Origin of the sequence: Coprococcus sp. LG101-27 (assembly GCF_027695515.1) — a bacterium.
Lineage (GTDB): Bacteria > Bacillota > Clostridia > Lachnospirales > Lachnospiraceae > Allocoprococcus > Allocoprococcus comes.
In genome coordinates, this window is record NZ_JAQEUJ010000002.1 from 174,329 (window position 1) to 231,999 (window position 57,671).

The window sequence follows — 57,671 nt, forward strand, 5'->3', positions numbered from 1 at the left end:
CCTTTTGCCGTATTCCGGTTACGGTTCAGGATCTGTTCAATATGAACATCGTGTTCCTCCCACGCTTTGCCGTCTGTAGCCGCATTTAACATGATCGGCTGGATATTGTCCATCGTCCGGGCAAACTTCGACTCAGAAGTCTCCTGTGCCTCAAATTCCTCCCAGAGTGCCCGAAATTCCTTTCCCTGCTTTTCCGGAAGAAGTCCGAAAATCCGGTCCGCAGCCTTCACTTCCCGTTCCCTCTGCGTCTTCTTCGCATTTTCATCATAGGCATAGGTATCCCCCGCATCAATTTCTACAATATCATGGATCAAAAGCATCGTCACTGTCTTAAGAACATCGATCTTCTCATTGGCATATCCCGCAAGCAGAACCGTCATGATTGCCATATGCCACGCATGCTCCGCGTCATTCTCCTTACGCACCCCATCCGTCAGATATGTCTGCCTTCCAATAAATTTTTCCTTATCAATCTCCCGAAAGAAATTAAATAATTGCGTAAGCTCTTCTTTTTCCACGTTTTGCTCCTTCTATGATGAAATACACTCTATTTGAACACCTCAAAATCCTTTTTCTCAGTACACGCACACTGTTATATATTCTACCACAAACTACCCTGTATCGGAACTTTTATTTTGTAAAAGATTGTACCATTTTTCCCAATAAATTTTGTCAAAAATTCCGTATTGAAAAAGCGCGCAATCTGTAGTAGATTACGCGCTTCCACATAAATTTGTTTCCTATTTACCATTTTTTTCGCTTCGACACCTTCAACCGGTTCATCGCCCTTGAAAGCGAAGCCTGTGTCCGGTAATATTCCTGTATACTCTGTTTCTGGCGAAGCTTTTCTTCTGCATACTCCATCTGCTCCTGGGCAAGTCTGGCATCGATATCCTCCGGTTTCTCTGCCGTCTGCACCAGCATCGTCACACGGTTGTTGACGATCTCAAGGAATCCGGCTCCGACCGCAAGGTTCACCCATTCACCTTCTTCAAACTGAAGCATTGCCTCACCGATCACCACAGCGATCACCATATTTTCATGGTGCGGAAGAATTTCCATTCCACCGCCGTCCGGTACCGGCACGATCATCTTTCTGCAACGTCCTTCATAGAATACCCGGTCACTGGAAATGATTTTAAGTCCAAATGTATCCATACCTGGCACCTCTATTCTGCTTTTTCAGCCTTTGCCTTCTCGATGACTTCATCAATCGTTCCTACATTGAAGAATGCATTCTCCGGATACTCATCCATTTCTCCGTCGAGGATCATCTTAAATCCTCGGATCGTCTCTTTCAGAGGTACATATTTTCCCGGAACTCCGGTAAATGTCTCTGCAACGAAGAATGGCTGGGAGAGGAATTTCTGAATCTTTCTTGCTCTCATAACCGTTGCCTTGTCTTCATCGGAAAGCTCTTCCATACCAAGAATTGCGATGATATCCTGCAGCTCTTTGTATTTCTGCAGAACCTCTGTTACACGGTTTGCAACTTCATAATGTTCTTCTCCGACAATATCCGCCTCCAGAATACGGGAGTTAGATTCCAGTGGATCAACTGCCGGGTAAATACCCTGTTCTACAACCTTACGGGAGAGTACGGTTGTTGCATCCAGATGAGCAAATGTAGTTGCCGGAGCCGGGTCTGTAAGGTCATCGGCAGGGACATAAACAGCCTGTACGGATGTGACAGAACCATTCTTTGTAGATGCGATCCTCTCCTGCAGTTCACCCATTTCAGTTGCCAGTGTCGGCTGATAACCTACGGCTGATGGCATACGTCCAAGAAGTGCGGATACTTCGGAACCTGCCTGTGTAAAACGGAAAATATTATCAATGAAAAGAAGCACATTCTGATGTTCTTTATCACGGAAATATTCAGCCATCGTAAGTCCTGTCTCAGCGACACGCATACGTGCTCCAGGTGGTTCGTTCATCTGACCAAACACTAAGGCTGTCTTATCCAGAACTCCGGATGCTTTCATTTCTGTCCAGAGGTCGTTACCTTCACGGGAACGTTCTCCAACACCGGTAAAGATGGAATATCCGCCGTGCTCTGTGGCTACGTTACGGATCAGTTCCTGGATCAGTACAGTCTTACCTACACCGGCACCGCCGAACAGACCGATCTTACCACCTTTTGCATAAGGTGCAAGCAGGTCGATAACCTTGATCCCGGTTTCCAGGATTTCTACAACCGGGCTCTGGTCTTCAAATGACGGCGGATCTCTGTGGATCACCCAGTGTTCGGTATCTTCTTTGATTTCTTCGCCATTGTCGATGGTTTCTCCAAGTACGTTGAACAGACGTCCAAGGGTCTGCTCTCCAACCGGTACTTTAATTCCAGAACCGGTAGCGGTTACTTCCATGTCCTTGCAAAGTCCTTCACTTGCTGCCAGCATCAGACAACGAACCTCATCATTTCCCAGATGCTGCGCAACTTCCATAATACAGGTTTTTCCGTTGTTCTCCACCTGCAGGGCATCTTTGATGCGCGGCAGATTTCCGTCTTCAAATACAACGTCAACAACTGGTCCCATGACCTGTACAATACGTCCTTTATTCATACCTGTTTTCACTTCCTTTTCCGTTTCTGGGCTTTGGCGCCTGCACAAACCTCAGTAATTTCCTGTGTGATCGCAGCCTGCCTTGCCCTGTTATATATAATAGAAAGATCTTTGATGATTTCCTGCGCGCTGTCTGTTGCTGATTGCATTGCTGTCATTCGCGCATTGTGTTCGCTTGCATATGCCTCTACCAGACATCCATAGATCATACCAACCACGTAGTTTGGTACGATGCTGTCCAGAACCGCCTCTGCTGATGGATAAAGCGCGATTGCCTCTCTATGGATGTTAAGCGGCATTTTCATTTCATTAAATGAAGATCTCTCAAGCGGCAGGATCTTCATTTTTTCAACCGTTGTCAGCATCGAATTTTCCATTCTGGTGTAAACGATGTAGACCTCGTCCAGTTCACCTCTCTCATACTGGGAAAGAATCACTTCCGCGATATCTCTTGCCCTGTGCATGGTCGGTTTCTGCACAGTATAGAGGAAATTGGTGTCAATTTCCACACCCTTATTCGCATAATAGTGTCTGCCAAGCTCACCGACTACGAACAGCTTATGCTCTCCCGGTTCCTCCAGGATCTCATCCTCCACCTTGACAATGTTGTGGTTGTAAGCTCCTGCAAGTCCTTTATCCGCAGTAATGACAATGGAACCTATCTTTCGTTTCTCTTTTGGAATCTCTTCCCGCACATCAAAATACCGGTGCTCGATCTCAGGAATATGCCTCAGGATTCTGGAAATCTCTCCCTGAAGTCCGTAAAAGTACGGCTCTGAATCTATCAGCTTTTTCTTCGCCTGTCTCATCTTGGTAGACGAGATCATATACATGGCGTTCGTGATCTTCATCGTATCTTTGACGCTGTTGATTCGAGTCTGTATTTCTCTGATATTTGCCATATTAACACCTGCTGTCTTTGAATTCCTTCGCTGTTTCCACAATCTTTGTAGCCAGTTCATCGGACAGAGCCTTTGTCTGCTCAATCTCTTCACTGATTTCCGGATGAACTGTTGCAAAATAATTCAGCATATCCATCTGGAATTTCTTAACCTCTTTTACCGGAATTCCCAGAAGTACTTTATTTCGTGCTGCGCAGAGGGTGATGACCATCTCATGCATGGACATTGGATGTCCGAGTGGCTGTTTCAGAAGTTCCATCAGACCAGATCCATATTCCAGCTGTTCCTTTGTTGCTGCATCCAGATCGGAACTGAACTGTGTGAATACTTCCATCTCACGATACTGTGCAAGATCGATACGGATACTTCCGGCTGCCTTCTTCATTGCCTTTGTCTGTGCTGCACCACCAACACGGGATACGGAAAGACCTACGTTAACCGCCGGTCTCATTCCTGAGAAGAACAGATCACTTTCCAGGAAGATCTGTCCATCTGTAATGGAAATGACGTTGGTCGGAATGTATGCAGATACATCTCCTGCCTGTGTCTCGATGATTGGAAGTGCTGTGATCGAACCGCCTCCCATTTCATCACTTAAACGGCTTGATCTCTCAAGCAGTCTTGAATGCAGATAGAAAACATCTCCAGGATAAGCTTCACGTCCCGGTGAACGTCCAAGAAGCAGGGACAGCGCACGGTATGCAACTGCGTGCTTTGAAAGATCATCGTAAACGATCAGGACATCTTTTCCTTTATGCATGAAATGTTCTGCGATCGCGGTTCCTGCATATGGTGCAATATACTGAAGCGGTGCACAGTCACTTGCTGTTGATGCTACTACGATGGTGTAATCCATTGCGCCGCCGTTTTTAAAAGTATTGACAACCTTTGCGATCGTTGATGCTTTCTGACCGATTGCTACATAGATACAGATGACATCCTTACCCTTCTGATTCAAAATCGTGTCTGTAGCAATGGAAGTCTTTCCTGTCTGACGGTCTCCAATGATCAACTCTCTCTGTCCACGTCCGATCGGGAACATAGAATCGATAGAAAGGATTCCTGTTTCCATTGGAACGCTGACGGATTTACGGTCTACAATTCCTGGTGCTTCATTTTCAATCGGTCTGTAATCTTCTGCTTCGATTTCTCCCGCTCCGTCAATCGGAGCTCCAAGTGCATTTACGACACGTCCGATAAATTTATCGCCAACCGGTACTCCGGCTTTCTTTTTGGTACGCATCACTTTCGTACCTTCTTTGATCTCTACATCTGATCCGAACAGGATGCAGCCGATCGTATCTTTCTGAATGTCCTGAACCATACCTTTCAGTCCATTTTCAAATGTCACGATTTCTCCGTACATTGCATGCTCTATTCCATAGATATTTGCAATTCCGTCACCGACAGAGACAACCGTACCGACCTCGCTGTCTTTACTGATCTGATCAAAGTTCTCTATTTCATTTTTCAGAATAGAAATAATTTCATCTGAGCTAATTGAACTCACTTTGTTCACCTCCAGGTCAATTTTTGCTCTAATCTCGATAATCTTCCTTTCAGACTCCAGTCATATTCATCATCACCGGTCTTTAAGATAAATCCGCCAAGTAATGCCTGATCTTTGACTATCTCGATTTTCACATCTGTCTTATGGTACTTCTCACAAAGAAATTCTCTGATTTTCTCAAGCCGCTTTTCATCTGGTGCTTCCACACAGGTAAGCGTTGCCATCTGGATTCCTTCCTGCATTTTACAGTATCTGTCATAAGCAAAAAGAATCTGACTGATCTCGCTCATTCTCTGATTACGGCATACAACCTTGAGAAAGTTTTTTATTTCTTCCGGGAAAATCTTGTCGATCGAACTTAATTTTTCCCGCATCGGTACCACCGGACTTGCAAATGTTTCTTCAAGCACCGGTACTTCTTCAAAAAGCCTTTCAGTCTCTCCTACCGCTTCTTTTGAAATTCCAAGCTCATATAAAACATGTGCATACTGTTTTGCCGAAGGGCTACAGCAATACTCTTTATTTAACCTCTTCATTGACATGAGCATCACCTGCACCTTTCAGAAACTGATCATATATATCCTGATTTCCTTTTGTGTCATCCACAATCTTACGTGCTGCCTGCATTGCCAGTCCTGCGATCTCACTTTGCAGATCATTCATGGTCTGTTTGCGTTCATTTTCAATCGTCTTTCTGGCATCTTTCAGGATTCCTACGGCTTCCGTATTGGCTTCCTGAAGGATACGCTCTGATTCTCCGGCTGCAGTTTTCTTAGCTTTTTCCACGATCTGAATGGATTCTGCCTTTGCTCCTTCCAGAGCCTTTTCATATTCCGCTTTCAGTCTCGCCGCTTCTTCCTGACTATCACTGGCATTCTTCAGTCCGTCAGCAATCATTTTTTCACGTTTTTCCATAATTCCCATTACTGGTTTGAATAAGAATTTTTTCAGCAAAAGATAAAAGACAATCAGGTTGATGATCGTAAAGAGAAGGCTTACATTAAACTGTATCACCTGTCCCACCTGCCTTTCTTCATTTTACTTTTCTTATTTCAGCATTAAGATGATAAGAAGTCCGATAATGAAACCGTAAATAGCGGTTGCCTCTGCAAGTGCACAACCAAGGATCAGGTTCTTGCTGATCTTGCTTTCTGCTTCCGGCTGTCTTGCGATCGCATCTACTGCTTTACCTGTTGCAAGGCTGATTCCAAGTCCTGCTCCTAAACCTGTTAAAACTGCTACTGCTGCTCCAATTGCTACTAACATAATCTTAATCTCCTTTTTTCTTATAGATTTGTGTTTCTTCTGTCATTTCGGGATTATTCCTGCTCCTCATTCATGAAAAGTGCTGTCAGGAATACGAATACATATGCCTGCAGGAATCCATCGAAAATATCGAAGTAAAAACTAAATGGTATCGGGATAAGAACCGGAGCCACTGCTTTTAAAAGCTCCATGATAACAAACGCTCCCAATACATTACCGAACAGACGCATGCAAAGTGATAATGGTCTGATCACAATCTCCAGAACCATAATTGGTGCTACGAATGGTACCGGCTTTGCAAAATGCGCCGCCCAATGCTTAAATCCATTCTTCCGGATTCCGGAAAATTCAATCAGGCACATACTCATGATTGCAAGTGCTGCTGTTACATTGAGGTCTTTTGTCGGTGACTTAAATCCGAACAGACCAATGATATTGGCTATCCCAATATAGATAAGCACTGTAATCAGATACGGAATATATTTCCTGTTTTCTTTTCCCATGATGTCTTCAAAGAAGTCCAGTCCTTTTCCTATTGCGGATTCCAATAAAAGCTGAACCTTTCCCGGATTTTCGACGCTCAAGCTTCGGACAAATATGATACAAAGTCCTACGATTACCGCCATGATGATCCAGGTAACTACGACCGACTCTTTTACCGGTATTCCGCCGAATATCGGGATCGTAAACACCGTCTCGCAGTTCAGCTCTTCTAACAGAGTCTCTGTTAAATGTTCCGTATCGCTCCCTCCCTTTCGTTTTATTTATTCTTATTTTAGAGTACTTTTTAGAGTGTCCTCTAAAAGTCATGCTTATATTACGCTCACACTTTTTCTTTGTCAATATTTTCAGCTTTTGTAGATTGTACAGTAAAAAAACCAATTTTTTTATCTATTTTCACTATCTTCATCTATTTTTCTTTTATTTTCTTTAGCTGTTTTTACTTCTATTTTTTGACACTTTTTTTAGTTTGTAGCATTCGAGATTCTTTTTTGACGGATTTTGTGCTTTCGTACAGTTGAATTTTTGGCATTTTTTACAATTATTTTCTTTTATTTTTATGCACTATGTATAGTGACTATGTCGAATATGTATATGGTGGGATGGTTATTTTGTTTTTGGAAATGAAGAGTTGATTTGGACTTGCGCTATCACTATTCCGCACTTGATCCATTAGATATAAAAAAGGACTCAAACTGAGTCCTTCAAGTTACAGGGGATGACAGAATCGAACTGCCGCTAAGAGTTTTGGAGACTCCTGTCATACCATTTGACCAATCCCCTATATGAAATTGTTGATTGCTGAAGCAACCATAGACTATATTAACACAATGGCTGCTTCCTGTCAATCATTTATTCAATATTTTCTTTGCGTCCTTTGCAAATAATTTCTTCGCGCAGGTTTCACTTACAGATCGCCCCTGCTGATCTGATCGATCTTTTTCAGTTCTTCCCGGGTGAACTTCGTATTCTGCACAATCTCCACATTCTGAATGATCTGCTCCGGTCTGGACGCTCCGATCAGCACACTGGTCACATCCTCATCTTTCAGGATCCAGCTCAGTGCCATCTGTGCAAGAGACTGTCCTCTCTCACCTGCCATCTTATTCAGAGCCTCGATCTGCGCAAGCTTTTCTTTCGTCAATGCATCGGCATGTAGAAATCTTCCATCCACAGCAATCCGGCTGTCTGACGGTATTCCGTGCAGATATTTATCTGTCAGAAGCCCCTGTGCCAGCGGACTAAATGCAATGATTCCTTTTCCCATCTGGTTCGCCGTCTTTTTCAAGCCGTTCTGTTCAATCGTCCGGTCAAAAATGGAATACCGGTTCTGGTTAATGACAAACGGACATTTCAGATCTTCCAGAATCTCCGCTGCACGTACCATTGTCGGACCATCATAGTTAGAAATTCCGACATAAAGTGCCTTCCCACTCTTTACGATGGAATCGAGTGCTCCCATGGTCTCTTCCAGTGGGGTATTCGGATCCATTCTGTGATGATAGAAGATATCTACATAATCCAGCCCCATTCTCTTCAGGCTCTGGTCAAGGCTTGCGAGCAGATACTTCCTGCTTCCCCAGTTCCCGTAAGGTCCCGGCCACATATCATAGCCTGCCTTGGTACTGATGATCATCTCGTCCCTGTATGGTGCAAAGTCTTCTTTTAAAATCTTCCCAAAATTCGTCTCAGCACTCCCGTATTCCGGTCCATAGTTATTCGCAAGATCGAAATGGGTGATTCCCAGATCAAATGCTGTCCTCAACATTGCCTTCATATTCTCCGGATCCGCATTGGTTCCAAAATTGTGCCAGAGTCCTAAAGAAACTGCCGGCAGCAAAAGCCCGCTTTTCCCACAACGGTTATATACCATGGTATCATATCTCTCAGATGATGCTGTATACATAATTCATTTTCTCCTTCATTATCTCTGAATTGAAACTTTACTATTTCTTTTACAGATTTCTCTTATCAGATATGATACCTTTTTCCTGCATAAATGTCCAGTAAATCCCGGCATCTGCCCTTTTTCTGCCGGAAAACGGGATTCTTTTTGTAACCGTCAGCCGGAAATTACATCTGTCTCAGAAGATTTACCATTTCGATTGCAGAAAGTGCACAGTCATATCCCTTGTTTCCGCCTTTACTTCCGGCTCTTGAAATTGCCTGCTCAATATTTTCAGTCGTGATCACACCAAATAATACCGGCACTCCGGTTGCAAGTCCGACCTGTGCGATCCCTTTGGATACCTCATTGCAGACATAATCATAATGCGTCGTGTCTCCACGGATCACTGCTCCCACACAGATCACCGCATCATACTTTCCGGATGCCGCCATTTTAGAAGCTGCTGTCGGAATCTCAAATGCTCCCGGTACCCATGCTGCCGTTATGTTTTCATCCTCCACGCCATGGCGTACCAGCCCGTCTACCGCACCACCAAGTAGTTTATTAACAATAATCTCATTAAATCTTGAAGCAACAATTCCTACTTTCATTCCTTCTGGTGCTACTACTTTTCCTTCTAATACATTGATCTGTCTCATGTTTTTTTCCTCCTGTAATTAAAGTGTTTCTTCTATGATAAATACTGTTTATTCTCTTTTTACTGAAATTTGATTTCTTTAAAGATATGTCCCATCTTTTCCTGCTTCGTCTTCATATAAAATGCATCAAATTTCTGCGGTGCTATTTCAATCGGTACTCTCTCATGGATTGCAAGCCCGAAACCGGAAAGTCCATATACCTTCTCCGGATTATTAGTAAGAAGCCGGAGTGATTTTACTCCCAGATCTGATAAAATCTGAGCCCCTACCCAGTATTCCCTGAGATCCGGTGCAAATCCCAGACGGATGTTGGCTTCCACGGTATCGTATCCCTGTTCCTGAAGTTCATACGCTTTCAGCTTGTTGATCAGACCGATTCCCCTTCCCTCCTGTCGCATATACAGAAGAACTCCTCTTCCTTCTCTCTCAATCTGCTTCATCGCCGACTGCAGCTGTTTTCCACAATCGCACCGGAGAGATCCGAAAGTATCGCCGGTCAGGCACTCGGAATGTACACGGCACAGAACGTCTTCTCCATCACCAATCTCACCTTTCACCAGTGCCACATGATGTTCACCGGTAATGTCATTCACATACCCATAGATCTGAAATTCTCCATACTGGGTTGGCATCTTTGCACATGCTTCCCGCACGATATGTTTTTCATGGATTCTGCAGTAATCCTGCAGATCTTTAATCGTAATAAATTTCAGGTCGTACTTCTTCGCCAGCTTCCAGAGATTCTCTGTCCGCATCATCGTTCCGTCCTCTTCCATGATCTCACAGCAGATTCCACATTCTTTCAGTCCGGCAAGACGCATCAGATCAACCGTTGCCTCGGTATGACCATTTCTTACCAGCACACCTCCATGCCTTGCCACCAGCGGAAATACATGCCCCGGTCTTCGAAGGTCCTGTGGTTTTGTTCCTTCTTCTGTCAGGCTACGCATGGTATATCCGCGCTCTGCTGCTGAAATTCCCGTTGTCGTATCCACATGGTCAACGGATACCGTAAATGCAGTCGAATGGTTATCTGTATTTTCAGAAACCATCTGTGGCAGCCCAAGCTGTCCGGCCAGCGCTGCACTCATCGGTGTGCAGATCAGCCCTTTCGCATGGCATGCCATAAAATTGATATTCTCCTGGGTTGCAAATTCCGCCGCGCAAATCATATCCCCTTCATTTTCCCGGTCCGGATCATCCGTTACCAGAACGATCCTTCCCTGGCGTAATTCTTCAAGTGCCTCTTCTACGCTATTGTATTGATACTGTTTCTCCATTTGTTACTTCCTCCTGTCCGATCTATAACTTATTTTTATCCTGTTCTTCTGTATGCTTTCCATTCCGGTCCCGGAATTTCTTCGCATCAAATTCCATACTCCTCTAATAATTCCATGGTAAGTCCTCCACATTTTCCAGCCGGTTCCGATGGTGTAAGAAACTTTTTAATATACTTCCCTACAATATCATTTTCCAGATTCACCCTGTCCCCAGCTTTTTTCTTCAGCAGCGTGGTTTCCTCTCCGGTATGAGGAATGACTGATACCTGAAAGCTTTTTTCATTTACTTCTGCCACTGTCAGACTGATTCCATCAATACAGATTGAACCTTTTTCTACGATCAGTTCCAGAATCTCCGGCGTTGTCCGGATTTTTACCCATACTGCATTTTCTTCCTTTCTGAGTTCTTCAATCATTCCGGTCCCATCAATATGCCCTGCAACGATATGTCCGCCGAATCTGCCATCTGCCGCCATCGCGCGTTCCAGATTCACTTTTTCACCGATCTTTGTGTCACCAAGGTTGGTTCTTCGCACCGTCTCCGCCATCACATCTGCGGTAAATCCATCTTTTTCCAGGGAAACCACCGTCAGGCAGACACCATTTACCGCAATACTGTCTCCGATCCTGGTTCCACCGAGTACTTTTTTTGCCCGAATCGCAATCTTCCCGGATGATCCAGAAAGTCGGAGTGACCGGATGGATCCGGTTTCTTCTACAATTCCTGTAAACATTTACATTTCCTCCAAAACCTTATACTCTGCCAGAATATCTTCTCCAACCTGCGAGATTCTCGTAAGCTGTAGCTTTATGGCATCGTCTACTTTCTCAACTCCAAAGCCTTCCACCGGAGTCTTTCCGCCTCTTCCGCCAAAAATTTTCGGTGCGATAAAGGCTTTCACCTCATTTACGATACCGGATTGCAGGGCATCCTCATTTAAAGTTCCACCGCCTTCAATAAGTACACTGTCAATTCCCATCTCTCCAAGCTTTCTCATCAGAAGCTGCAGATTGATCTCCCCCTTTTCCGAAGGAACTCTGAGAAGCACGACTCCAAGCTTTTCAAGACTGCGTTTTTTCTCTTCTAAATAAATCGCATTCCCCTTTTCACCGGCATATGCAACGATCGTCCGGTATCTCCCTGCTGTCTGGCAGATCTGATTGTCCAACGGAATCCTGAGCATACTGTCACAGATAATTCTGACCGGACTTTTCTTTCCCTCCAGACGCACATTCAGCATCGGATCGTCTGCCAGAACCGTTCCGATTCCTGCCATGATTCCCATATAGTCATGGCGCATCTCATGTACCAGATTTCTTGCTTCCTCACCGGATATCCATTTTGATGCTCCTGTTTTTGTCGCAATCTTTCCGTCTGCCGTCATTGCGTATTTCATCACCACATAGGGCAGCCCTGTTGTGATATAGTGGAAAAAGACCGGATTTAACGCATCACATTCTTCGCGCAGGAAATCCTCTTCCACCCGGACACCTGCCTCGCGCAAAATCTTTGCTCCTTTGCCGGACACTTTCGGATTCGGATCTCTCGATCCGATCACAACCCGTGCGATCTTCTGTTCCAGAATCGCTTCCGTACACGGTGGTGTCTTCCCATAATGACAGCACGGCTCCAGCGTCACATAAAGTGTTGCTCCCTCGGCGCTTTCTGTCAGGGATGCGATTGCGTTCCGTTCTGCATGAAGCTCACCACATTTTTCGTGATACCCTTCCCCGATAATGCTTCCATTCTTTACGATCACGGCACCAACCATCGGGTTTGGATTTGTCCATCCACGTCCTTTTTTTGCCAGTTCAATTGCACGGCGCATGTAAAATTCATCTGTCATTTTTTCTCCTTTCTCATCTCTCCCGGAAAAACCCTGACAGATTCTCTTACCTGTCAGGGCTTTCTTTCTCAGTTATATCGCTGTACGCTCTGTCAAACTTTCCGGAAATACCATTTTCTTATCGAATCCTGACCCGGCATTTTATTTTCCGAAAAATAAAAACTCTGGAATGATTCCCATTCCAGAGCGTTTTACTTTTTATTCCTGCATATATGATAGAATCCGCTTCTATCAGCAACGATTCAACTTCTTCCATCCAGACTTTACTGTCGGCACTGGAATCTCACCAGTTCATGCCTTACGGCTCGCGGGCTTTACCGCCGGTGGGGAATTTCGCCCCGCCCTGAAGCATTATTTGGTTTTACAAAACTTACTATAGCACGTTAACGAAGTAATTGCAAGATTATTTTTTCGACAAACCAGTATGTTTATGCTATTCTTATATGGAGATATCAGAGTCCGCTTATTACCAGGCTGGTACAGATGGTTATTTCATTTAATCTGGCTTTAAGAAAGACGAGGAATTCAAAAACATGTTTCATAAATTTTTAAAATACATTTCCCAGAGTATTTCCGGAATGATCGGTGTCTCCATCTACATTCTGGCAGATACCTTTTTTATCTCTTACAAATGCGGCGCAGATGGACTTGCTGCCCTGAATCTGATCCTTCCGGTATTCGGACTGATCTTCGCAATCGGTTCGATGATCGGGATCGGTTCTGCCACACGCTACAGTATCAGTACCGCCAAAGGTGCACCTTCGGACTACTATTTTACCCAATCCATCTTCTGGTGTCTCATATGCAGCATTCCGTTTATGCTCACCGGAATCTTCATTCCGCATAAAGCACTTGCACTTTTAGGGGCAGATGCCGGGCTCATCCGGCTTGGACGTAATTATATGCGTATCGTCCTGCTCTTTACCCCGTTTTTTATGTCAAACTATACCTTCACGGCATTTGCGAGGAATGACCATGCGACCTCTATCGCCATGATCGGTTCCATTTCCGGAAGCTTCTTTAATATTTTATTTGACTATATTTTCATGTTCCCTTTGAATCTTGGATTTCTGGGGGCTGCACTTGCAACCGCTCTTTCACCGGTTGTGACGATGCTGGTATGTTCGACACATTATCTTGGAAAGAATAACCATGTAGAATTTCACTGGCGCAAGCCCTCTCTTCGCCGGATCATCAGATGCTGCCAGCTTGGAGTCTCTGCATTTTTTGCGGAAATCTCCTCCGCTGTCATTACAATTATATTCAATATGCTGATCCTGCGTATCGCCGGAAATATCGGAATTGCCGCCTACGGCGTAGTTGCAAATATTTCACTGGTCGCAATGGCAATCCTAAACGGACTTGCCCAGGGTGCACAGCCGCTGATCAGCCAGAGCTACGGAAAGGGCGAACATGATCTCGTCCGTAAATTTCTCAACTGGTCCCTTGCAGCAGCACTTCTGATCGAGCTTGTGATCGTTGCACTGATCTACGGATTTACGGATACCTTTATCAGTATCTTTAACAGCGAACACAATCTCCAGATGCTTGCTTACGCCCATACTGGTCTTAGGCTTTATTTCCTTGGCTTTTTAGCCGCCGGAATCAATATTGTGCTGGTTGCCTATTTTTCCGCAATCGACCGGGCACGTCCTGCCGTCCTTGGTTCTGTTATGCGCGGCATTATCGCAATTGCTTTCTGCGCGATTCTGTTCTCACAGATTCTGGGGCTGAATGGAATCTGGCTTTCCTTCTTAGGATCAGAAATCATCACATTTTTTGTGATTCTGATTTTCCGGAAATCTTGATTTTATAATTGACAATTTTTCTTTTATCATGTATTCTTTAATTATAGTAATGATTCTTATTATCAAGTTTTGAAAGTCAGGAGGAATGTTATATGGATAAAAAAGCACTTTACAATTTATCTTATGGAGTATTTATGCTTGCAACACGCTCTGGGAATGTAGTAAACGGATGTATTACCAACACCTGCATCCAGGTTGCGAATAATCCGGTACGGATCGCAATCTCTGTGCTGAATAGCAACTATACCTGTGATCTGATCAAAGAGAGCGGCATTTTTACGTTAAGCCTGCTTGACCAGACCTGCTCTTTTGAAACGATCCGGCATTTCGGTTTCCAGTCCGGCAGAGATGTTGATAAATTCGCAAATATCACTGCACCTGCAGATGAAAATGCAGTTCCTTACCTCGGATGGCAGACATGTTCTGTTCTCAGCGCAAAGGTAGTTTCCAGACAGGATCTTGGAACACATACCCTTTTTATTGCTGAAGTAACCGATGCGAAACTTTTAAGTGACAATCCGCCTCTGACTTACGCAGATTATCAGGCACATGTAAAGCCAAAACCAGAACAGAAAAAAGAGGATAAGAAGATTATCGGATGGCGCTGTAAGATCTGCAATTATGTATACGAAGGAAGCAATCTTCCGGAAGAATTCACCTGCCCGCTCTGTGGACACGGCGCAGATGATTTCGAACCGATTTATGAAAATGCATAGCCTGTTGGAAAATAGACGTTTCAAAAAGAGGGAGTGTATGACTTGAGTTTAAGTCACGCACTCCCTCTTCCAAATTTCCTGTTTTACGATATTTCTTTTTCTAAAATACCATCAGTTTATAAATATTTTCCACATCTTTCTGATCAAGAGTTGCAAATCCTTCCACTGTACCAGTATTTACATCTCCATAACAGCATGTATGTGCCAGCTTTTCAATATCTTCTTCTTTGGCTCCAAGCTCTGCAAAATTCTTTGGCATCCCAATCGAAATTAAAAAGTTTCGAAGTGCCTCAATTCCTTCCAGTGCCGTTCTCTTTGGATCTGCAAAATCCATCTGACAGCCCCAGACACGGACTGCAGCCTGTGCAAAACGCATCACATTGTGTTCCAGTGTATAAGTAAATACAGCCGGCATAACAACCGCAAGCCCTGCACCGTGCGCGCAGTCATACAATGCAGATAATTCGTGCTCGATGTTATGGCTTGTCCAGTCCTGTGTACGTCCTACTCCGCAGGAATTATTGTGTGCCATCATACCTGCCCACATGATGTTTGCTCTTGCCTGATAATTATCCGGGTCTGCAATGACTCTCGGTCCTTCATGGATCATCGTCAGAAGAAGCCCTTCGATCATACGGTCTGTCACTTCTACTTCTTCGGTATTGGTCAGATAACGCTCATACAGATGTGCCATAATATCTGTAATTCCGCAAGCTGTCTGATATGCCGGAAGTGTCTGTGTAAGTGCCGGGTTCATGATCGTGAATTTCGGACGGAATGCTTCTCCGGTTGCCCCTCTTTTGAACATTCCTTCTTCTTTTGTAATAACAGAGTCCGGTGATCCTTCACTTCCTGCAGCTGAAATCGTAATAACTGTTCCGATCGGAAGTGCTTCCTCGACAAGCTTTCCTTCATAATAATCCCAGAAATCTCCATCGTATACTGCACCTGCCGCAATTGCCTTTGCGGAATCAATTGTACTTCCGCCTCCGACTGCCAATACAAAATCTACTTTTTCTTTCCGGCACAGGTCAATTCCCTCATATACAAGACCACTTCTCGGATTTGGCTTTACGCCTCCTAATTCTACATAAGAAATTCCTTCCCCGTCCAGAGATTTTTTAACACGGTCCAAAAGTCCGGAACGAATGACAGAACCTCCGCCATAATGGAGCAGTACACGGCTACCGCCAAAACGTTTTACATACTTTCCGGTATCATTTTCTGTATCCTTACCAAAAGCAAAATAAGTCGGTGCATAAAATGTGAAATTTTCCATCTTTTATTTCCTTCTTTCCTCTTATGATTTTCTGCTAATTTTTAGTATAAATCCTTTTTTGAGACTTCGCAAGATGACGTAGAAAATATTATGCTCTCCCTGCTCTTCAGATAAATTTTCGTAATACATCCAAGCCAAAATCAGTATTTTTCTTATCCATAGCCGTATTTTCTCTTAGTTGTCCTCCAGTGCAAACTCTGCAAATTTCTCCATCTCTTTTGTCTTGAACTTATTTTTATGATAGAAAATCTGACGATACATCGTAATTTCTATATCTTTCACATCCAAAAGTGTGAGTTTCTTTTTCTCAATATCATCTTCTACTGCAAAACGTGGCAGGAATGAAACGCCTCCCCCACGCATCAGCATTTTTTTGATAAATGCAGTATCACTGATCTCCAGCATCGGAGAAAGCTCTTTTCTTCTTAACGCCAGCTGACCATCAAGTGCCTGCCTGTAATTGGCATTGCGCTCTGTAAGATAAAAAGACTCTTTCAGCAGATCATCAAGCAATAAATTTCTTTCTTTTGCCAGCCGGTGACTGACTGATGTCACAAACATAACTGGTTCTGCCTTCTCCATCACCTTAATCCAGTTGCTGTCCCATCTTGGTGTATCCAGAATATAGATCATATCCAGTTCATTATGTTCCATCATCTGGATCAGCTTTTCCGGAGAATCTACCGTGATCCGGATAGAAACCCTGGGATACTGTTCCCTGAATTTCCTTATGATCTTTGGAAATTTCACCGTACACAGAGACTCGATCGTCCCAATGTGAAGTGGGTTTTTCAATTCATCCGTATCATTCATGGATGCTTTCGCCTGATGAACATCATAAAGGATCCGGTTGGCATGCTCCAGAAATTCTTCCCCCTGCGGGGTAAGCACCACTTTCTTTCCTGTCCTGTCGAACAGCCTTTTCCCAAGTTCGTTTTCCAGCTGGCGGATCTGAACCGTCACTGCCGACTGCGAATACCCCAGCATCTCTGCCGTTCTGGAAAAGCTCTGCATCTGCGCAATCTGTATAAAAGTCTGTAATTGACGTAATTCCATCTTCTGACTCCATTATGAAAATTTTTCAACATCTTCATAAAATCTATGAATTTGTTTCACTCATAAGTTGATGGTACAATATAACTAATAAGACGTCAATCCTTTTTACGTGCGTGAAACAATTATTTTACAGGAGGTTTACTATGTCCTTTATCAGTGTTTTTGATGTCATGGGACCGAATATGATCGGACCATCCAGCTCCCATACTGCTGGAGCTGCCAGAATCGCTCTGCTTGCAAGAAAGCTTCTCACCGGTTCTCTTAAAAAAGTAGAATTTACCCTTTATGGATCTTTTGCCAAAACCTATCATGGTCATGGTACGGACCGTGCTCTTCTCGGCGGTATTATGGGGTTTGCCACCGATGACGTGCGCATCCGCGATTCCTTCCAGATCGCAACAGACAACGGAATCGAATATTCTTTCATTCCGAACAATGTAGAAACCGACGTGCACCCGAATACCGTTGATATCCTGATGGTAAATGAAGAAGGGCAGGAGATGACGATCCGCGGAGAATCTCTCGGTGGCGGAAAAGCCCGCCTGTGCCGGATCAATGGTGTGGAGGTCGATTTTACCGGAGAATACAGCTCGATCGTCGTCGTCCAGAAAGATGCACCGGGCGTTGTTGCTTACATTACCAAATGCCTCAGCGAACTTGGAATCAATATCGCATTCATGCGTCTGTTCCGCGAATCCAAAGGAAATACCGCTTATACCATCGTAGAATCCGATGATCTGGTACCGGAAGATATCGCAGATACAATTAGAAGAAACAAAAATGTATACAACGTTATGGTTGTTCAGATGTAATTGGAAGGAGAATACAGATTATGGATTTTAGAAATGCAAAAGAATTATTAAAAGTCTGTCAGGAACAGAACCTTTCAATTTCTGCTGTGATGCTTCAGAGAGAACTCACAGAAGGAGAACAGGATCCGGAAGAGACAGACCGCAAAATGGACCGTGTTCTTGAGATCATGAAATCAGCCGCTTCTACTCCGATCCATACCCCGGTCAAATCCATGGGCGGACTGATCGGTGGCGAAGCTAAAAAAATCTCAGATCACAAGGATGCCGGAAAAGGTCTTTGCGGGGATCTTCTGGAACGAGCTGTCATTTACGCGATGGCAACTCTGGAAACCAATGCTTCCATGGGTGTGATCGTAGCTTCCCCGACTGCCGGATCTGCCGGTATCGTTCCGGGACTTCTGCTTGCCCTCCTGGAAACCTATGAGCTTTCCGATGAACAGATCAAGCAGGGACTTTATAATGCCAGCGCGATCGGTTATCTTGCTATGCGCAATGCAACTGTCGCCGGAGCAGTCGGCGGATGTCAGGCAGAAGTCGGAATCGCATCTGCAATGGCGGCATCTGCAACCGTTGAACTGATGGGCGGATCCCCGGAACAATCCCTTGCCGCAGCATCCACTGTTCTTATGAATATGCTCGGTCTGGTCTGCGATCCGGTCGGCGGTCTGGTCGAATATCCTTGCCAGAACCGTAATGCTGCCGGTGTGGCAAATGCAACGATCGCTGCAGAGATCGCCCTTTCCGGAGTACGCCAGCTGATTCCATTCGATGAAATGCTGGAAGCGGTGTACACTGTAGGAAAGCGTCTTCCGGCAGAGCTTCGGGAGACAGCTCTCGGCGGATGCGCAACGACACCGTCTGCATGCGCAGCCTGCCATATGTGTGATTAAGCTGTGTAATGTTTTGCAAATATAGACCAGCACACACTGCTTACAATTTTACGATATAAAAAGCTTCTTTTTCAGAAACGGCCCTCCTGTTTTTCTGAAAAGAAGCTTTTTTGTTTACTTATTTTGATTTCCTCACTTACTCATGTTTTTGAGGATTGCGAGAGTGCAAAGCACGTAGCAATCTTGTATCAAAGGTGTCAAAATACCTTTTGACACCAACATCATGACATCTCATAATAATGCGCATAAATTCCACCCTGCTCAAGCAATTCATCATGATTTCCCCGTTCAGCGATTCCATTATTTGCAACCACAAGAATCTCATCCGCATTGCGGATCGTAGAAAGCCGGTGTGCGATCGTGATCGTGGTCCGGTTCTTCGCAAGCTCTTCCAGGCTCTGCTGGATCCAGCGCTCACTCTCATTGTCAAGCGCACTGGTCGCCTCGTCCAGAATCAATATCGGCGGATTCTTAAGAAATACTCTTGCAATCGAAATCCTCTGCTTCTGTCCCCCCGACAGACGGGTTCCTCGTTCTCCTACAAAGCTTTCATATCCATCCGGCAGGGACATGATAAATTCATGGATATTTGCCTTCTTCGCCGCATCGATAATTTCTTCCATCGATGCCCCCGGTTTTCCATAAGCAATATTTTCCCTGATTGATCCACAGAACAGATAGACATCCTGCTGTACCAGCCCGATCTGACTTCTCAGACTTTCCAGTGTCAGCTTTCTTACATCCTGCCCATCGATTGTGATCACACCTCCGGTCACATCATAAAATCTTGGAAGCAGGGAACAGATCGTCGTCTTTCCACTTCCCGACGGTCCCACAAGGGCAATGGATCTGCCAGCCGGGATCTTAAAAGATACCCGATCCAGTACCGGCGTATCATCATCACTGTAATGGAAAGAAACATTTTTATATTCCACTTCACCCTTTACATTTTCAAGTGGCTCTGCATCCGGTGCATTTACAATCTCCGGCTCCGTCTCCACAACATCCAGAAAGCGCCGGAAACCGGAAAGACCTTTCTGCATCATCTCGGTAAGCTCCACAAGAATCTGGATCGGGCTGATAAAAATTCCGATGTAAAGCGCATACATGGCAAGATCGGCAGCTTCCATTTTCCCATGTGCGATCAGCCATCCGCCGAACACTAATGTGATCAGATACATCATTCCCTGGAAGAAAAGATTGCCACTCATAAAGCTTCCCATACAATGATAGTTTGCATCCTTGGATACCAGAAATCCTTCATTGCTTTTCTCGAATTTCTCCCGTTCAATCTTTTCATTTGCAAAAGACTGCACCACACGGATTCCCGCAAGTGTATCCTGCAGACTGGAATTGACATCCCCGATCTTTCTCCGGTTGTCCATAAAAGTCTCCTGCATCTGACGGTTCTGTTTATAAGAAAAGATCAGCATAAATACAACCATCACAAGCAGCGGAATCGCCAGTCTCCAGTTAATAAGAAACAAAAATGTAAACGAACCAACGATTTTAATTACGGATATAAATAAATTCTCCGGTCCATGGTGCGCAAACTCGGAAATATCAAACAGATCCGAAACCAGCTTGCTCATCATCTGTCCGGAATTATTCTGGTCATAATAAGAAAAAGAAAGTCTCTCATAATGATCAAATAACTTCTGGCGCATATCCCGTTCCATATGTGCCCCCATCATATGACCCTGATAACTGACATAATATTTACAAAATGTCTGTATGATATACATCACAAGCAAAGCCAGTCCGATCGGCAGAAGTGCTCCAAGGATCTGTGATGGATCCTCTGTAAATAAAGTCTTTGTCAGTGTTCTTAAAATCTGTGGAAATGCAAGATCCACCAGACTGATGATCGCCGCACAGATCAGATCCAGAAAGAATACTGTCCTGTACGGCGCATAATATTTTACAAATTTTTTCAGTGTATGCATCACTTTCTTTTGTGCAATGTCCGGATTCCCCGTTTTATCACACTTTACCTCCTTATCCCCAAAATCATATATTGTTATTATATCGGGAATCTTTTGTTATTTCCACCTTATTCTCAAATTACTTTGGGAATTTTCCTTCCTTTATCTTTTTATTCTGCTGTTTTTATGCTATGATAGGACAGATTGTTATGAGAGTAACTTATTTATTTCACTTGAAAGGGGTATTTCTATGAATTTTATAACAAAAAGCTGGAAAGGCATCTTACTTTGTCTGGTCATCGCCGTTCCATGCTGGGTCCTCGGACAGACATTTCCAATCATCGGCGGACCAGTATTCGGTATCCTTGCCGGAATGATCATTACTTTATTATTAAAAAACAAATCCATGTTTCAGGACGGTATTACTTTTGTGTCAAAGAAGGTTCTTCAGTACGCTGTAATCCTTCTCGGTTTCGGACTGAATCTCTCCGTGATTCTGGAAACCGGAAAACAGTCACTGCCAATTATCGTAACGACGATTTCAACGTCCCTGATCATTGCATATCTGTTACATAAAGTTATGCATGTACCGGGAAATATTTCCACACTGGTCGGTGTCGGATCTTCCATCTGCGGAGGCTCTGCAATTGCCGCAACAGCACCGGTCATTGATGCGGATGATGAAGAAGTTGCACAGGCAATCTCTGTTATCTTCTTTTTCAACATGCTCGCCGCACTGTTCTTCCCGTCACTTGGTGCACTGCTTGGATTTTCAACCAAAAGCGGGGAAGCCTTCGGTATCTTTGCCGGAACTGCGATCAACGATACCTCTTCCGTAACTGCAGCGGCTTCCACCTGGGATTCGCTCTACGCTCTCGGTTCTGCCACACTGGATAAGGCAGTTACGGTCAAACTTACCAGAACGCTCGCGATCATCCCGATCACACTGGTTCTCGCATTTATCCGGACACGCAGCTCCAAAGCCGAAGGAAAGAAAGTGGAATTTAAAAAGATTTTCCCGATGTTCATCCTCTACTTTGTTCTCGCTTCCGTGATCACAACGATCGCAACTTCAGCCGGCGTATCCGCAGATGTATTTACTCCACTGAAGACACTCAGCAAGTTCTTCATCGTCCTCGCCATGAGTGCAGTCGGTCTGAATACGAATATCATCAAGCTGATCAAAACCGGCGGCAAGCCACTCGCTCTTGGTTTCTGCTGTTGGATCGGTATCACGATCGCCAGTCTTTCCATGCAGCATGTGCTTGGAATCTGGTAAATGAAAATCTTTCTCATACTTCAAAAGCCTTGCATAAAGCAGGGCTTTTTCTATAATACAGCTTGCCGATGCCAGCAAGATGTTCCTCTTATTATCCTTATATCTTATACAATTACTTCCAAAATCCTTTTCCCTTGATACTCCAAGTTCTGGATTCCGCGCTTCTTATTTTTATTAAAAATTGAAACTTAACAAATATCCCCTGTCCTGTTTATAGTATTCCAGATATTCAAACAACTGCTCTCTATACTTCTATATTTTTTCTGCCAATTCTGCCGACTGCATTACTTGCACATTAGAATGTCCAGAAAAGGGAATGTCCATGCCATAACACTAAACATTCCCTTTCCCATGGTTGATTTTTCATTATCTGTAATTCTCCGATTCCTACATCCGAAAACTCTCTCAGATTTTATTTTTCGATTCACCACTACTATACAGCTTTTCTGATAGATATTTCTCCCTTTTTCCACATCTCAAAATACAGATCAAATCCTAACTTCATTATACTATCCAGACTTTCTCAAATTTCCATTTATATAGATGGCAAAAAGGGCAGCATACAGGATTTTGCTCCTGTATGCTGCCCTCATCATATGGTGTATTTGAAAGTTTTTAACGTGTTGTCATTATCCTTCGATACTGATGTATTTCTTCTCTTCTACTGCCGGTTTTACTTCTTTCTTCGGGACAAAGAGTTTCAGGATACCATGCTTAAACTCAGCCTTGATATCTTCTTCCGTGATATCTTCACCTACATAATAACTTCTCTGGCAGGCTCCTGCGTAACGTTCACGACGGATATACTTACCAGTTTCTTTCTCCTGCTCATCCTGATCCAGTCCTTTGGCAGCGCTGACTGTCAGATATCCGTCATTCAGTTCTGCTGTAACTTCATCTTTCTTGAATCCCGGAAGATCGATCTCCAGTTCATAACCATCTTTTTTCTCTTTGATATCTGTCTTCATCAGATTGCCTGCATGATGTCCATACAGTTTTCTCTGGATCTTACGATCTGCTTTATCATCATAAAATGGAAAATCAAAGAAATCATCAAATAAGTTATCATTAAAAATACTAGGCATTAACATAAGTCGTTCCTCCTTATAAATCTATCTGAATTTAACTAACTTTCTTTTTAAGCGGCTGCCTCATCTGGCAGCCTTGTAACCGGACGCTTACAATCCGCATTCTGATTATCCCTCAATGGAAATGTATTTCTTCTGTTCTACAGCAGGTTTTGCTGCTTCTTTCGGTACGAACAGTTTCAATGTACCGTCTTCAAATTTTGCTTTGATGTCTTCCTGTTTGACACCGTCGCCTACATAAAAGCTCCTGCTGCAGGATCCACTGTAACGTTCACGGCGGATGTACTTGCCATCTTCAGCTTTTTCATCTTTCTTCGTGTTCGTCTCAGCACTGACTGTCAGATAACCATCTTTCAGTTCTGCTTTTACATCTTCTTTTTTAACTCCAGGCATGTTCATCGTTACTTCATAGCCTTTATCGGTATCTTTTACATCCGTTGTCATAAGTCCGGATTCACTGTAATCATATCCTCCAAATGGTTCTCCAAAGAAATCATCCAATAAGTTCTCTCCAAAAATACTAGGCATTAACATAAGTCATATCTCCTTTCAAAAGACATTTATTAATTTATTTAGCACATTCGGATTTACTCTGAAGTGTTGTTGTCATCTCAAACACCGGTCGGTGGAATCTTTATTATCTCTTTTTGTTCCCCTTCCTTTGTTCTAGCTGTAATATAACACTTATTATTAGCACTGTCAAGAGGTGAGTGCTAATTCTTTTGTGAAAATTTTGTGAACGCTACGAGCAATGCAAAATGGTGAAAATTCTCTATAATCTGCAACGATTTTTCTATCTGCGTCTGTTCCTTATTAAGCGGCACTTCAGTGCCATTAGTGCCATCATCGGCGCCACATTTAACGCCATTAGCGCCATTTTTAGTGCTATTGGCGTTATTGGTATCAACCTGACCTCGATAAATATTGATACGCAAATCCACTTCGCCACCAATAAACTCCGGCTCCTGCAGTCCGGAAGCTTTTACTTTGTCTATAATTCTTGGAATGCCGCTTCCCCAATGCTCGATCAAATTCATGTAAGCAAATCCTATTAATACTTACATGAATTGATAAGATGGATAGTTTATTTACTGGTTATTTTATAATTCATATTTGATAACATCATTTTCCTGCCCGATTGGAATCTCCCAGATAATATACTCCTTATCCGTAAAAAGCCCATATTCATTTCTGATCATATTTCGCTCCACATACCCGTAATATTCCAATTCTTTAATTGCTGACCTTACAGAATCAATTCCATCTCGGCTCAAAGATGCCAGCCCCTGCATCTGTAATTCCAGTCCTCTGGCAGACTTAACATCAGAGATAGCAGTCCCTTTGCCTTTAATGACAAATCTTTGTTCTTGAAATGATGGTTGCTCATTACCGTAAAATTCTTGTTTCGTTCTACACGAAAGACCTGTTCCATTCTATCTCACTTCCTTTCCAGACAGAAAAAGACGCAAGCCACATTTCTATGACTCACGTCTTTCTCTACTCATATTTTAATAATCTTTATTTTCTTTGTCTTCTTCTTTTTGTAAATAATAAAATCTCTTCTGAATTTCAATCTCTTCTCGAAGTTGTTCTTCTGATGGAAGGTAGGTTTTATATTTAGATGCAAATAATTGTTCGTGCCCATGCAATATAGAATATTTCGCAATATCTTCATCTGTATCGGAACATAAAATAATCCCTAATGTCGGATTATCCCCTTCATTTTGTTTCATTTCATCATACATACGAATATACATATCCATCTGTCCCACATCCTGATGTGTGATTTTCGACGTTTTTAAATCAATCAATACAAAACACTTCAAAATGTAATTGTAAAAAACAAGATCAATATAATAATCTTCTTTTTCAGTTCGAATATGCTGTTGTCTCGCTACAAACGCATACCCTTTCCCCAATTCCATGAGAAATTTTTGAATATGCGTGATAATTCTCTGCTCCAATTCACTTTCCGTAAAATCTGTATTAGAAGATAGTCCAAGAAATTCTGCTATTACTGGATTTTTGATAAATTCCAGCTTATCAGCCTGATAAGAAGCAGTCAGTTCTTTCATTTCTTTTTCTACAGGTTCTGCATTTTGAGACATAAGCATTCGGTAATAATACTGTGAAGAAATATTCCGTTGCAAAGTCCGAACTGACCATGCTTGCTCCTGTGCCTCTTTTGCATACCATGCTCGTGCCTCTGGTGATGTTTCCTGAAGCAAAATTCTATAATGCGTCCATGACAAGGGACGCCCAGACTTTGGACGCAGTGAGTCCAAAATTTGAGGAAATTCCTGATGAAATTTCACATATTTATAAAGACTGCTAAAGTCAAAGCCTTTGCCATATTTTTCTTTTAATTCTGATGATAGCTTTTTCATAGTTTTTTTGCCATAGTCCGCTTTTCCATTTTCATTCAGACACTCTATAGCAATTCGCTTTCCCAACAACCAGTTTCTTTGAACCAGAATTGTATCGACAGCCGCATACGCAATACTTTGTGCACTCTCCACGATTTCACATGTATCAGCAAATAAATCTCCTGTTTCATGGTAAGCAATCATACTTTTATTTAATTTTGGACTCGGTGAATCCAAACTTGTTTTTTCTTTTTCAGAATGTTTTTTTTCCATCAAAGCAACCTCCTTTTCGATAATTGTTGCGACACTGTCGCAACTTTTCCATTTTGAAGTTCCAGATTGACACCTCAAAACGATTTCTTTAAATCTCCAAAATCTATGTTCTTATTTTACCCCAACTCTTTCATTCTGCCTACTGCTATTTCATGTTCACATATAATAATGAGATCGTAATCCACGACCTCATCACCTTCATTTAAACATAAATCAATTTCCTGAGAATAATCTCTGCGAAGAAAACCATACTTGCCAAGTTGCTCCATCTGCTCACCGGATTTATAGGTGAGATTCGGGATCAGATATCCATTTACATTTGTGTACGTTATATAAATAGGACATTCGCAATCCGCTTTCGCTACTTACTCATGAACACAGTTGCTTCGCTGCCTGCGTTCATTTTCTTAGCACTCTCCATTTCTCATCATTTTGTGACCACAAATTTACGACATTTACGACAAATCTGACACTGCTTTACAATACCAGACAAAATGACTGATGCATCTGTAATAAGCAGATCATCCATATCCTTATTGATCTTCTTTTCCTTTTCTCGCAGACTCGCCAGATTAGCTGCATAAACTGAATTATGCTTTCCGGTAATTTCATCCTTGTAGCCATACTCATAACGTCCATCCGGGCGCTTGTATTCACCTGTTTTTAAATTTATGCCTTTATTATCTTTTCTTGCCATATCAATCATTCCTTTCACTTCATTTTTCGTTATTCGGACTGATTTTTGGAGTCACTTAATTTTGATTAACCCACAGATTACTGAAAATATAGAATATAATAGTAAAATATCACAAAAATCGAGCTCAATTTTTGTAATGGGTTATGCGCTTAACCTTTGTAAATTCCACCTTTATAAGGTACCATATAATCATAATATCGTAGAAGAAGGAATGGAAATGACACAGAACAGGATTAGAATCGTAGATGTTGCAGATACGTCAGGTCTTAGTACTGCTACTGTCTCAAAAGTGATTCACGGCAAAACAGAAAAGATTTCAGATGAAACGGTAAAACGCGTCCAGCAGGAACTTGAAAGGTCAGGATATATCCCGAATATGGCTGGCATTTTGCTTGCGAGAAATAATTCAAGAATTATCGGAGTGGTAGTGAATGACCATGAAAAGTATGCGGGCAGGGTTTTAGAGGATGGATTTGTGAGGTCATCGCCGAACGCTCTTTCCCATGAGGTGAATGAAAAAAGGATATTTTCTGATGATAAAAACAACCTCTGATTTCTGCTGCTTCTTCCGGACTTTCTTTATCGGTTAATAATTTTGTTTCTTCATCCGAAATTTTCATGATATCCACGTAAGGGATCAGATTTCGCATCTGTTCCTTTGCAGTTTCCTCATCCTTCCATAAGGAGGCTCTGTAATTCGGATCATATGAAATAATACTTCCTTTTTCTTTCGCTCGACGAATCGCATAATGCGTGGTGTCGCTTGCCGGCTGCTCCGTAAGCGACAGAGAACCGACATGGAAAATATTTTTCATTCAGAAGCATTCCTTCTGTCTCTACATTTTCTTTTTCCAACACGGATTTCAAAGCAAGCAGTCCGTTTTCCAATAACTTTTCCAGAATCTGGTTACATTCATTTTCTTCGTCCGTGTGAATATAAAGTTCCCCATATTCAAATTCCGGCATACTAAATACCTCTATTTTCTTGAAGCAATACACTCTACTTCCACTAATCCACCCCTTCAACAAGCTGTCCTGTTGTCATATCAATTCCAAGCTGTCCGGATACATAAACTGTATCTTCGGTATACCATCCCTGTGAGTATGGTTCGATCGCAACCGGTGCTTTATCTTTTGCTCCTTCTTTCTGTTATGCCATATGTCTGTCACGCGCCACTTTAATGCAGTCCAGACCTTTCTTTAATACAGCTGTCTGTGTTGCTACGTTCAGACGAACAAATCCTTTTCCGCATTCGCCGTAGTTTGTTCCACTGTTCAGGCGCACACCAGCCTCTGCAAATGCATTCATCAGATCATCCTGTTCCATATTCCATGCACTGAAATCAATCCACAGCAGATAAGTTCCTTCTGGTTCGATCATCTTAACTTCTGGCATATTTTCTGCAAGGAAGTCTCTTACTACACCGATGTTCTTCCAGAAATATTCATTCTGCTGGTCTACATAGTAATCGCACTCGTTGTAGCAAGCCATAAGTGCTTCGATTCCAAGGTAGTTGTAATCAAAATTCTCCTTCATAATCCCATTTGAAAGAATCTGTGCCAATACGATTGATCGGTTCATCAAAATCATAAAATTTGTTTGCCATTGTTTTTACCTCATTTTTTCAATATCTTCATCATCTGTTTTTTCGATGGCACCTGACCTGCAACAACCAGTTTCCCGTCAATCATCACAGAAGGAGCCGTCATCACTCCCAGCTTTACGATCTCAACCAGATCTGTCACTCTCTCGATTTCCGTATCCATCCCGAGTTCTTCAAGACACTCCTTCACAACCGCATTTGTCTTATCACAGTTTTCACAGCCACTTCCGATTACTTTTATATTCATATCCTGCCTCCAGATTTAATTATTCAGTTTCATAGGAAGTCCCACACATTCTTCCCACGCTGCCGCGATTTCGCGGATCAGTGCAATTCCGATTTTAGAAATAAAGACAAGCTGAGACTTCGGCTGGGCTTTGTAAGGTGCATAATCCCGTTTTTTTCCAACTACGTCAACCTTTTCCCATCCTTCTTTTTCTACTTTAAAGAATCCCTTTACACGGAAAACATCCGGTTCAATCTTTGCAAGGAAAGCTTCCAGCTTTTCCTTCTGGATCTCTCCCGTAAAATCCATGGAAAATGTTTTCGGTTTATTTTTCGATGAATTCGTAGTATCCTCACATTCTGCCCATTTGTACAGCATCAGATCCATATCATAAAACGAACGGTCAATATTTCCATTCGCACTCTCTGTAATTGGGCATACCGGATTAATTTCACGCACTTTGTCTTTCACCTGTTCAATCTGCTCGCTACCCACCAGATCAACCTTTGTCAGAACCGCAAGATTGCAGTGTTTAAGTTGACGGTCAATTGTCTCTGAATCCCCGATCTGATCCAGAAAATTATAACAGTCCACCAGGCAGATGCATCCTCTGAAGTCATATGCCCCAGGCGCCATTACTTCTGTGGCTGCAAGAATTTCTTCTGCATTAGACGGGTCCCCGAATCCAGAGCTTTCCACAAACACATATTCCAGACCTTTCTGTGCCATCTGCGTCAGTGCATCCACAAAGGATAAACGAAGGCAACTGCAAAAAATAGAGCCTCTGTTCAATTCTATCATCTGGATATCATTATTCTGAAGCACCGTTCCGTCAATACTGATCTTTCCCAGTTCATTCTGGATTACCCCAACCTTTGTTCCTTCCATGTTTTCAAGCAGATTTCTCAAGATTGTCGTTTTCCCAGCTCCTAAGAACCCTGTCAGAAAATATAATTTAATTTTACTCATGATTCATTTTCTCCTTTTCCGTATTACAATTGCAATTTAAAAGTCCGGCATAATCTCCCGGAATCATCAGATGCCCCACTGTCTTATAAACCTCATTCATTACGTCTATGTCCAGAGAATACTGCATCCATTTTCCTTCTTTGCGCGCCTTTACGATTCCCAGATCACACATCAGCTTCATATCATGCGATAAGGTCGGCTGTGTAATATGAAATTCCTCCAGGATCTTACAGGCACATAATTCTCCTTCGGATAACATGTCGATGATCTTCAGGCGTTTCGGATCCGACATCACTTTGAATATACGGGCATATTTTTCATAGTCTATCTGCATTTCCTTCGTAAATCGCTCCTTCCTCATGTCCGGCGGGTAGCAAATTCATATGTCTTTTCGTGCAAGCACGAATGATATTTAAATTCGCCCCACTACTTTGATAATATTACGGATTGCTCCGCAGCATTGCTGCTCCCGCAATCCTTCGTCCACTCGGAATCCGCTGATTTCCTTCGTAAATCGCTCCTTCCTCATGTCCGGCGGGTAGCAAATTCATATGCCTTTTCGTGCAAGCACGAACGGCATATGAGTTTGCTACCCTATATTATCACATTAAACCCATACCCCACAATGATGATTCCGATACAGACAATCCCGATGAATGTTCCGAGCAGTTTTTTCTTGATCGCTTTTGACAGCATTACCATAGATGGAAGTGAAAGGGTTGTCACTGCCATCATAAACGAAAGAATCGTTCCAAGTCCTGCACCTTTTGCCAGCAGGCTTTCTGCAACCGGGATGGTTCCGAAAATATCCGCATACATGGGAACGCCTACTGCTGTCGCCAGTGGCACGGCGTACCAGGTCTGTTTTCCAAGAATGCTTCGGACGATATGCTCTGGGATCAGATTGTGGATAGCTGCCCCGATGATGACTCCGACAACGATATACGGAGCTACCTTTTTGACGGTAGCCACAACCTGATTTTTTGCATAATCCATACGGTCTGCTATTGTAAGCGACGGCGAAGCTACCTCCACATTCGGCGCCTGCCGGATAAAATCTGCTACCTGGTCTTCCATATGCAGCTGCTCAATGATCGTTCCCCCTATAACAGCTATGACAAGTCCAACAATCACATAAGCAAATGCGATCTTCCCTCCAAAGACACTCATCAGAAGAATCAGAGATCCCAGATCCACCATCGGAGATGAAATCAGAAACGAGAAAGTAACTCCCAGCGGCAATCCCGCACTGGTGAATCCCATAAAGATCGGAATCGATGAGCAGGAGCAGAACGGAGTCACTGTTCCGAGAAGTGCTCCGATCAGATTCGCCCAGATTCCATGAAAGCTTCCCATAATCTTTCTGCTTTTCTCTGGCGGAAAATAGCTTTGAATATAGGATATCACAAAGATCAGCACCGCAAGCAGCACAAAAATTTTTATGATATCATACAGGAAAAAGTGAAGAAATTCTCCTGGAAACCTCCCCTCTCCCAATCCGGCTTTAACAAGAAGTTTTCCGATCAGATCTTTCAGCCAGTGCATTCCAAGAATCTGGTTCTGAAAGAAATCCCATCCGTTTTTTATGATTTTCATTCTCTCTCCCTTCCCATAGAAATATAGAAATATTTCTATATATTTTTCATTTTTTAACCGGTGCAATCTATTTCTCACACCGGTTTTCTAACTACATCTTACTCTTCATATAGAATTTTGTCAATATGTTCCCGCTTTTTTTCTAATTTATCCCCTTCGCATTTGGATAGATTTTCTTCATCTTTGCGTCATCATAATGTGCATCCGCCCACTTCTGGACGGCATTTGTCGCCTGCACACCATTTCCTCTCTCATCATATCTTACCAGTGCCACACAGGATACCAGAATGTTGCAAACCATAAATCCCAGTAAAACCCAGGTCAGAATCTTTCCTGCAACTGCCGGTATTTTTTCAATCCATTTTTCCACAGGTGGAAATAATATTTTAAACCACACAACCGCAGCAATTCCCCAGAAAAAGCAGTAGAGCAGATTGATTCGACCTCCCAGGTTAAACGGGATCTTACTGTAATCCCAGAACACTTTTCCAAATACAAGTTCCGTAAACACACTGCAGAAATACTCATAAGCACCACCAAGCAATGTTCCTGTAAGGAAAAGAAAACGATCCCCTTTATCCTTATATTTGTACAAAAGTGCTGTGACAAGCGCAATTGCAAGCCCCCAGACAATGCTGAACGGTCCCCAGACCACACTGCTTCTGCTCATCCATACTCCAGCCGTCACACGACAGAAAATCGTTTCTGTGATATCTCCCAGAAAAGCACCGATCATAAACAGCATCACGATCTTATAAAAGCCGCACCCTTTTGCAAATACCTTTTCTTCGTTCTCTTCCCGGATTTCCTCTTCAATTTTTCTTGCCTTTGGATATGCTTTTTTCAGACGCTTTTCCAGACTTCCGGCAATCTTTCCCGCAATTTTTGTGCTGATCTTATCCATCCCGGCATCCGTTGCGATCCAGCGCTCCGGCTTCTTACTCTTTCCGGTAAGAAGCATAAAGGAACCAAAGATATCCACAAAAAGTACACCGATCAATGTCAGCAGCACAATATGCATCAGAAGCTTCGGCAGAATATGTAATAAAATCAACGTGATTCCATTGCACCATCTCACTGCCAGATAACCGAGCACACCCCAAAATAGTGAAGCCGGAAGACAAATATATCCATCCAGATTCCATTTGATATTTGAATAATCCCACCATCTTGCCTTGAATGCTTTTTCGATCAGATGTCCACTGACCCATTCTGCAACTGTTGCATAGACCGTTGCAAAGATAAATAGCCAGATTCCCCGAAGTTCCTGTAATCCCACTGTCATCGCAATTGCAGTCAGACCATAGAGCACACAGAACGGTCCATTTACCAGACCTCGGTTAGCAAACTTTCTCTGCTTCAAAGTTGCCGATATCGTTTCCAATACCCAGCCACCAAAAGAATAAATAAAAAAGAGCCACAGTAATTCATATCCAGTATAGTGATTCATAGTCTTCTCCTTTGTAAATTCATGGTATCATCTTATCATGCCAACCATGAACTTACAATTGGGATTTTATCCGTAAAGATATTATATAACACCAATCGTTTTTACAACCGGTTAAACCGGTATCCGACTCCCCATACCGTCTCGATGATCTGCGAATTCCACATATCCACATCGTCATTTCATTTCCTGTAGTCGAAATTCTGACTGCGCCTTCTGTTTTTTCTGTATATTTATTTGTTTATTATATATATTTCTCTATTTTTTATCTGTATTCCTGATTTATTTCATATATTTAAAATTATTTCATTTTTTTCAGAATTTTTATTGACATTTTGCATTTTATGAGATATTATAATATCAACAAAACAAAAGGAGGACGGACAACCAGAAACTTAATCTTAACTCCAAAGTCTAAGAAAGTAAGAGGTATGGACCAAAGGACACTTAATTTAAAACTCGGACAAATCTAATGAAAGTAAGAGGTACGGACCAAAAGGAACATAATTTAAAACCAGAACAAAATCTAATGAAAGTAAGAGGTACAGACCACCGGAAACTTAATTTAAAACCAGAACAAATCTAATGAAAGTAAGAGGTATGGACCAAAAGGAACATAATTTAAAACCAGAATAAATCTGATGAAAGCAAGAGGTACAGACCAATGGCAAGATAATTTATACAATATCAAATCAATGAGAGTAAGAGGTGTAGACCAATGGCATAATAATTATTGAAATTTACATAGAAAAAACTATTTGAGATAATAGTTTCAGATAGATAAGAAGTGAATAAGGAGGATAATCCAATGGATGGATCAAATTAAAATCCACTGTAGCTGAAAGATCAGATACAGTGGATTTTTTATGACATATTTTCTGTTCCAAAGTTCAAGAGCGCGCCTGCTGACGCGCTCAATTTCTGCTGATTCATAGTACAGCGGATTCTATGAAGTCTTCCGGTCCATATCCCATACTGCCTTACCATCATCACAGTATTCCAGATCCGGGCATTCCCCCTGTACAAAGGAATAAACCGGTTCTTTTCCTTCATATTCCTGAATGATACCATTTAATTTGGCAAGCATTTTTTCTTTATCACCCGGAAGATGTCCTCTGACTCTCACATGGATAAAGTCATGAAAACCATCATATAAAATATTTGCTCCTGCTTTTTCCGGTGCGATCCTCTCGATCAGATGATATTCTTCCCGAATTGTTTCCAGCTCATCTGCCGGAACAAAAGTACCTTGCCGTATATCTTGATATAACGGAACTTCTTTATGCAGAAACATGGAAAAATTCACTACATGCGCCGGATTGGTCCTGTTCAGGAACTGCGCCAGTGCTTCTGCATTTTCCATTCCTCTTCCTTTTCCTGCGACTCCGGTCATAATATGTGCATCATAGATCAATCCTGCTTCATGAAGCCTGTCGATTGCCTGATATGCCTGTGCCAGATCATGATCTTTTTTCATAAATTTCAGCACATCATCCAGTCCGCTCTCGATTCCAAGATACAGATGCTTTACCTTTTTTCTAGCAAGCATTTCCAGCTCTTCCTGGCTTTTATGTAAAATACTCGTAACAGTCGCATCCATATTAATCCCTTCACATTCCGGGAAGTAATATGCGATCAGATCCAGAATCTCATACAATTTTTCTGTCTTCAGACCAAATGCATTACCATCCCCCAGAAAGATCTTCTTCGGCTTCCCATGCAGTTCCCGCACTCTCTTTAGTTCCGCTTCAATCTGTTCCATCGGAAGTTCCCGATACTTCAGATGCCGGAATAAATTACAGAATTTACACTGATTATATGAGCATCCAACCATAACCGGAAGCATGAAAGAGCTTCTTTCCATCGGGGCCCGGCAAATCTGTCCTTCGTAATCCATATGTCACACTCCTATGCTTCTACATAATAGACATAATTTTCTTTTCTTGGTTTTGCTGCAGGAAGTTCTGCTGCCGCATATCCAAGTACGCAATGACCGATTCCTTCATAGTCTCCTTCGATTCCCCATTTTTTCAGAAGAGCCTTTCCTTCCTCGGATTCAAATTCTTCTTTTGCCCGGTGGATCCAGCAGCTTCCGATTCCAAGCGAATGCGCTGCATTCATCAGATTTCCCATCACAAGACTTCCATCATAAAGATATGTCGGTCTTGCCTTATCTGCAAGTACAATAAGAACTACCGGTGCACCATAAAACGGATCTGTATCGGTTCCCATAATTTTTGCATTCATTGCTGAAAGCTGATCTCTTGTTGCTTTATCCGTCACTGCCACGATGATCGGTGACTGCATTCCCATTCCCGTTGCCGCATAAGTTCCGGCCTCAATGATCGTATCCAGATCCTCTTTTCTGATCATATCCGGTTTGTATCCACGGACACTTCTGCGTTCTTCCATATTTTTGATTACTTCATTCATAAATTTTCAGCTCCTTTCAAATCTGCTTCTATTGTAGCACGATTTGAAAGGAGCTGTATGTATCTTATTTATTAAATTTTTATATCTGGCTTATTTTTCTTCGCCCCAGACTTCTTCCGCGATTTCTTTTACCAGTGCAAGCTTCTTCCACTGTTCTTCTTCTGTCAGTTTATTTCCGATTTCACAGGAAGCAAATCCACACTGTGGACTCAAATACAGTCTGTCGAGCGGGACATATTTCGCTGCTTCATGGATTCTCTTAATTACGTCTTCTTTATCTTCCAGCTTTGGTGACTTGGTTGTGATCAGACCGAGAACCACTTTTTTATCACCACTTACACTCTTCAACGGCTCAAATCCACCAGAACGTGCATCATCAAATTCCAGATAATATGCACTTACATTTTCACGGGCGAATAAAGCTTCTGCCACACGGTCATATGCACCACTGCTTGCATAAGTAGAATGGAAATTTCCACGGCATACATGAGTGTTGATCACCAGATCCTCCGGCGCTCCCTCAATTGCACGGTTATTGATAGCAAGAAGCTGTTCCATGATTTTCTGAAGTCCGGCTTCATCGGTTCCGAAAATTGCTGTAGCATGTGGATCTACACACATTCCCCATGAACAGTCATCTAACTGAATGTTTCTGCAGCCAGCATCGTATAAGTCACGGATTACTTTCTTATATCCATTGGCGATATCTTCTACCAGTTCCTCTACATCCGGATAATATTTATTTGTATTCGGAAGTGCCATCGGCATAATAAACTGTTCCAGGAACTGCGCCGGTGCAGGAATCGTCTGCTTTGCTACTGTATTTTCATCTTCCAGTGCCTTTACAAATTTGAAATGCTCTACAAATGGGTGCTGATCTACGGAAATTTTTCCAGTCAGATAAGTATCATCGATCATTGCAGCTTCTCCGTGGAACGGAAGTCCGGTCTTGGTCGGCTCATGTCCTACCCCGTTAAATCCCCACATGAAATCAAGATGCCAGGTTGCTCTTCTGAACTCGCCGTCTGTGATCACATGATATCCGGCTTTTTTCTGCTTCTCTACCAGGTCTAAAATTGCAGCATCCTCTACTTTTGTCAGTTCTTCTTTTGAAATCTTTCCTTCTTCAAAATCTCTTCTTGCTCTTTTCAGTGTTTCCGGTCTTAAAAAACTTCCTACATAATCATAACGAAATGGTGTATTTTTACTCATAATATAGCTCTCCTTTTCTCTTTCGTACTGTCTGTCTTTTATGTTTGAAAGTATAGCAGAGTATTCTGCATCTGAAAAATACAAAAAAAATGCAGTTTGCCATAGTTTAAAACTATAGCAATATCAAAAAAATGTTTCACGCTCCCTGCTTCCATGCTACAATATTACCAGGATATCTGGCCAGAAGTATTTTCCGCTAAGATACATTTTCCAGATACTTTTCTGATATCCCAAACCCAAAAACAATATTCTTTATAGAAAGTGAAAAATATGACTCTTCAACAATTAAAATACGTCGTAACTGTTGCTGAAACAGGAACAATTACCGAAGCCGCAAATCGTCTTTATATTTCCCAGCCAAGCCTGACAAACGCAATCCGTGAACTGGAAAAAGAAATGAAGATTACCATTTTTCTCCGGACTAATAAAGGGATCATCCTGTCAAAAGAAGGCGAAGATTTCTTAGGATACGCCAGACAGGTGCTGGAACAGGCCGCTATTCTCGAAGATAAATACAAAGGAACTTCCGGCGGAAAAAAGAAATTCTGTGTATCCACGCAACACTATTCTTTCGCTGTCAATGCCTTTGTCGATCTGATCAAAACCTACGGACAGGATGAATATGATTTCAGTCTCCGCGAAACCCAGACATACGAAATCATCGAAGATGTAGCAAAAATGCGCAGCGAGATTGGAATTCTTTTCTTAAATAATTTTAATGAAACAGTTCTGGAAAAAATTTTAAAATCCAACGGGCTTATTTTTCATCAGCTGTTTGTTGCAAAACCACATGTATTTATCAGCAGACGTCACCCTCTCGCCGATCACAAAATAATCACCAATGAAGAACTGGACGATTATCCATATCTCTCCTTTGAACAGGGTGAACACAATTCTTTTTATTTTTCAGAAGAAATCTTTTCTGTATCTGAACGCAAAAAAAATATCCGTGTACGGGATCGTGCCACCTTATTTAATCTTCTGATCGGGCTAAATGGCTACACAGTATGCAGTGGTGTAATTGACAAAAAGTTGAATGGAAAAGATATCATTGCCGTTCCTCTTGCTGACGAAAGTGATATGCGGATTGGGTATATTACACATAAAAAAAGGATGTTAAGCAGATTAGGGACAACTTATCTGGATGCCTTGAAAAAATATCTGCAATAAAAAACTTCTGGAAGCAGTTTTCCTGTTTCCAGAAGTTTTTGTTTTAAAACAAACATACAATTCCATGCACAATAAATGCAGCAACCCATGCAATCACGCACTGAAAGATCACAACACCGATCGCCCATTTACCACCAAGTTCTCTTTTAATAGAAGCAATCGCTGCCACACACGGTGTATACAAAAGACAGAAAATCAAAAGTGCTGCTGCACCGGCTGTATTTATCACCGCTGTCAGTGCTGCTGTTGACCCAAACAAAATCGAAAGAGTGGAGACGACACTCTCTTTTGCCATAAATCCGGAAATCAGTGCCGTTGATATTCTCCAATCACCAAATCCAAGTGGAATGAATACAGGTGCGATCATACCTGCTACCGTTGCAAGGATACTTGTCTGTGAATCTGTCACCATGTTCAGATGCAGATCAAAGCTCTGCAGGAACCAGATCACGATCGTTGCACCAAAAATAACGGTAAATGCTCTCTGCAGGAAGTCCTTTGCTTTTTCCCAGAGAAGCTGACCAACATTTTTCGCTCCCGGCATACGATAATTCGGAAGCTCCATAACAAACGGAACAGGTTCTCCTTTGAACATCGTCCCTTTCATTGCAAGTGCAGTAAGGATTCCCATCAGGATTCCGAAGAAATAGAGACCAATCATTACAATTGCACCCTTCCCCGGGAAAAACGCCGCTGTAAAGAATGCATAGATCGGAAGTTTTGCTGAACAACTCATAAACGGAGTCAGCATAATCGTCATTTTACGATCACGCTCTGAAGAAAGTGTCCGGCTCGCCATAACTCCCGGTACTGTACATCCAAATCCGATCAGCATCGGTACAATACTTCTTCCGGAAAGACCAATCTTTCGCAAAAGTTTATCCATAATAAACGCAACCCTTGCCATATATCCACTGTCCTCCAGCATCGAAAGGAAAAAGAACAGTGTAACAATGATCGGCAGGAAACTCAGCACGCTTCCAACCCCCTGAAAGATTCCATCTACAATCAGTGACTTTAATACGCCATTGACTCCTGCCGCATCCAGTGCCTGACTGCAGGCTACAATCACCTGGTCAATTCCCTGTTGCAGAAGATCCTGCAAAAATGCTCCGATCACATTAAATGTGAGCCAGAATACCAGTCCCATAATTGCGATAAATGCCGGAATCCCGGTATATTTTCCTGTCAAAACCTGATCAATCTTCCTGCTTCGCACCCGCTCCCTGCTCTCATGTGGCTTTAAGACCGTATTTTCACAGGCACGCTGGATATAGTTAAAACGCATTCCCGCTACTGCCGATGAACGGTCTACCTTGCATTCTTCTTCCATCTGCAGATTGATATGTTCCAGAAGTTCCTTTTCATTCTGGCTCAGCTTTAATTTTTCCAGGACAAGCTCATCATTCTCTGCCAGTTTGCTTGCTGCAAATCTGACCGGGATCCCTGCTTCCTTTGCATGATCTTCAATCAGATGCATGATCGCATGAATGCATCTGTGAACCGCACTTTCCTGACCTTCAGCAGAGCAAAAATCCACTTCCTCCGGTGCTTCCTGATATTTTGCGACATGCAGTGCATGTTCTACCAGTTCCGCAATTCCTTCTCCCTTTGCTGCCGAGATTGGTACAACCGGTACTCCGAGAAATGCTTCCAGCTCATTCACACGCACAGAACCTCCGTTCACACGCATCTCATCCATCATATTCAGCGCAACAACCATTGGGATCTCAAGTTCCATAAGCTGCATCGTCAGATACATATTCCGTTCAATATTGGTTGCATCTACAATATTGATGATTCCTTTCGGTTTATCCTGAAGCAGAAATTCTCTTGTAACAATTTCCTCACTGCTATACGGAGACATAGAATAAATTCCCGGAAGATCGGTAATACGGGTATTGGGATGTTCCTTGATCACACCGTCTTTTCTGTCAACCGTAACACCTGGGAAATTTCCCACATGCTGATTCGATCCGGTCAGCTGGTTGAACAGCGTTGTTTTTCCACAATTCTGATTTCCAACCAATGCAAACGTAAGTGTCGTATTCTCTGGTAACGGATGCTCTGTTTTCTTCTCATGAAAAATGCCTGCTTCTCCATACCCCGGATGCTGTGCATCTCCTAACGGTTGTCTGCCTTCCTTCTTCTTATAATGTGGCTCATGGGCCGGCGTAATTTCAATCTGTCCGGCATCCTCCAGACGAATCGTAAGTTCATAACCATGGATCCTGATCTCAACCGGATCTCCCATCGGCGCATACTTTACAATCGTTACTTCTGTTCCCTGGATCAATCCCATATCCAGAAAATGCTGCCTGAGTGCACCATTTCCTCCTACGGAAAGAATCGTAGCTGTCTTTCCGACTTGTAATTCTTTTAATGTCATTCCTCTATCTGTCTCCTTTGGCAAAACCATTTATTGATAATTTATATCATTATCATATCAGTCCTGTAGGTAGTCATTCAAGAATAACATTCGTTTTTTCTAACTAATTTCATTGTCTGCAAATTGTTTTATTCCGTAGCCTCTCTAAACCGGTACCCTACTCCGATTTCTGTCAGAATAAATCTGCAATTTCCGGGATCTTTTTCTATCTTCCTTCGCAGTGCTGCCATAAATACCCTCAGGTTGGCTGCTTCTACTCCCTGTGCACTGCCCCAGATCTGACCGAGAATATAATTATGTGTCAGTACCTTTCCCCTGTTGTCGATCAATAGTTTCAAAATCTTATATTCCATCGGAGTCAGATGAACTTCTTTCCCATCTATCGATACCTGATGTTTTTCCCAGTCCACTTTCAGATAATCACACTGAAAGATTTTTTCTTTCTTTTCCTCCGGAATCTGGTTACTCTTTCTGAGCGCCACACGGATTCTGGCCAGCAGTTCGCCCATATAAAACGGTTTTGTCACATAATCATCTGCCCCCAGATCCAGTGCCTGTATTTTTTCTTCCTCTTCCTGTCTTGCACTGACCACAATGATCGGTATCTTCGAGATTTCTCTTACATTTTTTATAATCTCAATCCCGTCACCATCCGGAAGTCCAAGATCCAGAATGATCATATCTGGTCTGTTTGCATAGAACAGTGCATTTGCTTCTCCACATGTCTTCGCAATCACATAATCATAGTCTTCTTTCTTAAGACTCATCGAGATAAAGTTAATAATATATTTATCGTCTTCCACAATTAAAATTTTATGCTTATCTGCCATCTGTACTTACCTGCCTTGCCTCCAACCAGAACATGAACCTTGCTCCGCCTTCTTTTCTGTTCTCTGCACAAATATTTCCACCATGTGCATTTACTACCGCTTTACATATAGCCAATCCCAGTCCAATTCCTCTTTGTCTGTCCCCTTTTTCATCTGACCTTGTAACAAATTCGTCAAAAATATTTTCTTTCAGATCTTCCTGAATCCCGTCTCCGTCATCTTCTACACTGATCCACACTTTCCCTGCATCATATCTGGCTTCTATACAGATCCATCCATTTTCCCCTGTATGCTTCATCGCATTATCCAGAAGATTGACCAGCACCTGGACCATCAGTTTTCCATCTACATTTACAACAATCAGCTCCGACGGAAGTTTAATTTCAAATCTCCTCTTTTCCCGGAGTCCTATGATATGTGATACGGCTTCATAGATCAGATCATCCACTACTTCCTGGTTTTTCCGGATCTCAAATTCTTCACTTTCCAGCTTTGTCATATTCAAAATATTTTCCATCAGGCGCATCAGCCATACAGACTGCTCCTGTATCTCTCCTGCCAGTTCCTTTCTGACTCCGGCATCCAACTCATCCGCCTCTTTTAAGAGTCCTGCAGCTCCCATAATTCCGGTCAAAGGTGTCCTGAAATCATGGGATATACTTCTCAGCATATTGCTTTTCAGCTTTTCTCTTTCCATCTGTGCCCTTGTTTCCTCTGCAATACGCACCTGATTATGAAATCGTACCATAATACTTGCGGAAATGAATCCTGTGATAAGGAAAAATACCAGACGTACCACATCATTCTGATCCGTCATCGCAAATGTATGCACCGGCACTGTAAAAAAATAATTAAACAGCAGCACACTGCATACTGAAGCCATCATTCCATACAGATAACCGGTAGTTGTAACTGTTATGACCAGTACACCCACAATATAGATCATCAGAATATTTTCTTTTCGAATTCCATAACTCTGGAGAAAAAAAGACAAAAATGTTGCAACCGCCATGATCGCAATCGACTGCACCATATATTTTACTCTCTTTTTTGTCATTTTCTTTCCCCCATCATTCATCATTTTATACTTGCAAGCAGACGATCAATATCCTTTGTAAGACCTACTACAAGCAGATGATCCTTCTCATGCATCACATAATCCGCTCTCGGAAGGACCACCAGCTCTGTATTTTTCTTTATTCCAAATACATTTATATGATAGTTTGCCCTTATATCCGCTTCTTCTATCGTCCGTCCGATCCATGCAGCCTTCGGCTGGATTTCAAAAATCGAATAATCCTTACTGAGTTCAAAATAGTCAAAAACATGATTTGCACTGTATTTTACAGCCAGTCGTTCTGCAATATCCCGATCCGGATAAAAGACTTCATCCGCTCCGTTTCTCAATAAGAATTTTGCATGGATATCCCTGTTTGCCTTACTGACAACATGTTTGGCTCCAAGCTCTTTTACCAGGCTTGTTATCTCCAGACTGCTCTGAAAATTTGATCCGATGCACACAAAGCAAAGATCGAAATTTCCTACTCCAAGACTTCTTAATACTTCTTCATTTGTACAGTCCCCTACCCGTACTGCTGTTGCGTATTCCAGCAAATCCGTTGTCTTTTTCTCATCTTTATCGATGATCATTACCTCATTTCCCCGATTTGCCATATCAATACACAGATGATGGCCAAATCTTCCAATTCCTATAATCAATACTGATTTCATTTTCTACTCCTTGTTCTATCCTATCGTAATTTCTTCTACCGGTTTCCGGATCGGTGCTCCATGTCTGTGCCCTTTCAGTGAAAGTGCAAATGTCAGACTTCCTATTCTTCCGCAAAACATCAGAAATACCAGCACCATTCTTGATGCCATACATACATCTCTTGTGATTCCCGCAGACATTCCCACTGTTCCCATTGCAGAAAAGACTTCAAACATCACATCCGACAAAGAAAACGGCTGCATAATTTCCATGAAGATCGTTCCTGTTAGTATAAGGAACAAATTCGTACACATTACAACACTGGCCTTTCTGATCGCAGTTTCATCCAGTCTTCTGTTAAATACATTACAACCGGCTGCTTCCATCAGATTTGCACGCACAAATACAATAAGAACCACTACGGTTGTCGTCTTAATTCCACCTGCTGTAGATCCCGGGCTTCCTCCTATGAACATCAGAATCATAGTAACAAGTTTACTGCCTTCCGTCAACGCTCCTGTATCGGTTGTATTAAATCCTGCCGTTCTGGCTGTCACCGAGTGAAATAAAGAACAGAGTATCTGTTCTTTCACAGGCATCCCTGCCAGTACATTATTTTTTTCCAGTATCAGGAATAAAACTGCTCCTCCTATAATCAGAAAACCTGTTGTTGATAATACAATCTTTGTATGCAGATGATATTTTTTCCATTGAAATTTTTTCACAGACAGATCATCCCACACCAAAAAACCGATTCCACCGATTATAATCAGCAGCATGATCACTGTATTTACCAGCCAGTCATCCGAATATCTGATCAGTGACTGATAGGCACCATTTTCTCCCATAAGGTCAAACCCGGCGTTGCAAAAGGCTGATATAGAATGAAAGATCCCGTACCAGATCCCTCTTCCTATTCCGAATTCCGGAATAAACCGGATCATCAGCAATACAGCTCCAATGCTTTCAAAAAAAAGTGTTCCTTTTATAATCTTCTTCGTAAGCTTTACAATTCCACCAATTTGAATACTATTGATACTCTCCTGCAAAATTCCACGGACTTTAAGCCCTATCTTTCTTCTTAACAGAATCGCCACACAGACACCAATTGTCATAAATCCCATACCGCCGATCTGGATCAGGATCAAAATGATAAGCTGTCCAAAAAAAGACCAGTGCAGATATGTATCCTGTACAACCAGCCCAGTCACACAGGATGCGGATGTCGAGGTAAATAATGCATCTGCAAAAGATGTCATATTTCCATCCCTTGATGAAACCGGAAGCATTAAGAGAATACTTCCCAAAAGGATCAACAACAAATACCCGACAACAATCATCTGTGTCTGTGTCATCTTTTTATATATTACTGTCATTTGTTTCGTTTCCTTTCTCCTCTATATCTTTCTTCCTCTCTCTCTTTTTTATCCTTCTTCAGAAAAATGTCGAGTTCACGCATCAGATGCAATCCGGCGATCAGCAGAAAGCTCAGGATCCCTGTAAATAAAATAATACTCTCAATCTCGAACATAACCTTTCCTTCCTCTCACTGTTTTTCCTCTCCTGTTTTGTAAATCAATGATAGTATTTTTAGTATAAAGATTGTATAAAGATTCCTGATTTTATGTAAATATTCCGTTATGATTTCCTGCTGAAAAATGGGATTAGGAATTTCATTAAATAGAAAGAATGTGCATCTCCGGCACGCAGTGCCTTTTGTTTCATAGGAAGTTCCTTCGGGATTTTCTATGAAGCAAAAAACGGGCACTTTGCAGTTCTTTCTGCAAAGCGTCCGCCTTTTTTACAAAATCTTTTTATTCAACTGCTGCTTCTTCCTCATCTGTTTCCGGAACATCATTATGAACGGCAACCACACCTGCTACATCTGCTTCCGGATCTGTGATCAGTTTGACATCTTTATCCTTTGCGATGTCAAGGTCTTTGACTTTAATGGTTTCTCCAACCTTCAAATCTCCAACATCAACAATTACTTTTTCAACAAGTGCAGATGGAAGTGCTTTGTATTCAATTTCATCAAGCAGTTCCTCCACAACACCTGTGACAACCTTTGACTGATTGTGGATCACAACTTCTGCTACAGAATGTACCATTTCTCCACTTACCAGTGCCTGAAAATCTATTTCAAGTACTTTTGAACCCATAGAATCATAATCGACTTCTTTTACCAGCACATCCATCTGCTCTCCGTCCAAATCCAACATGATCTGGCTTCCTTTGCCATTAGCTTTCAGGAACTTTTCCGCTTCTTTCTGTGTCATCTGTACCGGAATGGAGCCTTCAATCTCACGTCCGAATACATTGCCGGTTACATAACCTTCTCTTCTGAGTTTTTTGGCTTTTGTCTGCATGTTTCTTTTTTCAGCTTTTAAAGTATTCATTTATCTTTTCCTCCAATCACTGACTTCTGGTAAAGTACCTATTTCCTTGTTACAGCTGTATTATAGCACTCATGGATTATCAAGATTAACCAAAATCACATCTTTTTTAACCAATATTTTTGCTGTTTTTCAAACTTTTTTATTTGTTTTGTGCAATTTTTTTATTTTTTACTTTTTTCATTTTTCAAAAATTTTCACATTTTCATCCCTTGATTTTTTCTTACGTTATGTTAAATTTCACACCAAAAAAGAACCTGCTGCCACAATTGCATATTCACCTGCAAAATGCTATACTCGGATAAGAAATGTTAATGAAAAGAGGTTTTATTATGAGAGCATATGAACGACTTTTAAATTATGTAATAGTCCGTACTCCAAGTGATGAACACAGTACGACTTCTCCTTCTTCCCAATGTCAGTTCGACCTGGCACGTATTCTGGCAGATGAGATGACTGCCCTCGGGATTTCTGACGTAAGTCTGGATGAATTCTGCTATGTATATGGAAAGATTCCTGCCACACCGGGATATGAGAATAAACCATCTATCGGATTTATCGCACACATGGATACCGTTTCCGATTACTGTGACCATGACATCATCCCGGTCGTACACAAGAACTACGATGGCGGTGATCTGCCGCTTGGCACAAGTGGACGTACCCTTACCGTAAAAGATTTTCCGCATCTTCCATCTCTTGCCGGATGCACCCTGATCACAACAGACGGTACAACCGTTCTTGGTGCCGATGATAAAGCCGGAGTTGCCGAGATCATGACCATGGCTGAAGCCCTGATCAAAGAAAATATTCCTCATGGACCGATCTCAATCGCTTTTACACCAGATGAAGAAGTCGGTGGTGGAACTGATCATTTTAACGTGGAAAAATTTGGTGCACAGTTTGCCTACACTCTGGATGGCGATACCGAAGGCGAAATTCAATATGAAAACTTCAATGCATGCAAGGCAGATTTTGAAATTACAGGATTTGCTGTGCATCCCGGTTCCAGCAAGGATACGATGATCAATGCGTGCCTGGTTGCCGCTGAAATCAATAACATGCTTCCAGGACTTGAAATCCCACGTGAAACGGAGGATTATGAAGGATTCTACCATCTGACCGGTATGAGTGGAGATGTGGCAAAAGCAGAGCTTCATTATATTGTAAGAGATCATGACAAGAATCTGTTTGAAGCCAGAAAAGAAACTCTTCGCCATATTGAGAAGAACCTCAATGAAAAATGGGGAGAAGGCACTGTGAAGCTTATGATTACTGACCAGTACCAGAATATGGCTGAGATTATTGCCGGATGCATGCATCTGATTGAGAATGCAAAGAAAGCCTGTGAAAATGCGGGTGTTGCACCGCTTGTGCTTCCGATCCGTGGCGGCACAGACGGATGTCAGCTCAGCTTTATGGGACTTCCCTGCCCGAACCTCGGAACGGGGGGACATGCATTCCATGGACCATATGAACACATCACGGCAGAAGGAATGGACAAGGCTGTGGATATCGTGGTTGAACTTGTGAAATTATACGCGGAGATGTAAAGGGTTGTCTGACGGACAGAAGAAATAATACAATAGGGATCACAGACGTTTCGGAATCCAAGAGCATCTAGGTCTGTAGTAAATTTGCTAAAAGCAGTAAGAAAAATGACAAACTCGCTGGCGCTCAAACAGTGTCATTTTTCTTACTAACGCAAATCTGCTACAGACTAAGATGCTTAGGATTCCTGCAAATGTCTGTGATCCCTATTGTATTATTTCTTCTTGTACTGTCGAAAAGTTTTATATATGGATAAGAGTTCCAGGCTCAAGTGAATTTTTTTGGTTAGGATGTCCATATTGCAGGTTATTCAGTTTTATGTTATGTAGCTTTATTTTTATGCTGTTGTTTTTTACATTAAATGGATATTTTATTCAAAGTGTCACATTTCAGGGTTGTATTTCGTCTTTATTTATAGAACGTTCAATAAAGATATGAAAGAAGGTGTTATTTTTATATGCGTGAGTATTCTGACAGTGAGAAGTTGGAACGATTGTATGAGTTGTATGAGCAGAAGATGTATGCGGTGGCTTTTTCGATTCTGAGGAATGAGTGGCAGGCTGAAGATGCGGTGCAGGATGCTTTTGTACGGTTGCTTAAGAATATACGAAAGCTTCGGGATCTGGAAGATGAAAAAACACGGTCCTATGTTCTTCAGACGATTCAAAGTGCTTCCCTCGATCAGTACCGGAAAAATCAAATAACGTCCAATGCAACGGTTCCAATCAAAGATATGGATTTTGCTGATGAGCGTGATGATATTATGAAGCTGGTCAGCCGTCTTGCCGGTGACTCTGTCCTTGAGCAGATCCTTGGAAAACTTCCCGACTCTTATCGCGATGTGATCCTGTTCCGCTGTGTACACCAGCTTTCGGTAAAAGAAACAGCTTCCGTCCTTGAAATCGGCGAATCTCTGGTTCGGAAACGTCAGCAAAGAGCATTGAAAAAACTCAGATTGATCATAGGAGATGATATGTATGCAAAACAAAAAATTTGACCAAATAAGCCTTGAAGAATTTGATTCTATGAATATGGATCACACTTTTTCCGATAACTATAACCGAAAAAAGCAGAACTTACTGCATGCTGTCTCGGAAAGTGAACATAACCGGCATCGAAACCATCTTTACCGTGTTGCCGCTGCCATCGTTGCCCTTTCCCTCCTTCCCGCAACCGCATATGCAGCTGACAGACTGCTTCAAATGCATTACAACAGTACCGGAACATACAGCGGTGATCTTTCTCTAACGACTACCTCAAAAGATACTGTATTTTCTCCGGTAAAGCTGACTCCAACTTATTTACCTGATGGAAGTATTGCTGCTTCAGACCGTGGACCTGACAAGTACTATGTCCCTTCCGATACAGAATCTTCTTCACATGGTACTGTATTTTCTCTCTACAAGATGGATACCGATGATTTTACATTTTCGCACTCCTATATGACTTCTCGTGAAGAATTTAATGCCAATGGAAATGATGCGGTTCTGATGACTTTCGACTCTTCTGGAGTCTTTGATAAGGATGCCTACGTCGTCTTCCAGGATTCAGGCTATATTGTTGAAATCAATATGGGAAATGCAATCACCAATGAAGAAGCGAAAAAGATTGCTTCTGGTGTGACACTTACGCCTGCTACAGATTCTGACGCTACCTTTGCAGGTTCTTTGTCCGAACTTAAAACGGAATTAGCTGAAGATGCAGCTGCACCAAAAGCACTACAGACTACCTGGCTTAAAGTAAATGATACCTGGACCGACGAAACCTGTGGCTATCAGATGACTGTTAAAAAAGTAGAAGCTTTTGATAATATCCGTTCACTTAACGCAGATTTCTTTACTGATAATGGTAAAAATCTTCCAGATGGTTCGATTAACGACAACGGAGATCTTATATCATATAATCGTGCTATTATTCAGGTCGGAAATGGAACCGACTCACTCAATACACAAACAGGTACTGCACAGATTCATCGAAAATTATTATATGTAACTCTTGAGATTACAAATCCATCCGACAATCCTTTTTCCGATACGGAATCCTGTGTAAATTATGATCTGACCATTCCGTCCGAAAATCCAGACGGATATTATAACAATGCATTGTTCGATAATCCAACATACAAAGATGTTATCAATTATCCAATTTATTTTGATGCCTCTGTATGCTCCGACAACTCTGACCATCATTACTTTTTCACCAGTCTTGAAAAAGGACAGACCATCACCTGCCATCTTGGTTATATTGTCGATGAAGATCTGTTGGATCAGCTTTGTCTCAATACCTCTTTTGACGGACAGATTGGACAGTTTGTGACTCTTTACAAGTAAACAAATATTTTAAACAAAACCGGAGTTGCCGCATATCACTAAAATCCATGCGCCAACTCCGGTTTCTTAAATTTGAAAATATTCTTTTACCTGTCCCAGTATTATCCCCATCAGCTTTGTCCTTGCTTCCACGCTCGCCCATGCTACATGTGGTGTAATCAGCAGTTTTTTGCTGTCTTTTATTTTTCGCAGCGGATTCGTCTCACTCATCGGCTCCTGACAAAGTACGTCAAGTCCGGCTGCAGCTATCTCGTCATTTTCAAGTGCCTCATACAGATCCTGCTCGACTACGATCGGACCACGTCCGAGATTCAGGAAAATACAGGTTTTTTTCATTTTTGCAAATGCTGCTTTATCCATTAAGCCCTCTGTATGTTCATTTAACGGTGCATGAACGGATATAATGTCAGATTTTGCAAGCAATGTATCCAGATCTACCTGTTCGTAACCTTCCTGCGCCGGACGCCCTGATGCCGAGTAATAAATAATCTGTGCTCCAAATGCTTTTGCGATATCCGCAACTCTCCGGCCAATTGTTCCCAGGCCTATGATCCCCCAGGTTTTGCCACTGATCTCCGTAAAATGCTCTGCAAAATGCGTAAATATTGTATCATTGATGTAACGCTCTTCTTTTACATAATCATCGTAATAACGTATCTTTTCCAGCAGATAGAGAAGCATTGCAAAAGTGTGCTGTGCCACCGTTTCTGTCGAATAGCCAGCTACATTTCTCCATGCAACTCCTCTTTTTTCCAGATATTCTTTATCCAGATTGTTGGTCCCCGTTGCCGTCACGCATACCAGCTTTAACTTCTCTGCTTTTCCAATCGTCTGCTCATTGACCTGTACTTTATTCAAAATGATCACATCTGCATCCTGAACTCTTTCCGTTACTTCTTCTGATGTAGAAAAATCGTATTTTACGACTTCACCAAGCCTGTCAAATCCAGAAAGATCAATATCTTCTCCAATTGTTTTTACATCTAAAAAAACTATTTTCATAATCTGTCCCTCACTTTATCACTGTAATTTGCAACTTTTCCTGTTCATTATCATAACAAATTTATTTTACGGATACAACCCAAACAACCGTTGACATTCTTATCCTATGGCGCGTATACTAAAGAAATGAAGAGCATTTGCGATTATATCCTGATATAATTAGCAGATGTTTTTTTTGGTCTTTCTGGCAAGCCTTCGCTTTTTATAAATCACATTCCATCAACATCAAGGAGGATACTATCATGAATCAGAACAAAGCTTTGGAACTTACAAAAGATATCGCAACTGATATTATCGGAGGAATCCTGATCGCTGTCGGTGTCTATAATTTTGCTGCCGCCGCAAAGTTTCCGATGGTAGGGGTAAACGGAATCGCCCTGATCTTTTACCAGTTGTTTGGACTGCCGATCGGTACTGTTGCCCTGATCCTTAACATCCCGATCGCCATCTGTTGTTTTCGGCTTCTGGGCCGCAGATTTTTCCTGAATTCAGTCCGGACGATCATCATTACTTCCATAATCATGGACGCGATCGCACCGCTGTTCCCGGTTTATCAGGGTGACAGACTTCTTTCTGCCATCTGCTGCGGTGTCCTTTCCGGACTTGGTTATGCAATGATCTATATGCGGGATTCTTCAACCGGAGGCTCTGACTTTATCATGATGTCGATCAAAGCACTGAATCCTCACCTTTCCCTTGGAAATATTGCATTTGCACTGGATGCAGTAATTGTGATCCTCGGAACCGTAATTGTATCCCGTGACGTGGACAGTCTGATCTACGGTCTGATCGTCAGCTATCTGCTCTCTCTTGTTATGGATAAAGTTATGTACGGAATTGATGAAGGAAAGCTTGCCCTGATCGTAACCGATCCCGAGCACAGTACTGAAATCTGCTTCAAAATCGATGAAGTTCTCGGACGCGGCTCTACAATTTTAAATGGTATGGGAAGTTATTCCAAAGATGATAAGCACATCATAATGTGCGCCTGCAACAATAAGCAGATGTACGGAATCCGCAAGCTGATCAAAACGATTGATCCAAAATCCTTCCTTGTAATCATGGAATCGAATGATGTAGTGGGTGAAGGATTTAAAGATGAGTAAATTGCGGTCAGCTTTTTCAGACAGCTAAGCAAATCATCCGTATCACTTGTTGGACACTTTGCATCAAAAATAGAATTCCTGATAATAAAAACCGGAGGCTCATGTGTCTTTTTACACAAGCCTCCGGTTTTTCTATAATCTGCCAAGCCAATACTTCGCTTTTATACACACTCTGATTCCCTGTCCTTTTTTAAGTCCGGCTCTTCCTATGAATTCAGATCTTCTGTGATTGATTTAAGGTTCATGAAGTTTGTCAGATAATCTGCTGTACCAGTCTTCGCATCTGTTCCGGACATGTTAAATCCACCAAATGGATGCTGAAGTACAACTGCTGCTGTAGATTTTCTATTAAAGTATAAGTTACCTACCTGGAATTCTACTTTTGCTCTCTGGATATTTTCACGTGTCTCACTGTATACAGATCCTGTCAGACCATATTCTGTCTGGTTTGCTACATCAAGTGCTTCATCAAAAGAATCTACTTTGATAACAGCAAGGACTGGTCCAAAGATTTCTTCATTGGCAATTCTTGCATCTCTCTTGATATCGCGGATTACAGTAGGATCAATATAATATCCTTCTGCGTCACTGTATGTACCACCGAATACAACATTTCCTTCTTTACGTCCGATCTCGATGTAATTGGTAATGCTGTTATAAGCGCCCTGGTTGATAACCGGTCCCATCGCTGCATTGCTTTCGCCCGATCCCTGGTTCGCCTTCAGTTCTGCTGCGCATTTTACAACTTCATCTACAAACTCATCATATACATCTGCCAGAACAATTGCTCTTGAGCATGCAGAGCATTTCTGTCCCTGGAATGTAAATGCAGAGCTTGCAACTCCATTTGCTGCTTTCTTGATGTCTGCTGTTGAATCTACGATAATTGCATTCTTTCCACCCATCTCAGCCACAACACGTTTGATCCATCTCTGTCCGTCAGCGATCTTGGCTGCATGTTCATTGATTCTGCATCCAACTGCTTTTGATCCTGTGAAGTTTACAAATCTTGTAAGCGGATGTTCTACGATGAAGTCACCAATCTCTGATCCTGATCCAGGAATGTAACTTACTACGTCAGCCGGAATACCGGCTTTCTGGCAGAGTTCTACGAATTTGTATGCAACGATCGGAGCGTCTGAAGATGGTTTGCAGCAGATCGTGTTACCGGTAACAACTGCCGATACGATCATTCCACCAAACAGTGAGAGTGGGAAGTTCCATGGAGAAACAGCCACACCTACACCGATCGGGATGTAAACGCATTTTGTAAGTTCATCTGTAGGAACCAGTTCTTTTCCTTTTTCCAGATTCTGGATATGCATTACATAAGAATTGATAAAGTCAAGCTGTTCGCAAAGTTCTCCGTCAGCTTCTCCCCAGTTCTTTCCACTTTCAAGGACGTTCCATGCATCCATGATGAAACGGTTCTCGATCAGAAGTGCTGCAAGTCTTCTTAATACACGTACTCTTTCTTCTACAGATGTAAGGCTCCATTTTTTGAATGCTTCGTAAGATGACTTGATTGCCTCGTCAGCCTGTTCTTTGCTGCATGAGCATGCATATCCGAGTACTTCCTTTGTAGCCGGTGATACAGAAGCGATCTTCTTTTCTGTCTCAACTTTTTTTCCACCGATGATCAGCGGGTAAACAGCACCTGCTTCTGCATGAGCCTGTTTGAATGCTTCTTCTATTTTCTTTTTATTTTCTTCCAATGTGAAATCAACTTCTACTGCGTTTTTAAATCCTGTAAGCATGTACTTATGTCCTCCTTGAACTATGGTCTATAAATTGTTTATTATTGTAACAGCAAATTTTCCCCACGTCAATATGTTAAAGTAAAAAAATGTATTTTCGTATACAATTATACCGTTTATATTTTAACAAATAACTTGCATATTTTCGTTCTATTGACATTTTATCTCAATTGATATAAGATATTATTTAAATTGTTCTTTTTAGAACCATTTTTCAAGTGACTGCGCTCAGCGCGAGAATGTGTCAAGGCACATTCTTTTTTATTAAAAAACGGAGGTGTATGGATGAACATTACATATCTGCTTGTATTAATGCAGCGAATTGGGAAAATACATGAACAGATGTTGAAAGAATTATGCCGCCAGTATGATCTCTCGCTGATCGAGGCTAAGATCATTGCTTTCTTACATAATAACCCCACAAAAGATACCGCAGGTGATATTGCCGAGCTCCGGATGCTCTCAAAAGGGAATGTATCCCTGGCAGTTGATCTTTTGTGTCAGAAAGGGTTTCTTTCAAAAACAGCAGACCAGACGGATCGCAGGAAAACGCATCTTTCCCTGCTGCCATCATGCGAAAATGTTACCGGAGCAATCGACACGTTCCAGTCTGCTTTTTACCACAATCTGTTTGACGGATTTTCATTAGAAGAATTCCAGATGTTCGCCTCGCTGAATGAACGTCTGGCATCCAACGTAGCAACTATTTATCACAAAGGAGATTATTAGACATGAACAAAGACAAAGATTTTCTGGGTACTGAACCCGTCGGAAAGCTGATGTTCCGGCTGGCGCTTCCGACGATCACCGCACAGCTCATCAATATGCTGTACAACATTATTGACCGTATTTACATCGGACACATTCCTGGTAATGGGGCACTTGCCCTTACCGGAGTCGGCGTATGTATGCCACTGATTATGATCATTTCCGCTTTTGCCGCACTGGTTGGAGGCGGTGGTGCACCGCGTGCTTCGATTGAAATGGGAAAAAATGATCTTAATACTGCAGAACATATTTTGGGTAACTGCTTTTTCCTGCAGATTCTGATTTCTATAATCCTGACAGTCATCCTGCTGTTTGGTAACCGTACTTTTCTTCTTGCCTTCGGTGCCAGTGAAAATACGATTGAATACGCTGTAAATTATATGAACATTTACGCTGTCGGCACTATTTTCGTCCAGCTTACCCTTGGCATGAATATGTTTATCACCACACAGGGCTTTGCCAAAACAGGTATGCTCTCTGTTCTGATCGGAGCAGTGATGAACATTATTCTGGATCCGCTGTTTATCTTTGCATTCCATCTGGGTGTCAGAGGTGCTGCGCTTGCCACAATTCTGTCACAGGCAGTCTCCTGCATCTGGGTTCTTTCTTTCCTTTGCGGAAAAAAGACGATCCTGCACATCCGGAAAAAGAATCTCATCCTGAAACCGGAGATTATTCTTCCTTGTGTCGCTCTCGGGCTTGCCACATTTATCATGCAGGCTAGTGAGAGTATCATCTCCGTATGCTTCAACTCTTCTCTGCTGAAATACGGAGGAGATATCGCAGTTGGTGCCATGACGATTCTTACCAGTGTCATGCAGTTCGCAATGCTGCCGTTGCAGGGCCTGGGACAGGGTGCACAACCAGTCCTGAGTTATAATTACGGTGCAAAAAACGGAGATCGTGTAAAAAAAGCTTTCAGGCTTCTTTTAACAGCAAGCCTCTGTTATTCCACACTTCTGTGGGCATTTATTATGCTCTTCCCTCAGGTGTTTGCAGAAATGTTTACTTCAGATTCTGCACTGCTTGGTTTTACTAAATCAGCACTCCGGATTTACTGTGCCTGCCTGCTGCTTTTCGGAATCCAGATTGCATGTCAAATGGCATTTACATCATTCGGAAAAGCAAAGGCTTCGATTGCTGTCGCTGTTACACGTAAATTTATCCTGTTGCTGCCACTGATCTATCTGCTGCCGCATATTCTGACCGGGAACAAGACCAATGCAGTGTATATGGCTGAACCGATTGCAGACTTCCTGGCTGTATCCTTCACGACGGTTTTGTTTACGTTTCAGTTTAGGAAAGTGTTGAAAGAACTTGAGGGGTAGTCGCAAGAGGGCATAAAAAATAATCCCTGGTAGCTGCTAAGTTGCACGAACCATTCCAACGAGCCTTTCAAAGCATCAATTGTGTCAGCAATGGCTTCCACAATTGATTAAGTCTCGTTTCCATCGTGCAAAGACGCATCTACCAGGGATTATTTTTTATTTACGTTGTTGACTGAGTTTTACTTCTTTGACCGGGTGTTGAACTGGAGCCGTAAATCATTGTTTTATATTTTCAAATGGATTTACACATTACCTCAATTAGGCTTCCTGACCATCGGCGATTTTGGATGTTTCTTTTTCTGGGAATAATAATGCGAAAATCTTTCTTACCAGTGGACCGGCGAAGCAGAGCTGCCAGAAGAATGCCATCGGGAAGTTGATTGCTGTAGTCTGGAACCAGACGGATATGAACTGGGTTCCCGCATTCTTGAAGAGCAGGGTTGCTGCAAGGCTCATAAGTGGACACATTCCGATGATGGATACTACGGAAATGGCGATCACCAGGTGAAAGTTATTATCTCTTTCCAGATCAACAATGGAAAATGCTTTTTTCTTTGCAAATGGTCCAATCAGGAAGAAATCAAGAATGAATGCAATTGGTCCCATGATGACCAGCTCGTGGAATGCATTTAAAAATACCTGGTTGTTCATTCCTCCTACGTTGAGAGCAATGTTGTAACAGATCATGGTATAAACCATCACGAACACCATGATAATTGTGAAAATAACGTCTTGAAATTTGTTTTTTGGCATAAAAATATCCTCCTTCATAATAAGCGTAACAGAAAATGTGTTGTTCGTTCATCATTCCGGAGGAATGTATCGTTTCCAATATAACCGAGATTCTATTCTTTTTTCTATATGGCATATGCCAGACAACGCCATATCAGCAAGGTTTATAATACCTCAACTCTTTAAAAACAGTCAAGTATTTTTTCAGATACATTGAATCATTTTTATCTCTTTTTTCCAAATAAAGAACTCCATACCGTCAGGATCGCTCCTGCAAAAAGAGCCAGATCCGAGAGATTAAAAGTGATATCCGAGAGTTTCCTGTTCTTTGTTTTCAGAGACAGATAATCGACCACATAACCTCTTTTGAAACGGTCATAAGTATTACCAACTGCTCCGCCCAGCATCAGCGATGTTCCAAGCTTTGCCAGTTTGCGTCCCGGTTCTTTCCAAAGAAGGTGCTCCCAGAAAAACAGGATTCCAAGTGCTGCCGCCGACATGCCTTTTACCAGCTTTGGTCTGCAATCCAAATGATTCATCATCAGACCTTTGTTGTGGACTTTGCGGTAGATTCCTTTTCCCTTCCAAATCCGGCGTTCTTCCCCGTCTCTTACATTTTCTTCAGTATATTTTTTAATTCCAAGATCGCACCCGGCAACAAAAGCTCCGGTTAAAATGCTCAGGATTTCCATAATTATTCTCCTTTGATTCGCGCGATTTCCTGCTCGCATACCTCTGTCTGTTCTTCACGCTTTTCGATTGCTTCGCAGAGTGCGATAAAATCGGTATCTACCACTTCCCCCTGTTTGAAACGCTCATATACCAATCGTCCGATCTCTGTCATATCCCGCTCGCTATCTCGCTTCAGACCATAGATCTCATTTTTCTTTTTCTGAATATCGATCGTATCTCCTGCCTTCTTTCCAAGATCATCCACGGTATCTGAAATCCGCTTTCCTATTGTATCAAAAAAATCACTCATTTACTTTTTCCCCTTTCGCATCTGCGTATTTTTCAGAACCGCCTGATCTGCTCAAAAGTACGGTAAAGGTTCAACGCTCCATATCCCCATTCCTGGTTCGGATAACTCATGTCTGTCTTCCGTGAAGCTCCCAGTATCAGCAAATTCTTCATCTGTGATGCATCCAGATCCACTCCCTGCCTATCCAGCCACTCCATAAAAAGTGCCAGTGCTCCGGAAGTGATCCCAACTGCTATACTGGAACCAGATCTTGCAACAAACTGCCCCCTTAAATTGATCCCTGTCACATTGATCCCCGGCGCAGCAAAATCCGGTTTGATTCTGTTATCTCTAGTATAACCTCTTCCCGAACTGACTGCAATGCTATTTTCCTTTCCATTATAGTACGCTGCACAGACCACCGGTCCGGTATCCCCTGGCTCCATCACCGTATATTCCGGATTTGCACGGATAAAATAGACATTTCCCGTCAGAAACTCTTCCATTGGAAGCCAGATATGAAAGATTCCATTCCCCAGCTCCAGTGTTTCCGGTATAATCTTCCAGATTCCGCTTCCCGGTCTGTCAAACTGAAAAAATACCAGCTGCGCCCCGGTCGTCTCTACCAGAACCCGGTAATTTAATATCACCCTGGTCTGCTCGAATACAAACACATACTCTCCTATTCCCCGTCTGAGCGAGACCGGTCCTACTGTCTGTCCTGTTGGAGATGCGATAGAAAGTGCCAGAAGATTCGGAAGTTCTGTCCATAGTTCCATCACAAAGCCTCTGGTATTATTCCCTACATTGATCTCCACCGGCTGATTATTTTCCTGTTCCAGAATTCCCAGATAATGATGCCTTTTATCTGCCTCGTTGCCACTTCCGGTCACAATCCCGATTCCTTCGCTCGCCGCCACATTTTGCAGATACTCTGACAGGATTGAATATCCTCCATGTCCTCCAAGGCTTGTTCCAACTGCCAGACAGATCACCAATGGTCTTTTCAGCTCTTCTTGTACCTTCTGCAGATAAAAAACCGCCGCTACCAGATCATTTTCCTGATAGCATCTGGCATCACAGTCTACAAAATAGTACTCCCGTAAATATTCTTTTGCCTCCTTCAGCTTCACGATCACCATCTCTGCCTCCGGCGCTGCCCCGATAAACAGATTCTCCGGATTTGCCCCTCCGCATGCCACACTTGCAACAAAAGTGCCATGTCCGTCCGTATCAAATGACGGAACGGTTTCTTTTGGATTCTCGCTCTGGATCGCCAGATTGATTTGTTCCCTCGTATATTCACTTCCATATCCGATTTCCCGGGGCGCTGTTCCACTTTGTTCTTCCTGATCCCAGATTCGCCGGATCCTGGTCGAACCATCCAGATTCCGGAAAATGGGATCCAGATAGTTGATCCCAGTATCAATGATCCCAACCAGAACTCCTTCACCGCTCAATTCCAGACCAGTCAGATTCTGAACCGCAGCAATTCCCGCCTGTTGGATCGCTGCCATATCCAGTGTTGTATAGCACTTCGGAAC

The 57,671-nt window shown here is 42.3% G+C and carries 58 protein-coding genes, 1 tRNA gene, 5 pseudogenes and 1 riboswitch (2 of these 65 running past the window's edge); of the genes and pseudogenes, 13 read left to right on the plus strand and 51 right to left on the minus strand.

Annotation, left to right across the window (positions count from 1 at the left end):
• From PG766_RS03345 to ribD, 15 genes are all read right to left on the minus strand, one after another.
• Positions 1–518, minus strand: partial view of an HD domain-containing protein gene (locus PG766_RS03345; RefSeq protein WP_117556899.1) — the 5' portion only. It extends 76 nt beyond the left edge of the window; the window shows 518 of its 594 coding nt (coding positions 1–518); it begins with the start codon at positions 516–518; its stop codon lies off the left edge, out of view.
• Between the two features lie 226 nt (positions 519–744).
• Positions 745–1,158 (minus strand): ATP synthase F1 subunit epsilon, encoded by a 414-nt coding sequence (gene atpC, locus PG766_RS03350; RefSeq protein WP_117556897.1) that lies wholly within the window; start codon positions 1,156–1,158, stop codon positions 745–747.
• A gap of 11 nt (positions 1,159–1,169) precedes the next feature.
• Entirely contained in the window at positions 1,170–2,567 is a 1,398-nt protein-coding gene (atpD, locus tag PG766_RS03355; protein ID WP_117556895.1) for a F0F1 ATP synthase subunit beta, read from the minus strand.
• 8 nt (positions 2,568–2,575) lie between these two features.
• The gene (gene atpG / locus PG766_RS03360; protein ID WP_117824140.1) at positions 2,576–3,469 is read right to left on the minus strand and encodes an ATP synthase F1 subunit gamma; all 894 of its coding nucleotides are present in this window, start codon (positions 3,467–3,469) and stop codon (positions 2,576–2,578) included.
• A 1-nt stretch (position 3,470) separates the two neighbouring features.
• On the minus strand, positions 3,471–4,979 hold the full coding sequence (gene atpA / locus PG766_RS03365; protein WP_118198535.1) for a F0F1 ATP synthase subunit alpha: 1,509 nt from the start codon (positions 4,977–4,979) through the stop codon (positions 3,471–3,473).
• A 5-nt stretch (positions 4,980–4,984) separates the two neighbouring features.
• The gene (gene atpH, locus PG766_RS03370) at positions 4,985–5,515 is read right to left on the minus strand and encodes an ATP synthase F1 subunit delta (RefSeq protein ID WP_330428588.1); all 531 of its coding nucleotides are present in this window, start codon (positions 5,513–5,515) and stop codon (positions 4,985–4,987) included.
• Positions 5,499–5,993: a F0F1 ATP synthase subunit B gene (atpF, locus tag PG766_RS03375; RefSeq protein WP_117557023.1), complete on the minus strand. Its 495-nt coding sequence runs from the start codon at positions 5,991–5,993 to the stop codon at positions 5,499–5,501. The genes atpH and atpF overlap by 17 nt, the downstream gene beginning before the upstream one ends.
• A gap of 33 nt (positions 5,994–6,026) precedes the next feature.
• Entirely contained in the window at positions 6,027–6,245 is a 219-nt protein-coding gene (gene atpE / locus PG766_RS03380) for an ATP synthase F0 subunit C (RefSeq protein WP_008374373.1), read from the minus strand.
• Between the two features lie 53 nt (positions 6,246–6,298).
• On the minus strand, positions 6,299–6,964 hold the full coding sequence (locus PG766_RS03385) for a F0F1 ATP synthase subunit A (protein ID WP_081445281.1): 666 nt from the start codon (positions 6,962–6,964) through the stop codon (positions 6,299–6,301).
• Between the two features lie 494 nt (positions 6,965–7,458).
• A tRNA-Trp gene (locus tag PG766_RS03390) sits at positions 7,459–7,529 on the minus strand.
• A gap of 124 nt (positions 7,530–7,653) precedes the next feature.
• A complete protein-coding gene (mgrA, locus tag PG766_RS03395) occupies positions 7,654–8,652 on the minus strand; it encodes an L-glyceraldehyde 3-phosphate reductase (RefSeq protein ID WP_055156444.1) in 999 nt (332 codons plus the stop codon).
• 167 nt (positions 8,653–8,819) lie between these two features.
• Positions 8,820–9,293, minus strand: a complete 474-nt coding sequence (ribH, locus tag PG766_RS03400) for a 6,7-dimethyl-8-ribityllumazine synthase (protein ID WP_008374369.1) — start codon at positions 9,291–9,293, stop codon at positions 8,820–8,822.
• Between the two features lie 59 nt (positions 9,294–9,352).
• Positions 9,353–10,573, minus strand: coding sequence for a bifunctional 3,4-dihydroxy-2-butanone-4-phosphate synthase/GTP cyclohydrolase II (locus PG766_RS03405; protein ID WP_118198533.1), 1,221 nt, complete (start codon positions 10,571–10,573; stop codon positions 9,353–9,355).
• Between the two features lie 86 nt (positions 10,574–10,659).
• Positions 10,660–11,307 carry a riboflavin synthase gene (gene ribE, locus PG766_RS03410; RefSeq protein WP_117556885.1) on the minus strand — a complete coding sequence of 216 codons (648 nt, stop codon included), beginning with the start codon at positions 11,305–11,307 and terminating at the stop codon, positions 10,660–10,662.
• On the minus strand, positions 11,308–12,420 hold the full coding sequence (gene ribD / locus PG766_RS03415; protein ID WP_117556883.1) for a bifunctional diaminohydroxyphosphoribosylaminopyrimidine deaminase/5-amino-6-(5-phosphoribosylamino)uracil reductase RibD: 1,113 nt from the start codon (positions 12,418–12,420) through the stop codon (positions 11,308–11,310).
• A 240-nt stretch (positions 12,421–12,660) separates the two neighbouring features.
• Positions 12,661–12,775: riboswitch (FMN riboswitch) on the minus strand.
• A 178-nt stretch (positions 12,776–12,953) separates the two neighbouring features.
• Between ribD and PG766_RS03420 the strand changes: the two genes are divergently transcribed.
• Both PG766_RS03420 and PG766_RS03425 read left to right on the plus strand, forming a co-directional pair.
• A complete protein-coding gene (locus PG766_RS03420) occupies positions 12,954–14,228 on the plus strand; it encodes an MATE family efflux transporter (protein WP_118198532.1) in 1,275 nt (424 codons plus the stop codon).
• A gap of 92 nt (positions 14,229–14,320) precedes the next feature.
• Positions 14,321–14,944 (plus strand): flavin reductase, encoded by a 624-nt coding sequence (locus PG766_RS03425; RefSeq protein ID WP_022220884.1) that lies wholly within the window; start codon positions 14,321–14,323, stop codon positions 14,942–14,944.
• A gap of 100 nt (positions 14,945–15,044) precedes the next feature.
• Here PG766_RS03425 and PG766_RS03430 read toward each other — a convergent pair whose 3' ends face one another.
• Together PG766_RS03430 and PG766_RS03435 are read right to left on the minus strand one after the other, a co-directional pair.
• Complete coding sequence (locus tag PG766_RS03430; RefSeq protein WP_118198531.1) at positions 15,045–16,223, minus strand: iron-containing alcohol dehydrogenase; 1,179 nt, start codon at positions 16,221–16,223, stop codon at positions 15,045–15,047.
• A 174-nt stretch (positions 16,224–16,397) separates the two neighbouring features.
• Positions 16,398–17,279 carry a LysR family transcriptional regulator gene (locus tag PG766_RS03435; RefSeq protein WP_118198530.1) on the minus strand — a complete coding sequence of 294 codons (882 nt, stop codon included), beginning with the start codon at positions 17,277–17,279 and terminating at the stop codon, positions 16,398–16,400.
• A 143-nt stretch (positions 17,280–17,422) separates the two neighbouring features.
• On the opposite strand from PG766_RS03435, the gene sdaAB reads away from it, so the two are divergent.
• Together sdaAB and sdaAA are read left to right on the plus strand one after the other, a co-directional pair.
• Positions 17,423–18,091, plus strand: coding sequence for an L-serine ammonia-lyase, iron-sulfur-dependent subunit beta (gene sdaAB, locus PG766_RS03440; protein ID WP_008374350.1), 669 nt, complete (start codon positions 17,423–17,425; stop codon positions 18,089–18,091).
• 20 nt (positions 18,092–18,111) lie between these two features.
• Positions 18,112–18,981 carry an L-serine ammonia-lyase, iron-sulfur-dependent, subunit alpha gene (gene sdaAA / locus PG766_RS03445; protein WP_118198529.1) on the plus strand — a complete coding sequence of 290 codons (870 nt, stop codon included), beginning with the start codon at positions 18,112–18,114 and terminating at the stop codon, positions 18,979–18,981.
• A 221-nt stretch (positions 18,982–19,202) separates the two neighbouring features.
• Here sdaAA and PG766_RS03450 read toward each other — a convergent pair whose 3' ends face one another.
• A complete protein-coding gene (locus tag PG766_RS03450) occupies positions 19,203–20,927 on the minus strand; it encodes an ABC transporter ATP-binding protein (RefSeq protein WP_118198528.1) in 1,725 nt (574 codons plus the stop codon).
• A 229-nt stretch (positions 20,928–21,156) separates the two neighbouring features.
• Here PG766_RS03450 and PG766_RS03455 point away from each other — a divergent pair, with 229 nt between their 5' ends.
• Entirely contained in the window at positions 21,157–22,185 is a 1,029-nt protein-coding gene (locus PG766_RS03455; protein ID WP_118198527.1) for a YeiH family protein, read from the plus strand.
• 629 nt (positions 22,186–22,814) lie between these two features.
• On the opposite strand, the gene PG766_RS03460 is transcribed toward PG766_RS03455, so the two are convergent.
• The 8 genes and pseudogenes from PG766_RS03460 to PG766_RS03495 all read right to left on the minus strand — a co-directional run bounded on the left by PG766_RS03460 (position 22,815) and on the right by PG766_RS03495 (position 26,609).
• On the minus strand, positions 22,815–23,276 hold the full coding sequence (locus tag PG766_RS03460) for an Hsp20/alpha crystallin family protein (protein ID WP_008374342.1): 462 nt from the start codon (positions 23,274–23,276) through the stop codon (positions 22,815–22,817).
• Between the two features lie 105 nt (positions 23,277–23,381).
• Complete coding sequence (locus PG766_RS03465; RefSeq protein ID WP_008374340.1) at positions 23,382–23,807, minus strand: Hsp20/alpha crystallin family protein; 426 nt, start codon at positions 23,805–23,807, stop codon at positions 23,382–23,384.
• A 236-nt stretch (positions 23,808–24,043) separates the two neighbouring features.
• Positions 24,044–24,319, minus strand: a pseudogene (locus PG766_RS17220) (ATP-binding protein); the annotation flags it as partial.
• Positions 24,320–24,373: 54 nt separating this feature from the next.
• Complete coding sequence (locus PG766_RS03475) at positions 24,374–24,547, minus strand: hypothetical protein (RefSeq protein WP_243014339.1); 174 nt, start codon at positions 24,545–24,547, stop codon at positions 24,374–24,376.
• Complete coding sequence (locus PG766_RS03480) at positions 24,544–24,705, minus strand: hypothetical protein (RefSeq protein WP_243014337.1); 162 nt, start codon at positions 24,703–24,705, stop codon at positions 24,544–24,546. Before PG766_RS03480 ends, PG766_RS03475 begins: the two co-directional genes overlap by 4 nt.
• A 76-nt stretch (positions 24,706–24,781) precedes the next feature.
• Positions 24,782–25,912, minus strand: a complete 1,131-nt coding sequence (locus tag PG766_RS03485; protein WP_118198526.1) for a PDDEXK nuclease domain-containing protein — start codon at positions 25,910–25,912, stop codon at positions 24,782–24,784.
• A gap of 227 nt (positions 25,913–26,139) precedes the next feature.
• A pseudogene (locus PG766_RS17060) lies at positions 26,140–26,250 on the minus strand (TnpV protein); the annotation flags it as partial.
• 89 nt (positions 26,251–26,339) lie between these two features.
• On the minus strand, positions 26,340–26,609 hold the full coding sequence (locus tag PG766_RS03495; protein ID WP_243014335.1) for an integrase DNA-binding domain-containing protein: 270 nt from the start codon (positions 26,607–26,609) through the stop codon (positions 26,340–26,342).
• Between the two features lie 217 nt (positions 26,610–26,826).
• On the opposite strand from PG766_RS03495, the pseudogene PG766_RS03500 reads away from it, so the two are divergent.
• Positions 26,827–27,163 (plus strand): annotated as a pseudogene (locus PG766_RS03500) (LacI family DNA-binding transcriptional regulator); the annotation flags it as partial.
• A 60-nt stretch (positions 27,164–27,223) separates the two neighbouring features.
• On the opposite strand, the pseudogene PG766_RS17065 reads toward PG766_RS03500, so the two are convergent.
• From PG766_RS17065 to PG766_RS03560, 12 genes and pseudogenes are all read right to left on the minus strand, one after another.
• Positions 27,224–27,397, minus strand: a pseudogene (locus tag PG766_RS17065) (carbohydrate kinase); the annotation flags it as partial.
• Positions 27,312–27,575 carry a hypothetical protein gene (locus PG766_RS03510; protein ID WP_243014353.1) on the minus strand — a complete coding sequence of 88 codons (264 nt, stop codon included), beginning with the start codon at positions 27,573–27,575 and terminating at the stop codon, positions 27,312–27,314. The gene PG766_RS03510 and the pseudogene PG766_RS17065, both read right to left, overlap by 86 nt.
• Before the next feature lie 43 nt (positions 27,576–27,618).
• Positions 27,619–27,726, minus strand: a pseudogene (locus PG766_RS03515) (Rid family hydrolase); the annotation flags it as partial.
• A 33-nt stretch (positions 27,727–27,759) separates the two neighbouring features.
• The gene (locus PG766_RS03520; RefSeq protein ID WP_207662340.1) at positions 27,760–28,200 is read right to left on the minus strand and encodes a hypothetical protein; all 441 of its coding nucleotides are present in this window, start codon (positions 28,198–28,200) and stop codon (positions 27,760–27,762) included.
• 26 nt (positions 28,201–28,226) lie between these two features.
• Positions 28,227–28,460 carry a thioredoxin family protein gene (locus PG766_RS03525; RefSeq protein WP_008374309.1) on the minus strand — a complete coding sequence of 78 codons (234 nt, stop codon included), beginning with the start codon at positions 28,458–28,460 and terminating at the stop codon, positions 28,227–28,229.
• A 15-nt stretch (positions 28,461–28,475) separates the two neighbouring features.
• Positions 28,476–29,408, minus strand: a complete 933-nt coding sequence (locus PG766_RS03530) for a CobW family GTP-binding protein (RefSeq protein ID WP_055158381.1) — start codon at positions 29,406–29,408, stop codon at positions 28,476–28,478.
• Complete coding sequence (locus PG766_RS03535; protein ID WP_117556838.1) at positions 29,401–29,742, minus strand: ArsR/SmtB family transcription factor; 342 nt, start codon at positions 29,740–29,742, stop codon at positions 29,401–29,403. The genes PG766_RS03530 and PG766_RS03535 overlap by 8 nt, the downstream gene beginning before the upstream one ends.
• Before the next feature lie 260 nt (positions 29,743–30,002).
• On the minus strand, positions 30,003–31,004 hold the full coding sequence (locus tag PG766_RS03540) for a permease (RefSeq protein ID WP_118198524.1): 1,002 nt from the start codon (positions 31,002–31,004) through the stop codon (positions 30,003–30,005).
• Between the two features lie 142 nt (positions 31,005–31,146).
• Positions 31,147–32,454 (minus strand): putative ABC transporter permease, encoded by a 1,308-nt coding sequence (locus PG766_RS03545; RefSeq protein ID WP_118198523.1) that lies wholly within the window; start codon positions 32,452–32,454, stop codon positions 31,147–31,149.
• A 943-nt stretch (positions 32,455–33,397) separates the two neighbouring features.
• Complete coding sequence (locus tag PG766_RS03550) at positions 33,398–34,348, minus strand: radical SAM protein (RefSeq protein WP_055297537.1); 951 nt, start codon at positions 34,346–34,348, stop codon at positions 33,398–33,400.
• An 11-nt stretch (positions 34,349–34,359) separates the two neighbouring features.
• Positions 34,360–34,884, minus strand: a complete 525-nt coding sequence (locus PG766_RS03555) for a nitroreductase (RefSeq protein WP_022220868.1) — start codon at positions 34,882–34,884, stop codon at positions 34,360–34,362.
• Between the two features lie 90 nt (positions 34,885–34,974).
• Positions 34,975–36,096: a 5-methyltetrahydropteroyltriglutamate--homocysteine S-methyltransferase gene (locus PG766_RS03560; RefSeq protein ID WP_118198522.1), complete on the minus strand. Its 1,122-nt coding sequence runs from the start codon at positions 36,094–36,096 to the stop codon at positions 34,975–34,977.
• 270 nt (positions 36,097–36,366) lie between these two features.
• Here PG766_RS03560 and PG766_RS03565 point away from each other — a divergent pair, with 270 nt between their 5' ends.
• Positions 36,367–37,266 carry a LysR family transcriptional regulator gene (locus PG766_RS03565; RefSeq protein ID WP_008374293.1) on the plus strand — a complete coding sequence of 300 codons (900 nt, stop codon included), beginning with the start codon at positions 36,367–36,369 and terminating at the stop codon, positions 37,264–37,266.
• Positions 37,267–37,309: 43 nt separating this feature from the next.
• On the opposite strand, the gene feoB is transcribed toward PG766_RS03565, so the two are convergent.
• The 7 genes from feoB to PG766_RS03600 all read right to left on the minus strand — a co-directional run bounded on the left by feoB (position 37,310) and on the right by PG766_RS03600 (position 44,595).
• A complete protein-coding gene (gene feoB / locus PG766_RS03570; RefSeq protein WP_118198521.1) occupies positions 37,310–39,655 on the minus strand; it encodes a ferrous iron transport protein B in 2,346 nt (781 codons plus the stop codon).
• A gap of 128 nt (positions 39,656–39,783) precedes the next feature.
• Entirely contained in the window at positions 39,784–40,485 is a 702-nt protein-coding gene (locus PG766_RS03575; RefSeq protein WP_118198520.1) for a response regulator, read from the minus strand.
• Positions 40,475–41,542: a sensor histidine kinase gene (locus tag PG766_RS03580; protein ID WP_227084649.1), complete on the minus strand. Its 1,068-nt coding sequence runs from the start codon at positions 41,540–41,542 to the stop codon at positions 40,475–40,477. The genes PG766_RS03575 and PG766_RS03580 overlap by 11 nt, the downstream gene beginning before the upstream one ends.
• A 20-nt stretch (positions 41,543–41,562) precedes the next feature.
• Positions 41,563–42,216 carry a potassium channel family protein gene (locus PG766_RS03585; protein ID WP_008374280.1) on the minus strand — a complete coding sequence of 218 codons (654 nt, stop codon included), beginning with the start codon at positions 42,214–42,216 and terminating at the stop codon, positions 41,563–41,565.
• Between the two features lie 15 nt (positions 42,217–42,231).
• Positions 42,232–43,572 carry a TrkH family potassium uptake protein gene (locus tag PG766_RS03590; protein WP_008374278.1) on the minus strand — a complete coding sequence of 447 codons (1,341 nt, stop codon included), beginning with the start codon at positions 43,570–43,572 and terminating at the stop codon, positions 42,232–42,234.
• Positions 43,569–43,727 (minus strand): hypothetical protein, encoded by a 159-nt coding sequence (locus PG766_RS03595; RefSeq protein ID WP_008374277.1) that lies wholly within the window; start codon positions 43,725–43,727, stop codon positions 43,569–43,571. Before PG766_RS03595 ends, PG766_RS03590 begins: the two co-directional genes overlap by 4 nt.
• A gap of 283 nt (positions 43,728–44,010) precedes the next feature.
• Positions 44,011–44,595, minus strand: coding sequence for a 50S ribosomal protein L25 (locus PG766_RS03600; RefSeq protein WP_118198518.1), 585 nt, complete (start codon positions 44,593–44,595; stop codon positions 44,011–44,013).
• 329 nt (positions 44,596–44,924) lie between these two features.
• On the opposite strand from PG766_RS03600, the gene pepT reads away from it, so the two are divergent.
• The 3 genes from pepT (at position 44,925) to PG766_RS03615 (ending at position 48,473) form a co-directional block, all read left to right on the plus strand.
• Complete coding sequence (gene pepT, locus PG766_RS03605; protein ID WP_118198517.1) at positions 44,925–46,145, plus strand: peptidase T; 1,221 nt, start codon at positions 44,925–44,927, stop codon at positions 46,143–46,145.
• Positions 46,146–46,600: 455 nt separating this feature from the next.
• The gene (locus PG766_RS03610) at positions 46,601–47,140 is read left to right on the plus strand and encodes an RNA polymerase sigma factor (protein ID WP_117824167.1); all 540 of its coding nucleotides are present in this window, start codon (positions 46,601–46,603) and stop codon (positions 47,138–47,140) included.
• Positions 47,121–48,473, plus strand: a complete 1,353-nt coding sequence (locus tag PG766_RS03615) for a DUF4367 domain-containing protein (protein ID WP_181988890.1) — start codon at positions 47,121–47,123, stop codon at positions 48,471–48,473. The genes PG766_RS03610 and PG766_RS03615 overlap by 20 nt, the downstream gene beginning before the upstream one ends.
• Positions 48,474–48,539: 66 nt before the next feature.
• Here the strand turns inward: PG766_RS03615 and PG766_RS03620 are convergent, their stop codons facing one another.
• The gene (locus tag PG766_RS03620) at positions 48,540–49,475 is read right to left on the minus strand and encodes a D-2-hydroxyacid dehydrogenase (RefSeq protein WP_118198516.1); all 936 of its coding nucleotides are present in this window, start codon (positions 49,473–49,475) and stop codon (positions 48,540–48,542) included.
• A 242-nt stretch (positions 49,476–49,717) separates the two neighbouring features.
• Between PG766_RS03620 and PG766_RS03625 the strand changes: the two genes are divergently transcribed.
• On the plus strand, positions 49,718–50,581 hold the full coding sequence (locus PG766_RS03625; RefSeq protein WP_117824170.1) for a YitT family protein: 864 nt from the start codon (positions 49,718–49,720) through the stop codon (positions 50,579–50,581).
• A gap of 206 nt (positions 50,582–50,787) precedes the next feature.
• Here PG766_RS03625 and PG766_RS03630 read toward each other — a convergent pair whose 3' ends face one another.
• Positions 50,788–52,338 carry an L-glutamate gamma-semialdehyde dehydrogenase gene (locus PG766_RS03630; protein WP_117556813.1) on the minus strand — a complete coding sequence of 517 codons (1,551 nt, stop codon included), beginning with the start codon at positions 52,336–52,338 and terminating at the stop codon, positions 50,788–50,790.
• Positions 52,339–52,623: 285 nt separating this feature from the next.
• On the opposite strand from PG766_RS03630, the gene PG766_RS03635 reads away from it, so the two are divergent.
• Together PG766_RS03635 and PG766_RS03640 are read left to right on the plus strand one after the other, a co-directional pair.
• Positions 52,624–53,067 (plus strand): MarR family winged helix-turn-helix transcriptional regulator, encoded by a 444-nt coding sequence (locus PG766_RS03635; RefSeq protein ID WP_117556811.1) that lies wholly within the window; start codon positions 52,624–52,626, stop codon positions 53,065–53,067.
• Positions 53,068–53,069: 2 nt separating this feature from the next.
• The gene (locus tag PG766_RS03640; RefSeq protein WP_118198515.1) at positions 53,070–54,434 is read left to right on the plus strand and encodes an MATE family efflux transporter; all 1,365 of its coding nucleotides are present in this window, start codon (positions 53,070–53,072) and stop codon (positions 54,432–54,434) included.
• 258 nt (positions 54,435–54,692) lie between these two features.
• On the opposite strand, the gene PG766_RS03645 is transcribed toward PG766_RS03640, so the two are convergent.
• From PG766_RS03645 to PG766_RS03660, 4 genes are all read right to left on the minus strand, one after another.
• Positions 54,693–55,187 carry a DUF2798 domain-containing protein gene (locus tag PG766_RS03645; protein ID WP_118198514.1) on the minus strand — a complete coding sequence of 165 codons (495 nt, stop codon included), beginning with the start codon at positions 55,185–55,187 and terminating at the stop codon, positions 54,693–54,695.
• A 203-nt stretch (positions 55,188–55,390) separates the two neighbouring features.
• A complete protein-coding gene (locus tag PG766_RS03650; RefSeq protein ID WP_173686909.1) occupies positions 55,391–55,858 on the minus strand; it encodes a signal peptidase II in 468 nt (155 codons plus the stop codon).
• A 2-nt stretch (positions 55,859–55,860) separates the two neighbouring features.
• Complete coding sequence (locus PG766_RS03655) at positions 55,861–56,148, minus strand: hypothetical protein (RefSeq protein WP_022220857.1); 288 nt, start codon at positions 56,146–56,148, stop codon at positions 55,861–55,863.
• Positions 56,149–56,180: 32 nt separating this feature from the next.
• A protein-coding gene (locus tag PG766_RS03660) for a S8 family peptidase (protein WP_118198513.1) crosses the window boundary here: on the minus strand, positions 56,181–57,671 show its 3' portion. 198 nt of this gene lie beyond the right edge of the window; 1,491 of the gene's 1,689 nt are visible here — the last part of the coding sequence; the start codon falls outside the window, past its right edge — the gene reads right to left on this strand; it ends in the stop codon at positions 56,181–56,183.

Excerpts from the sequence above, each read along its gene's own strand:
- PG766_RS03420 (WP_118198532.1), top strand. The coding sequence starts at position 12,954 with ATGTTTCATAAATTTTTAAAATACATTTCCCAGAGTATTTCCGGAATG.
- PG766_RS03430 (WP_118198531.1), bottom strand. The coding sequence starts at position 16,223 with ATGGAAAATTTCACATTTTATGCACCGACTTATTTTGCTTTTGGTAAG.
- PG766_RS03640 (WP_118198515.1), top strand. The coding sequence starts at position 53,070 with ATGAACAAAGACAAAGATTTTCTGGGTACTGAACCCGTCGGAAAGCTG.
- PG766_RS03510 (WP_243014353.1), bottom strand. The coding sequence starts at position 27,575 with ATGCCGGAATTTGAATATGGGGAACTTTATATTCACACGGACGAAGAA.
- PG766_RS03635 (WP_117556811.1), top strand. The coding sequence starts at position 52,624 with ATGAACATTACATATCTGCTTGTATTAATGCAGCGAATTGGGAAAATA.
- PG766_RS03435 (WP_118198530.1), bottom strand. The coding sequence starts at position 17,279 with ATGGAATTACGTCAATTACAGACTTTTATACAGATTGCGCAGATGCAG.
- atpD (WP_117556895.1), bottom strand. The coding sequence starts at position 2,567 with ATGAATAAAGGACGTATTGTACAGGTCATGGGACCAGTTGTTGACGTT.
- PG766_RS03530 (WP_055158381.1), bottom strand. The coding sequence starts at position 29,408 with ATGAGTAAAATTAAATTATATTTTCTGACAGGGTTCTTAGGAGCTGGG.
- PG766_RS03600 (WP_118198518.1), bottom strand. The coding sequence starts at position 44,595 with ATGAATACTTTAAAAGCTGAAAAAAGAAACATGCAGACAAAAGCCAAA.
- PG766_RS03540 (WP_118198524.1), bottom strand. The coding sequence starts at position 31,004 with ATGAAAATCATAAAAAACGGATGGGATTTCTTTCAGAACCAGATTCTT.
- sdaAB (WP_008374350.1), top strand. The coding sequence starts at position 17,423 with ATGTCCTTTATCAGTGTTTTTGATGTCATGGGACCGAATATGATCGGA.
- feoB (WP_118198521.1), bottom strand. The coding sequence starts at position 39,655 with ATGACATTAAAAGAATTACAAGTCGGAAAGACAGCTACGATTCTTTCC.
- PG766_RS03520 (WP_207662340.1), bottom strand. The coding sequence starts at position 28,200 with ATGATTTTGATGAACCGATCAATCGTATTGGCACAGATTCTTTCAAAT.
- ribE (WP_117556885.1), bottom strand. The coding sequence starts at position 11,307 with ATGTTTACAGGAATTGTAGAAGAAACCGGATCCATCCGGTCACTCCGA.
- PG766_RS03620 (WP_118198516.1), bottom strand. The coding sequence starts at position 49,475 with ATGAAAATAGTTTTTTTAGATGTAAAAACAATTGGAGAAGATATTGAT.
- PG766_RS03550 (WP_055297537.1), bottom strand. The coding sequence starts at position 34,348 with ATGGATTACGAAGGACAGATTTGCCGGGCCCCGATGGAAAGAAGCTCT.
- PG766_RS03575 (WP_118198520.1), bottom strand. The coding sequence starts at position 40,485 with ATGGCAGATAAGCATAAAATTTTAATTGTGGAAGACGATAAATATATT.
- mgrA (WP_055156444.1), bottom strand. The coding sequence starts at position 8,652 with ATGTATACAGCATCATCTGAGAGATATGATACCATGGTATATAACCGT.
- PG766_RS03645 (WP_118198514.1), bottom strand. The coding sequence starts at position 55,187 with ATGCCAAAAAACAAATTTCAAGACGTTATTTTCACAATTATCATGGTG.
- PG766_RS03650 (WP_173686909.1), bottom strand. The coding sequence starts at position 55,858 with ATGGAAATCCTGAGCATTTTAACCGGAGCTTTTGTTGCCGGGTGCGAT.
- PG766_RS03535 (WP_117556838.1), bottom strand. The coding sequence starts at position 29,742 with ATGCAGATAGACTATGAAAAATATGCCCGTATATTCAAAGTGATGTCG.
- PG766_RS03585 (WP_008374280.1), bottom strand. The coding sequence starts at position 42,216 with ATGAAATCAGTATTGATTATAGGAATTGGAAGATTTGGCCATCATCTG.
- PG766_RS03555 (WP_022220868.1), bottom strand. The coding sequence starts at position 34,884 with ATGAATGAAGTAATCAAAAATATGGAAGAACGCAGAAGTGTCCGTGGA.
- PG766_RS03495 (WP_243014335.1), bottom strand. The coding sequence starts at position 26,609 with ATGGCAAGAAAAGATAATAAAGGCATAAATTTAAAAACAGGTGAATAC.
- atpE (WP_008374373.1), bottom strand. The coding sequence starts at position 6,245 with ATGTTAGTAGCAATTGGAGCAGCAGTAGCAGTTTTAACAGGTTTAGGA.
- atpG (WP_117824140.1), bottom strand. The coding sequence starts at position 3,469 with ATGGCAAATATCAGAGAAATACAGACTCGAATCAACAGCGTCAAAGAT.
- PG766_RS03595 (WP_008374277.1), bottom strand. The coding sequence starts at position 43,727 with ATGTTCGAGATTGAGAGTATTATTTTATTTACAGGGATCCTGAGCTTT.
- PG766_RS03580 (WP_227084649.1), bottom strand. The coding sequence starts at position 41,542 with ATGACAAAAAAGAGAGTAAAATATATGGTGCAGTCGATTGCGATCATG.
- PG766_RS03485 (WP_118198526.1), bottom strand. The coding sequence starts at position 25,912 with ATGGAAAAAAAACATTCTGAAAAAGAAAAAACAAGTTTGGATTCACCG.
- ribD (WP_117556883.1), bottom strand. The coding sequence starts at position 12,420 with ATGACAGATGAATTTTACATGCGCCGTGCAATTGAACTGGCAAAAAAA.
- ribH (WP_008374369.1), bottom strand. The coding sequence starts at position 9,293 with ATGAGACAGATCAATGTATTAGAAGGAAAAGTAGTAGCACCAGAAGGA.
- PG766_RS03465 (WP_008374340.1), bottom strand. The coding sequence starts at position 23,807 with ATGTTAATGCCTAGTATTTTTGGAGAGAACTTATTGGATGATTTCTTT.
- PG766_RS03455 (WP_118198527.1), top strand. The coding sequence starts at position 21,157 with ATGAATTTTATAACAAAAAGCTGGAAAGGCATCTTACTTTGTCTGGTC.
- atpH (WP_330428588.1), bottom strand. The coding sequence starts at position 5,515 with ATGAAGAGGTTAAATAAAGAGTATTGCTGTAGCCCTTCGGCAAAACAG.
- pepT (WP_118198517.1), top strand. The coding sequence starts at position 44,925 with ATGAGAGCATATGAACGACTTTTAAATTATGTAATAGTCCGTACTCCA.
- PG766_RS03590 (WP_008374278.1), bottom strand. The coding sequence starts at position 43,572 with ATGACAGTAATATATAAAAAGATGACACAGACACAGATGATTGTTGTC.
- PG766_RS03480 (WP_243014337.1), bottom strand. The coding sequence starts at position 24,705 with ATGGAACAGGTCTTTCGTGTAGAACGAAACAAGAATTTTACGGTAATG.
- PG766_RS03545 (WP_118198523.1), bottom strand. The coding sequence starts at position 32,454 with ATGAATCACTATACTGGATATGAATTACTGTGGCTCTTTTTTATTTAT.
- PG766_RS03450 (WP_118198528.1), bottom strand. The coding sequence starts at position 20,927 with ATGCATACACTGAAAAAATTTGTAAAATATTATGCGCCGTACAGGACA.
- PG766_RS03405 (WP_118198533.1), bottom strand. The coding sequence starts at position 10,573 with ATGGAGAAACAGTATCAATACAATAGCGTAGAAGAGGCACTTGAAGAA.
- PG766_RS03615 (WP_181988890.1), top strand. The coding sequence starts at position 47,121 with ATGCAAAACAAAAAATTTGACCAAATAAGCCTTGAAGAATTTGATTCT.
- PG766_RS03625 (WP_117824170.1), top strand. The coding sequence starts at position 49,718 with ATGAATCAGAACAAAGCTTTGGAACTTACAAAAGATATCGCAACTGAT.
- PG766_RS03425 (WP_022220884.1), top strand. The coding sequence starts at position 14,321 with ATGGATAAAAAAGCACTTTACAATTTATCTTATGGAGTATTTATGCTT.
- sdaAA (WP_118198529.1), top strand. The coding sequence starts at position 18,112 with ATGGATTTTAGAAATGCAAAAGAATTATTAAAAGTCTGTCAGGAACAG.
- PG766_RS03630 (WP_117556813.1), bottom strand. The coding sequence starts at position 52,338 with ATGCTTACAGGATTTAAAAACGCAGTAGAAGTTGATTTCACATTGGAA.
- PG766_RS03565 (WP_008374293.1), top strand. The coding sequence starts at position 36,367 with ATGACTCTTCAACAATTAAAATACGTCGTAACTGTTGCTGAAACAGGA.
- PG766_RS03525 (WP_008374309.1), bottom strand. The coding sequence starts at position 28,460 with ATGAATATAAAAGTAATCGGAAGTGGCTGTGAAAACTGTGATAAGACA.
- PG766_RS03460 (WP_008374342.1), bottom strand. The coding sequence starts at position 23,276 with ATGTTAATGCCTAGTATTTTTAATGATAACTTATTTGATGATTTCTTT.
- atpC (WP_117556897.1), bottom strand. The coding sequence starts at position 1,158 with ATGGATACATTTGGACTTAAAATCATTTCCAGTGACCGGGTATTCTAT.
- PG766_RS03560 (WP_118198522.1), bottom strand. The coding sequence starts at position 36,096 with ATGAGTAAAAATACACCATTTCGTTATGATTATGTAGGAAGTTTTTTA.
- PG766_RS03655 (WP_022220857.1), bottom strand. The coding sequence starts at position 56,148 with ATGAGTGATTTTTTTGATACAATAGGAAAGCGGATTTCAGATACCGTG.
- PG766_RS03610 (WP_117824167.1), top strand. The coding sequence starts at position 46,601 with ATGCGTGAGTATTCTGACAGTGAGAAGTTGGAACGATTGTATGAGTTG.